53 protein-coding genes and 1 pseudogene (2 of these 54 cut by a window edge) are annotated in these 55887 nt (G+C 61.6%); 32 read left to right on the forward strand and 22 right to left on the reverse strand.

The annotated features are described in order from the left end of the window. Positions 1–416: the 3' portion of a TetR family transcriptional regulator gene (locus ISN39_RS02415; RefSeq protein WP_194729058.1), read on the forward strand. It extends 214 nt beyond the left edge of the window; 416 of the gene's 630 nt are visible here — the last part of the coding sequence; its start codon lies off the left edge, out of view; the stop codon is at positions 414–416. A 3-nt stretch (positions 417–419) separates the two neighbouring features. Here ISN39_RS02415 and ISN39_RS02420 read toward each other — a convergent pair whose 3' ends face one another. Next, positions 420–1376: a LysR substrate-binding domain-containing protein gene (locus ISN39_RS02420; protein ID WP_022717281.1), complete on the reverse strand. Its 957-nt coding sequence runs from the start codon at positions 1374–1376 to the stop codon at positions 420–422. 199 nt (positions 1377–1575) lie between these two features. On the opposite strand from ISN39_RS02420, the gene ISN39_RS02425 reads away from it, so the two are divergent. Continuing rightward, positions 1576–1875, forward strand: coding sequence for a DUF1127 domain-containing protein (locus ISN39_RS02425; RefSeq protein WP_074066787.1), 300 nt, complete (start codon positions 1576–1578; stop codon positions 1873–1875). An 87-nt stretch (positions 1876–1962) separates the two neighbouring features. Here the strand turns inward: ISN39_RS02425 and ISN39_RS02430 are convergent, their stop codons facing one another. The 6 genes from ISN39_RS02430 to ISN39_RS02455 all read right to left on the reverse strand — a co-directional run bounded on the left by ISN39_RS02430 (position 1963) and on the right by ISN39_RS02455 (position 8450). Then, a complete protein-coding gene (locus ISN39_RS02430; RefSeq protein WP_194729059.1) occupies positions 1963–2823 on the reverse strand; it encodes a DUF937 domain-containing protein in 861 nt (286 codons plus the stop codon). An 85-nt stretch (positions 2824–2908) separates the two neighbouring features. Continuing rightward, positions 2909–4282 (reverse strand): glutamate--cysteine ligase, encoded by a 1374-nt coding sequence (locus tag ISN39_RS02435; protein ID WP_194729060.1) that lies wholly within the window; start codon positions 4280–4282, stop codon positions 2909–2911. Between the two features lie 148 nt (positions 4283–4430). Further along, positions 4431–5168 carry a 16S rRNA (uracil(1498)-N(3))-methyltransferase gene (locus tag ISN39_RS02440; RefSeq protein WP_074066790.1) on the reverse strand — a complete coding sequence of 246 codons (738 nt, stop codon included), beginning with the start codon at positions 5166–5168 and terminating at the stop codon, positions 4431–4433. A gap of 15 nt (positions 5169–5183) precedes the next feature. Next, complete coding sequence (locus ISN39_RS02445; RefSeq protein ID WP_194729061.1) at positions 5184–6680, reverse strand: inorganic phosphate transporter; 1497 nt, start codon at positions 6678–6680, stop codon at positions 5184–5186. A 64-nt stretch (positions 6681–6744) separates the two neighbouring features. Then, on the reverse strand, positions 6745–7257 hold the full coding sequence (locus ISN39_RS02450) for an NUDIX hydrolase (protein ID WP_194729062.1): 513 nt from the start codon (positions 7255–7257) through the stop codon (positions 6745–6747). 296 nt (positions 7258–7553) lie between these two features. Further along, positions 7554–8450, reverse strand: coding sequence for a LysR family transcriptional regulator (locus ISN39_RS02455; protein ID WP_194729063.1), 897 nt, complete (start codon positions 8448–8450; stop codon positions 7554–7556). A 136-nt stretch (positions 8451–8586) separates the two neighbouring features. Between ISN39_RS02455 and ISN39_RS02460 the strand changes: the two genes are divergently transcribed. The 4 genes from ISN39_RS02460 to ISN39_RS02475 all read left to right on the forward strand — a co-directional run bounded on the left by ISN39_RS02460 (position 8587) and on the right by ISN39_RS02475 (position 13213). After that, the gene (locus tag ISN39_RS02460; RefSeq protein ID WP_194729064.1) at positions 8587–10026 is read left to right on the forward strand and encodes an FAD-linked oxidase C-terminal domain-containing protein; all 1440 of its coding nucleotides are present in this window, start codon (positions 8587–8589) and stop codon (positions 10024–10026) included. After that, positions 10023–11219 (forward strand): glycolate oxidase subunit GlcE, encoded by a 1197-nt coding sequence (gene glcE, locus ISN39_RS02465; protein WP_194729065.1) that lies wholly within the window; start codon positions 10023–10025, stop codon positions 11217–11219. The genes ISN39_RS02460 and glcE overlap by 4 nt, the downstream gene beginning before the upstream one ends. A gap of 213 nt (positions 11220–11432) precedes the next feature. Then, complete coding sequence (gene glcF / locus ISN39_RS02470) at positions 11433–12743, forward strand: glycolate oxidase subunit GlcF (RefSeq protein ID WP_194729066.1); 1311 nt, start codon at positions 11433–11435, stop codon at positions 12741–12743. A gap of 38 nt (positions 12744–12781) precedes the next feature. Next, positions 12782–13213 (forward strand): hypothetical protein, encoded by a 432-nt coding sequence (locus ISN39_RS02475; RefSeq protein ID WP_194729067.1) that lies wholly within the window; start codon positions 12782–12784, stop codon positions 13211–13213. A 95-nt stretch (positions 13214–13308) separates the two neighbouring features. On the opposite strand, the gene ISN39_RS02480 is transcribed toward ISN39_RS02475, so the two are convergent. Beyond that, positions 13309–13983, reverse strand: a complete 675-nt coding sequence (locus ISN39_RS02480) for a L,D-transpeptidase (RefSeq protein WP_194729068.1) — start codon at positions 13981–13983, stop codon at positions 13309–13311. A gap of 138 nt (positions 13984–14121) precedes the next feature. Next, complete coding sequence (locus tag ISN39_RS02485) at positions 14122–14856, reverse strand: L,D-transpeptidase (protein ID WP_194729069.1); 735 nt, start codon at positions 14854–14856, stop codon at positions 14122–14124. 210 nt (positions 14857–15066) lie between these two features. On the opposite strand from ISN39_RS02485, the gene ISN39_RS02490 reads away from it, so the two are divergent. Both ISN39_RS02490 and ISN39_RS02495 read left to right on the forward strand, forming a co-directional pair. After that, positions 15067–15696 carry a DNA-3-methyladenine glycosylase I gene (locus ISN39_RS02490; protein ID WP_194729070.1) on the forward strand — a complete coding sequence of 210 codons (630 nt, stop codon included), beginning with the start codon at positions 15067–15069 and terminating at the stop codon, positions 15694–15696. Continuing rightward, positions 15693–16196, forward strand: a complete 504-nt coding sequence (locus ISN39_RS02495; protein WP_239595355.1) for a PPC domain-containing protein — start codon at positions 15693–15695, stop codon at positions 16194–16196. The genes ISN39_RS02490 and ISN39_RS02495 overlap by 4 nt, the downstream gene beginning before the upstream one ends. Before the next feature lies 1 nt (position 16197). On the opposite strand, the gene ISN39_RS02500 is transcribed toward ISN39_RS02495, so the two are convergent. Next, complete coding sequence (locus tag ISN39_RS02500) at positions 16198–16902, reverse strand: HAD family hydrolase (protein ID WP_074066801.1); 705 nt, start codon at positions 16900–16902, stop codon at positions 16198–16200. Positions 16903–17141: 239 nt separating this feature from the next. On the opposite strand from ISN39_RS02500, the gene ISN39_RS02505 reads away from it, so the two are divergent. Further along, the gene (locus ISN39_RS02505) at positions 17142–18191 is read left to right on the forward strand and encodes an aldo/keto reductase (protein WP_194729071.1); all 1050 of its coding nucleotides are present in this window, start codon (positions 17142–17144) and stop codon (positions 18189–18191) included. 84 nt (positions 18192–18275) lie between these two features. On the opposite strand, the gene ISN39_RS02510 is transcribed toward ISN39_RS02505, so the two are convergent. The 3 genes from ISN39_RS02510 to ISN39_RS02520 all read right to left on the reverse strand — a co-directional run bounded on the left by ISN39_RS02510 (position 18276) and on the right by ISN39_RS02520 (position 20035). Beyond that, the gene (locus ISN39_RS02510; protein ID WP_194729072.1) at positions 18276–18686 is read right to left on the reverse strand and encodes a DUF305 domain-containing protein; all 411 of its coding nucleotides are present in this window, start codon (positions 18684–18686) and stop codon (positions 18276–18278) included. A gap of 75 nt (positions 18687–18761) precedes the next feature. Next, positions 18762–19115 (reverse strand): hypothetical protein, encoded by a 354-nt coding sequence (locus ISN39_RS02515; protein ID WP_194730085.1) that lies wholly within the window; start codon positions 19113–19115, stop codon positions 18762–18764. A 161-nt stretch (positions 19116–19276) separates the two neighbouring features. Continuing rightward, entirely contained in the window at positions 19277–20035 is a 759-nt protein-coding gene (locus ISN39_RS02520; RefSeq protein ID WP_194729073.1) for a hypothetical protein, read from the reverse strand. A 136-nt stretch (positions 20036–20171) separates the two neighbouring features. Here ISN39_RS02520 and hisS point away from each other — a divergent pair, with 136 nt between their 5' ends. The 3 genes from hisS to hisG all read left to right on the forward strand — a co-directional run bounded on the left by hisS (position 20172) and on the right by hisG (position 23755). Continuing rightward, positions 20172–21764 carry a histidine--tRNA ligase gene (hisS, locus tag ISN39_RS02525; RefSeq protein ID WP_194729074.1) on the forward strand — a complete coding sequence of 531 codons (1593 nt, stop codon included), beginning with the start codon at positions 20172–20174 and terminating at the stop codon, positions 21762–21764. Between the two features lie 177 nt (positions 21765–21941). Beyond that, positions 21942–23063: an ATP phosphoribosyltransferase regulatory subunit gene (locus ISN39_RS02530; protein ID WP_194729075.1), complete on the forward strand. Its 1122-nt coding sequence runs from the start codon at positions 21942–21944 to the stop codon at positions 23061–23063. Continuing rightward, on the forward strand, positions 23060–23755 hold the full coding sequence (gene hisG / locus ISN39_RS02535; RefSeq protein WP_194729076.1) for an ATP phosphoribosyltransferase: 696 nt from the start codon (positions 23060–23062) through the stop codon (positions 23753–23755). Before ISN39_RS02530 ends, hisG begins: the two co-directional genes overlap by 4 nt. A gap of 77 nt (positions 23756–23832) precedes the next feature. On the opposite strand, the gene ISN39_RS02540 is transcribed toward hisG, so the two are convergent. Continuing rightward, the gene (locus ISN39_RS02540) at positions 23833–24279 is read right to left on the reverse strand and encodes a DoxX family protein (RefSeq protein WP_194729077.1); all 447 of its coding nucleotides are present in this window, start codon (positions 24277–24279) and stop codon (positions 23833–23835) included. A 216-nt stretch (positions 24280–24495) separates the two neighbouring features. Between ISN39_RS02540 and ISN39_RS02545 the strand changes: the two genes are divergently transcribed. From ISN39_RS02545 to ISN39_RS02565, 5 genes and pseudogenes are all read left to right on the forward strand, one after another. Further along, positions 24496–25206, forward strand: coding sequence for a glutathione binding-like protein (locus ISN39_RS02545; RefSeq protein WP_039844098.1), 711 nt, complete (start codon positions 24496–24498; stop codon positions 25204–25206). 144 nt (positions 25207–25350) lie between these two features. After that, positions 25351–26175 carry an isocitrate lyase/phosphoenolpyruvate mutase family protein gene (locus ISN39_RS02550; RefSeq protein ID WP_194729078.1) on the forward strand — a complete coding sequence of 275 codons (825 nt, stop codon included), beginning with the start codon at positions 25351–25353 and terminating at the stop codon, positions 26173–26175. A gap of 77 nt (positions 26176–26252) precedes the next feature. Further along, the gene (locus ISN39_RS02555; protein WP_194729079.1) at positions 26253–26582 is read left to right on the forward strand and encodes a helix-turn-helix domain-containing protein; all 330 of its coding nucleotides are present in this window, start codon (positions 26253–26255) and stop codon (positions 26580–26582) included. Next, positions 26579–27502, forward strand: a complete 924-nt coding sequence (locus ISN39_RS02560) for an RNA-guided endonuclease TnpB family protein (protein ID WP_194729080.1) — start codon at positions 26579–26581, stop codon at positions 27500–27502. Before ISN39_RS02555 ends, ISN39_RS02560 begins: the two co-directional genes overlap by 4 nt. Before the next feature lie 410 nt (positions 27503–27912). Beyond that, a pseudogene (locus tag ISN39_RS02565) lies at positions 27913–28072 on the forward strand (IS1182 family transposase); the annotation flags it as partial. A gap of 180 nt (positions 28073–28252) precedes the next feature. On the opposite strand, the gene ISN39_RS02570 reads toward ISN39_RS02565, so the two are convergent. From ISN39_RS02570 to groES, 3 genes are all read right to left on the reverse strand, one after another. Beyond that, positions 28253–28714: a hypothetical protein gene (locus ISN39_RS02570; RefSeq protein ID WP_194729082.1), complete on the reverse strand. Its 462-nt coding sequence runs from the start codon at positions 28712–28714 to the stop codon at positions 28253–28255. A 637-nt stretch (positions 28715–29351) separates the two neighbouring features. Continuing rightward, positions 29352–30989, reverse strand: coding sequence for a chaperonin GroEL (groL, locus tag ISN39_RS02575; RefSeq protein WP_074066815.1), 1638 nt, complete (start codon positions 30987–30989; stop codon positions 29352–29354). 57 nt (positions 30990–31046) lie between these two features. Beyond that, on the reverse strand, positions 31047–31343 hold the full coding sequence (gene groES / locus ISN39_RS02580) for a co-chaperone GroES (RefSeq protein ID WP_004675403.1): 297 nt from the start codon (positions 31341–31343) through the stop codon (positions 31047–31049). 361 nt (positions 31344–31704) lie between these two features. Here groES and ISN39_RS02585 point away from each other — a divergent pair, with 361 nt between their 5' ends. The 4 genes from ISN39_RS02585 (at position 31705) to ISN39_RS02600 (ending at position 37459) form a co-directional block, all read left to right on the forward strand. Continuing rightward, complete coding sequence (locus ISN39_RS02585; RefSeq protein WP_194729083.1) at positions 31705–32553, forward strand: TIGR01459 family HAD-type hydrolase; 849 nt, start codon at positions 31705–31707, stop codon at positions 32551–32553. Between the two features lie 14 nt (positions 32554–32567). Beyond that, positions 32568–33551 (forward strand): bifunctional riboflavin kinase/FAD synthetase, encoded by a 984-nt coding sequence (locus ISN39_RS02590; RefSeq protein WP_194729084.1) that lies wholly within the window; start codon positions 32568–32570, stop codon positions 33549–33551. A gap of 244 nt (positions 33552–33795) precedes the next feature. After that, positions 33796–36696 carry an isoleucine--tRNA ligase gene (gene ileS, locus ISN39_RS02595; protein ID WP_194729085.1) on the forward strand — a complete coding sequence of 967 codons (2901 nt, stop codon included), beginning with the start codon at positions 33796–33798 and terminating at the stop codon, positions 36694–36696. Between the two features lie 139 nt (positions 36697–36835). After that, positions 36836–37459 (forward strand): hypothetical protein, encoded by a 624-nt coding sequence (locus tag ISN39_RS02600; RefSeq protein WP_074066819.1) that lies wholly within the window; start codon positions 36836–36838, stop codon positions 37457–37459. Between the two features lie 312 nt (positions 37460–37771). Here ISN39_RS02600 and ISN39_RS02605 read toward each other — a convergent pair whose 3' ends face one another. Continuing rightward, positions 37772–38209, reverse strand: a complete 438-nt coding sequence (locus ISN39_RS02605) for a nucleoside deaminase (RefSeq protein ID WP_194730086.1) — start codon at positions 38207–38209, stop codon at positions 37772–37774. A 91-nt stretch (positions 38210–38300) separates the two neighbouring features. Between ISN39_RS02605 and ISN39_RS02610 the strand changes: the two genes are divergently transcribed. The 3 genes from ISN39_RS02610 to ISN39_RS02620 are packed head-to-tail and all read left to right on the forward strand — an operon-like array spanning position 38301 to position 41676. Then, positions 38301–40223 carry a pseudouridine synthase gene (locus tag ISN39_RS02610; RefSeq protein WP_194729086.1) on the forward strand — a complete coding sequence of 641 codons (1923 nt, stop codon included), beginning with the start codon at positions 38301–38303 and terminating at the stop codon, positions 40221–40223. Further along, entirely contained in the window at positions 40204–40764 is a 561-nt protein-coding gene (gene rsmD / locus ISN39_RS02615; RefSeq protein ID WP_039844108.1) for a 16S rRNA (guanine(966)-N(2))-methyltransferase RsmD, read from the forward strand. The genes ISN39_RS02610 and rsmD overlap by 20 nt, the downstream gene beginning before the upstream one ends. Positions 40765–40824: 60 nt before the next feature. Then, positions 40825–41676, forward strand: coding sequence for a patatin-like phospholipase family protein (locus ISN39_RS02620; protein WP_194729087.1), 852 nt, complete (start codon positions 40825–40827; stop codon positions 41674–41676). On the opposite strand, the gene ISN39_RS02625 is transcribed toward ISN39_RS02620, so the two are convergent. After that, positions 41673–43481: a monovalent cation:proton antiporter-2 (CPA2) family protein gene (locus ISN39_RS02625; protein WP_074066822.1), complete on the reverse strand. Its 1809-nt coding sequence runs from the start codon at positions 43479–43481 to the stop codon at positions 41673–41675. The two genes, ISN39_RS02620 and ISN39_RS02625, sit on opposite strands and share 4 nt — an antisense overlap. Before the next feature lie 119 nt (positions 43482–43600). Between ISN39_RS02625 and ISN39_RS02630 the strand changes: the two genes are divergently transcribed. The 6 genes from ISN39_RS02630 to lpxK all read left to right on the forward strand — a co-directional run bounded on the left by ISN39_RS02630 (position 43601) and on the right by lpxK (position 49656). Then, complete coding sequence (locus tag ISN39_RS02630) at positions 43601–44947, forward strand: TldD/PmbA family protein (protein ID WP_194729088.1); 1347 nt, start codon at positions 43601–43603, stop codon at positions 44945–44947. 34 nt (positions 44948–44981) lie between these two features. After that, the gene (locus tag ISN39_RS02635; RefSeq protein WP_194729089.1) at positions 44982–45791 is read left to right on the forward strand and encodes a 3'(2'),5'-bisphosphate nucleotidase CysQ; all 810 of its coding nucleotides are present in this window, start codon (positions 44982–44984) and stop codon (positions 45789–45791) included. 61 nt (positions 45792–45852) lie between these two features. Next, a complete protein-coding gene (locus tag ISN39_RS02640; RefSeq protein WP_028739857.1) occupies positions 45853–46101 on the forward strand; it encodes a DUF4170 domain-containing protein in 249 nt (82 codons plus the stop codon). 177 nt (positions 46102–46278) lie between these two features. Continuing rightward, positions 46279–47598: a lipid IV(A) 3-deoxy-D-manno-octulosonic acid transferase gene (waaA, locus tag ISN39_RS02645; protein WP_194729090.1), complete on the forward strand. Its 1320-nt coding sequence runs from the start codon at positions 46279–46281 to the stop codon at positions 47596–47598. 8 nt (positions 47599–47606) lie between these two features. Then, the gene (locus ISN39_RS02650) at positions 47607–48326 is read left to right on the forward strand and encodes an HAD family hydrolase (protein ID WP_194730087.1); all 720 of its coding nucleotides are present in this window, start codon (positions 47607–47609) and stop codon (positions 48324–48326) included. 286 nt (positions 48327–48612) lie between these two features. Then, positions 48613–49656: a tetraacyldisaccharide 4'-kinase gene (gene lpxK, locus ISN39_RS02655; RefSeq protein WP_194729091.1), complete on the forward strand. Its 1044-nt coding sequence runs from the start codon at positions 48613–48615 to the stop codon at positions 49654–49656. Between the two features lie 146 nt (positions 49657–49802). Here lpxK and ISN39_RS02660 read toward each other — a convergent pair whose 3' ends face one another. Both ISN39_RS02660 and mutL read right to left on the reverse strand, forming a co-directional pair. After that, positions 49803–50033 (reverse strand): DUF2093 domain-containing protein, encoded by a 231-nt coding sequence (locus ISN39_RS02660; RefSeq protein ID WP_022716573.1) that lies wholly within the window; start codon positions 50031–50033, stop codon positions 49803–49805. Between the two features lie 64 nt (positions 50034–50097). Next, entirely contained in the window at positions 50098–51915 is a 1818-nt protein-coding gene (mutL, locus tag ISN39_RS02665) for a DNA mismatch repair endonuclease MutL (RefSeq protein ID WP_194729092.1), read from the reverse strand. A 180-nt stretch (positions 51916–52095) separates the two neighbouring features. Between mutL and ISN39_RS02670 the strand changes: the two genes are divergently transcribed. Together ISN39_RS02670 and ISN39_RS02675 are read left to right on the forward strand one after the other, a co-directional pair. Next, on the forward strand, positions 52096–53817 hold the full coding sequence (locus ISN39_RS02670) for a response regulator (protein WP_194729093.1): 1722 nt from the start codon (positions 52096–52098) through the stop codon (positions 53815–53817). A gap of 103 nt (positions 53818–53920) precedes the next feature. Beyond that, positions 53921–55285: an EAL domain-containing protein gene (locus tag ISN39_RS02675; protein WP_074066830.1), complete on the forward strand. Its 1365-nt coding sequence runs from the start codon at positions 53921–53923 to the stop codon at positions 55283–55285. 207 nt (positions 55286–55492) lie between these two features. On the opposite strand, the gene ISN39_RS02680 is transcribed toward ISN39_RS02675, so the two are convergent. After that, a protein-coding gene (locus tag ISN39_RS02680; RefSeq protein ID WP_194729094.1) for a PRC-barrel domain-containing protein crosses the window boundary here: on the reverse strand, positions 55493–55887 show its 3' portion. Its footprint extends 208 nt past the window's final position; 395 of the gene's 603 nt are visible here — the last part of the coding sequence; its start codon lies off the right edge, out of view; the stop codon is at positions 55493–55495.

Genomic DNA, 55887 nt, shown 5'->3' on the forward strand with positions numbered 1-55887 from the left:
CGCTCTTCGACCGGCATGCGGCCGCAGTCCAGGCGAAAACGGCCGTCATGTTCTCCAACGTCCAGTCCCTCGATGAAGCACTGGATCTGATCTCGGTGATGATCGACTGGTACTATAACGAATACCGCAACGACGCCACCTATCTCGGCGTCTGGATGGGGACGGAGACCGATCAGGATCTCTTGCAGCTCAACATCCAGCACAGCAATCGCGTGGCCGAAATTTTTCTCGAGGCGATAAAGCGCATCGCCCCGGAGCTGCCGGAAGTCGATATGCAAGCGCGCACTTACCTTTTCAGCCACCTGATCGGCGCGTCGATCCGCCTCGCGGTCAAGAGCGAAGAAAAGCTGGCAAAAAGGATGCTGGACGAATGGAAACACGTCATCCGCGCTTCGCTTTTCGCCGAGGCGGCCTGAAGCCTACCAGCTGGGTACCATGTTGGCGGCCTTCAGGCGCGGATACTGCCGCGCATAGGCCGTCTTCACATCCGGTTCCAGATTGTCGTCGACCACCGCAGGCGTGATGTTGTCGAGGCAGGCGGTGATATGCGCCGTGATCGCATTCATCAGCGAGATTGAAACTCCCGGACGCTTCATGATGCCAATCTGCACCGGCGGCAGGGCAGGGAAGCCGTCAGCCTGGCTCAGAACCTTCATGCCTGTCCGCAATGCCGATTCCGGCATCACCGAAACCGCCATGCCGGCAAGCACGGCAGCGGCAACCACCGTGCATGACCAGCTTGTGAAGAGGATCTGATGCTCGCGGCCCACGGCATCGAGCGCCGAACAGGCTAGTTGCCGCCACTGGCAGTCGCGGCGTCCGACAGCAAGCGGCACAGGCGCGTCGTCACGGATCGGGTGGTTGGCGGAGCCGACCCAGCAGAGCGGCTCGGTTCTGACGACGTCGGACATGCGTTCCCGCGGGTTATGCGTCACCAGCGCGATGTCGAGCTCGCCCTTGTGCATGCGTTCTGCCAAATCCACCGAAGGCTCGCACACGATGTAAAGCTCCACATTCGGATGGGTCTTGGCGAAACGGCCGATGATCTCCGGCATGTAGCGGTCGGCGTAGTCGTCCGGCGTGCCGATGCGCAGCATGCCTTCGAGACGGTTGTCGTCGAAAGCGGCGATTGCCTCGTTGTTGAGGCGGATGATACGGCGGGCGTAATTCAGAAGCTTCTCGCCCTCCACCGTCAGTCGGTTGCCGCGGCCGTCCTTGATGAAGAGCTGCTTGCCGATTCGTTCCTCGAGGCGGCGCATCTGCATCGAGACGGCGGATTGCGTCTTGTAGACGCGATCGGCCGCCTTGGTGAAGCTGCCGGAATCTATGATGGCGATGAAAGTCTGCAACTGGTCAATATCAAGAGGCGCGGACATGGGCTCACCTATAACGATTGCTGATAATAACCATTAGAAACATTCGTTGGACTGATCAATAGGTCTTTGGCATCTTCGAGATGCAAATCAAGCAAAGTGACGGACAGACACCCTGCTGTCCTGCCTAGGTTTCAGCCCTCCTTCCCGCTCGACCTCGCGGGAGGGGTGGGCCGTTGCGCCCGAAAGAAAGGAGAGTTCGATGCGCATGATTGACCAGACAGTAGAACTCGACTGTGCCAAGCAGCCCGCGACGTTTTCCCAGCGTCTCGGCGGAACCCTTGCGCCGCTGACGGCTCTCTTTCGCGCATTCCGCAATCGCAGAGCGATCAACGGCCTGAATGACCTCGACGACAATCAGTTGCGGGATATCGGCCTGACGCGGGCCGACGTTACCGCCGCCCTGTTGACGTCGACCTTCTTCGAGGATCCGTCGGCACATCTGACGAACTCGGCGCGCCGCCGCTGGCGCCTCGCGATATTCCGTTCCTACGTCGATTAGGAGCGGCCAGTTTCCCCGCAGGGTGATAGCCAATAGCCCTGCCGCTTGACCCGGTGACCGGCTTTCCCAAGCCGTCTCCGGGTTTTTTTATATCTTGGAGGAAGGCTGGCCCTTCTTAGGCAGATATGTCTCGAAGATCGCTTCCATGCTTTTCTGATAGCCCCTCTGGACCTCAAGCCCGCTGTCGAACATGGTGTTGAGCATCTTCAGATAATTCTCCGCCTGCTCCTTGGCCTCTTCTTTCGGAGGCTCGGGCGCCTTTTGCGCCGCAGGCTGATTGAGGCTTCCCATCATGTCCTGAAAGGCCTTGGCGAAAGGATTGTCGAGGAACGGGCTGGCGGGAGCCTTCTTGGATTCTGGCTGCGGCGTGCTGAACATCAGCTGCATCGCTTGCGTGAACGGATTGTCGAAGATGCTCGGCTCGGGTGCTGTTTTCGGCTTTGGCGCAAAACCGGTGCTTTCCAGCCATTTCTGGATCGTCTCGCCCATCGCGGTATTGATGAAGGGGTTGACGGGCGAGGCCATCTGTCCGGTCGCTTGCTTGAAGAGCCCGCCCATCAGCGTATCAGCCATCACCGGCAGCATCTGCTTGTAGATCTCCTGGCCGATGCCGGTCATCTGCGCGGCCTGTGCGGCGACTGCGCGCGAAACCTCCTTGGAGCCGAAAAGCTGGCCGAGGATATTGTTGCCGTCCGAAATGCCCTCCGGGGTGAAGGCCTTCGTCATGTCCTCGAAATATTTGGCATAGTTGCCGGATGCGACCGCCTGCATCAGGCCCATGAAGTCATAGGGATTGCTCGTGCTGCGCTTCAGCCCGGCGGAAAAGGCGGGCATCAGCGCCGCCATCGCCTTGGTCGCCTGTTCCTGGGCAAGGTTGAACTGCTTGGAGATCGCGTCCATCGCCGCGCCATTCTGCGCCTGCATCATCATGTCGAAGAGTGGCAACATGACAGTCCTCCCCCGCTTTCTAGTGCTTGTGAATCGCCACTATAAACGGAAATCGGAATGCGCAAACGGCTTTTTGCCGAAGGGTTCAGTACTGATATTCCTCGAAGACCGGCTCGACGGAGTGCTGCCAGCGGCCGTTGTAACGCGCCAGCAGGTCCTCGGCGAGCGTGGCTTTTTTCGCCATCACCTCGTCGAGCGGCGATAGGAAGATGCTCTCATCCTGGCCTTCCTTGTTCAGCCGGTTGCGCGACTTCAGACCCGCCTTCGAAATACCGATGACCTCGCGGGCGGTTTCATAAAGGGCGTGGCCGCGGAACTCGGCCTTCAGGCCGGCCGTTGGAACGGCATCGCGCAGCGCGCTGACTTCGGCAAATGTCCAGTTCTTCGTCAGCTGATCGGCCGCATCGAGCGCCGCTTCGTCGTATAGAAGGCCCACCCAGAAGGCGGGCAGGGCACAGATGCGGCGCCACGGGCCGCCGTCTGCACCGCGCATCTCGAGGAAACGCTTCAGGCGAACGTCGGGGAAGAGCGTCGAAAGATGGTTCGTCCAGTCGCCCATCGTCGGCTCCCACGCGGCGACCTTGCCCTTCAGCGCGCCGTTCATGAACTGGCGGAAGGTGACGTGGGTACAGTCATGATAGTGGCCGTCGCGGACGATGAAGTACATCGGCACGTCGAGCGCCCATTCCATGTAGTGCTGGAAGCCGAAGTCGTCGCGGAAGGTGAAATCGAGCAGGCCGGAGCGCCGGTTGTCCGTGTCGCGCCAGATGTCGCCACGCCAGGAAAGCATGCCATTCGGCTGACCTTCGGTGAAGGGCGAGGACGCGAAGAGCGCGGTTGCCAGCGACTGAAGCTTCATCGACACGCGCATCTTCTTCTGCATGTCGGCTTCGGAGGAGAAGTCGAGGTTCACCTGGATCGTGCAGGTGCGGTACATCATGTCGAGGCCCTTGGTGCCGACCTTCGGCATGTAGCGGGTCATGATGTCGTAACGGGATTTCGGCATGCGCGGCGTCTCGGCGAGCGTCCATTTCGGGCTGCCGCCGATGCCGAGGAAGCGGATGCCCATCGGCTCGGCGATTTCGCGCAGCGTCGCGAGATGCGAATTGGATTCCCTGCAGGTCTCGTGGATCGTTTCCAGCGGCGCACCGGAAAGCTCGAATTGGCCGCCCGGCTCGATCGAGATCGCGCCCATACCGTGCTGCTCGGCAAGACCGATGATATTTTCGCCGTCCATGATCGGATCCCAGCCGTTCTTTGTCTGCAGGCCCTTCAGAAGGGCTGAGATGCTGGCTTCGCCGGCATAGGGAACCGGGTTGTTGTCCGCACGGAAGAAGGCGAACTTCTCATGCTCGGTGCCGATGCGGAAGCGCTCCTTCGGCTTGTTCCCCGCAGCAATGTAATCGGTCAGCTCCTGCACCGAAGAAATCGGTGTCTGGTCGGTAGTATCGCGAGCCATTCAACGTAACCTGTATTCTGGGGAACGCCCGGTAGGCCGGGCAATTGGAAGGGTGATTAGTGCCGGTCTCACGTATGTTGCAAGTGAAATTCTTTCAACGACGCATCAAAAAAATAGCAGGCTGTTTCAACGGAGCCTGATTTGAAGGTTAATTCCAGTCGCCGACCGCCGCCTGGATCACCGCCATGGCCGCAACCGCAGCCGTGTCGGCGCGCAGGATACGCGGCCCGAGCGGGATGGCCGTGACAAAATCGAGGCCGCTCAGCCGCGCGCGCTCCTCCTCGGAAAAGCCGCCCTCCGGCCCGACGAGAAGCGCAAGCTGCTTTTCCTCGATCTTCGAAAGCAGTGGCAGCGGGTTTTGCCCCGCATCGCCCTCGTCGCAAAATATGATCCGCCGCTCTTGCGGCCAGTTGTCGAGCAGATCGAAGAGCTTCACCGGCTCGGCAACTTCCGGGATGGCGAGGATGCCGCATTGCTCTGCCGCCTCGACAGCATTGGCCTTCAGTTTATCGAGATTGGTGATCTTGCCCTGCACATGTTGCGTCATGACTGGCTGCAGCACGCCGGCGCCCATCTCGACCGCCTTCTGCACGAGGTAGTCCAGGCGGCCGACCTTCAGCGGCGCAAAAAGATAGTGCAGGTCGGATGGAGCCGGCTGGGGCCGGGTCTGCTCGGTCGGCGTCAGCAGGATGCGCTTGCGGGTCGGAAAGGAAAGGCTCGCCTTCCATTCTCCGTCTCGGCCGTTGAATACCAGGATTTCGGCGCCGTCCGTCATGCGCAGCACATTGGCGAGATAATTGTACTGGTCGGAACTGGCCTCCACCGCGGCGCCCGGCGACAAGGAAGCATCGACGAAAAGCCGCTGCATGCGGAAATTGGCGCGCATCTCAAACAATCCCGATCAAACGAAGAGGGCGAACATAACCCAATAGAGCAACGCCGCAAGCGCCGCCGACGCAGGCACGGTAATGATCCAGGCGGCAATGATGGTCATGAAATGCGAGCGCCGCACAAGATAGCGGCGGCGCGCCTCATGAACGTTCGGCTCTTCCGGTTCGTCGATCGCCCAGGCCTCGGCCTTGCTGCGCATATATTCGATGCGGCGCTTGGAATTGCGCGTGTACCATTCGCGGAAGAAACCGACGCCGAAAACGGCGCCAACGGCGATGTGCGTCGTGCTGACCGGCAGTCCGAACCAGGACGCGACGATGACGGTGAAGGCCGTCGAGAGTGCGACACAATAGGCCCGCATCGGATTGAGTTTGGTGATCTGCTCGCCGACAAGGTGGATGAGGCGCGGGCCGAATAGCAGCAGACCGACGGAGATACCGAGGGCACCGATCAGCATCACCCAGAGTGGCGGCGCGTTACCGCCGGATGAAAGGCCCGATATCGAACGCACGATTGCCGAAAGCGGGCCGATGGCGTTCGAAACGTCGTTAGCGCCGTGTGCGAAGGACAGCAGCGCTGCAGAGCCGATCAGCGGGAATTTGAAGAGAATGCGCAGCGAACTGTTGCGGTTTTCGAGGCCTTGCGATTGCCGTGCGACGATCGGCCTTGACGCTGCCCAGGCAACGAGGCCGGCAGATAATCCGAATGCAAGGATTGTCGGTGACGAAAATCGCCCGGCGGGCGTGAGCTGCAAGACCATATAAGCCGCAAAACCGCCGGTCATCATGGCAATCAGCGCCGGAACCCAGCGCCGTGCTGCCGCGATCTTGTCGTCACGGTAGATGATCAAGGTCTTGACGAGGTAGAGCAGGCCAGCGGCGATCACGCCGCCGATCAGAGGCGATGTCATCCAGCTTGAGGTAATCTCGACCATGACGCGCCAGTTGACGGGATCCGGTCCGACAGCGGCAATTCCGGCACCGATCACCGCGCCGACGATCGCATGTGTCGTCGAGACCGGCGCGTTCAGCCAGGTCGCAAGATTGATCCAGAGCGCTGCAGCCATCAGCGCGGCCATCATGATCCAGGCAAGCAGGCCTTCGGGAACCTGTACGGCATCGATGATGCTCGACGAGATCGTTCTGACCACCGCTCCGCCGGCGATTGTTGCTCCGAGAACCTCGAAGGCTGCCGCGATGACGAGTGCCTGTGCCATCGTCATGGCACGCGCGCCGACGGCGGCGCCGACATTGTTCGTCACGTCGTTGGCGCCGATGTTCATGGCCATGTAGGCAGCGAGCGCAGCAGCGGCGATGACGAGAACGGCGCCCTGCCGGTCGAAGACGTAGGCGCCTGCAAATAGCATCGCCACACCGAGGAAGATCAGGCCGAGGCCCGGGGCGACCAGCTTGCGCGCGACGAACTTCGCCGCGTCCTCGGCATGGGTGATTTTGTCGAGGTCCTTGTCGAGCGTTCGTTTCGTAAGAACGGGAGTTCGGCTGGGCATTCTGTTCCTTGGGTCAAATCCTGCTTTAGCGCCCCTTTATCCTAGCAGCGCAAGAAGGCAGGAATCATTCCGCTGGAATCTGCCTGGGCAAGCTTGCCTGAGGCCGCTCGCTCATCCTTCGCTTGAAGAGCAGGAAGAGATCGCGAAGCTCGGGCTCGTTGACGCGCTTGGCCGCCTCGTCGCAGGTTACCCACTCGATCCTACGTTCGCCCTTTTCCTTGAAGTTCTTGGCGACATCGGTGACCTCAAGCACATAGACCTGGACCTTGCAGGTTACTTTCAGTCCGTCCTTCAGCATCTTCGGATAGGTGTAGGAGCCGAGCGGCTCGTGTTCGACAGCGCCACGCGCGCCCGCTTCCTCATGGGCCTCACGGGCGGCAACTTCATAGGAGCGCTTGCCATTCATCGGCCAGCCCTTAGGAATGACCCAGCGGCCCGTATCGCGGCTCGTCACCAAGAGAACCTCGACCTCACTGGTCTTCTTCTTCACCCGGTAACAGAGGGCAGCATATTGCAGTCGCGGCGGGCGACGGAACATCAGCTGCACATCAGAAGCCAGTCGGGCAAGAATCGTCAATTGTCGGGTCACCTTTTAAGTCTGCCTCAGGAATCACTAATATAAGTTTCGCATGGAAATCTTGCACGGTCCATGCGCCGTTTGACGGTAGAGGACATGATCTACACTTCGAATAAGGAAATTCGTTGCCGTTCCGCTTCGGAATTCCGTCAGATCGTGTTCTGATTGCGTCCTTGCACAGCTGTTCAATATGCTCCCGACTGACGTCTCATTCAATGCCGGGGACATTTGTTCCTCCGGATTCTTTCAAGATAGGGTGACTATGCGTCTTGCGCTGCTCAACTCTCGTGCGATGCCTAAAGTTCCCAGTAGGGAACCGGGCCGTAGAGGTCGGCGAGATAGTCGATGAACAGGCGAACCTTGGCCGGTAAAAACTGCCGGCTGGGGTATACTGCGGAGAGCGCCACGTTGCGGGAGCCCTCATAGGCCGGCAGCACCTGCACGAGATTGCCGCTCTTGAGTTCATCGCCGATATCCCAGGTGGAGCGCAGCGCGATGCCGAGCCCCGCGATCACCGTCTCGCGGATCACCTCGCTGGAATTGGTGACGAGCATGCCCTCCGGCCGCAGGCTCATCGCGCCGCCCGGTCCTTCAAGGCGCCATAGGTCGTTGTTGTGCGCCGGCAGGCAGCGATGGTTCTTCAGGTCGTCGATGCTTTGCGGCATCCCGTGCATGTTGAGATAGGAAGGCGCGGCACAAAGCAGGCGCCGGACCGGCGCGAGCCTTCGAGCGACGAGGCTGGAATCGGTGAGCTCGGCAATGCGGATTGCCAGGTCGAAGCCGCCGCCGACGATATCGCTTAATTCATCCGTCAGCACGAGGTTGATCGCAAGCTCCGGGTGTGCGTCCATGAACGCCTTGAGATGCGGCGCAATATGCATGCGGCCGAATGAGGTGGGTGCCGAGATCTTTAGCGTGCCGTGCATCAGCGCCGAGCGGCCGGAGATGTAATATTCCGCTTCCTCCAGCCCAGCGAGAATGGCGAGCACGCGATCGTAGAAACCCTGGCCGGCCTCCGTCAACGAAATCTGGCGGGTCGTGCGTTGCAAGAGACGTGTGCCGAGCCTGTCTTCCAGTCGTTTGATGCGCTTGGAAACGACGGCCGGCGAAAAGCCGAGCAGGCGCCCGGCAAGCGACATGCTGCCGGTCGAAACGACCTTGGCAAATATCTCGAGATCACCCAGATTTGTCATATTGCTTCTAGACTTTTTCCCTTTTGGCATAAATGCCTAGCATTTGCGCCAGTTTCGGGAAAGTGCTAAGCCAAACGAGCCGGTTGTCGTGGAGGACGCGCCGGTTTCGCCGCCATTCGTCCGAAGGAAGCGCGCCATGTCTGACGCCATCTCTTTTCTCGCTCCGCGCGCCGATGTGCTGGCCCGCCGCCGCCAGATCGTCGGCGATCTCGTCGACTTGCTGCCGCCCGAATGTCTCATTCACGAGGCGCGAGAGCTCGTGCCCTTCGAAACAGATGCCTTCGTTGCCTATCGCCGGGTGCCGCTTGCCGTCGCATTGCCAAGCACCACCGTCGAAGTCGCAGCCGTGATGAAATATTGCCATCGCTACGGCATTCCGATCGTGCCTCGCGGGGCGGGCACCTCGCTCTCAGGCGGTGCCATCCCGCAGGAGGATGCGGTCGTGATCGGCCTTTCGAAGATGAACCGCATTCTGGAAATCGATTATCAAAACCGGGCAGCCGTCGTCCAGGCGGGCGTCACGAACCTCAATATTTCCGAATCGGTCTCGGCGGATGGTTTCTTCTACGCGCCCGATCCCAGCTCGCAGCTGGCCTGCACCATCGGCGGCAATATCGGCATGAATTCCGGCGGTGCGCACTGCCTGAAATACGGCGTCACGACCAACAACCTGCTCGGCGTGAAGATGGTGCTGACGGATGGAACGGTGATCGAGTTCGGTGGCAAGGCGCTGGATGCGGGAGGCTACGACTTGCTGGGTCTGGTCTGCGGCCACGAGGGACAGCTCGGCATCGTCACCGAAGCGACGGTCCGCCTGATCGCGAAGCCCGAGGGTGCGCGGCCTGTGCTCTTCGGCTTCGACAGTTCCGAGGAAGCCGGCTCCTGCGTCGCCGATATCATCGCGGCGGGCATCATTCCCGTGGCGATCGAGTTCATGGATAAGCCGGCGATCGAGATATGCGAGGCCTTTGCCCATGCGGGATACCCGCTCGATGCCGGTGCGCTGCTGATCGTCGAGGTCGAAGGCTCCGAGACGGAGATGGACGGCATTTTGAAAAACATCGTCGAGATCGCCCGCCGTCATGGCGTAAGATCCATTCGCGAGAGCCAGTCGGCGACGGAGGCGGCCCAGATATGGAAAGGTCGCAAATCCGCATTCGGGGCCACGGGGCGGATTGCGGACTATATCTGCATGGACGGCACGGTGCCGCTCAGCCAACTTTCCTATGTGTTGAAACAGACGTCGGAGATCGTCGATCGCTACGGTCTGCGCGTCGCGAACGTCTTTCACGCTGGCGACGGCAACATGCACCCGTTGATCCTTTTCAATGCCAACGATCCGCAGGACGCAGCGCGAGCCGAGGCCGCCGGCAACGACATCCTGAAGCTCTGCGTCGATGCCGGCGGCTGTCTCACCGGCGAACATGGCGTCGGCATCGAGAAGCGTGACCTGATGCGGCATCAATTTTCCGACGTGGATCTCGCTCAGCAGATGGCGGTGCGCTCCGCCTTCGATCCGGGCTGGCTGCTCAATCCGTCCAAGGTCTTCCCGCTTGATGGGCGCGCCGCCGTATGACCGATTTTCTGCCGGAGACGGAAGAGGCCGCAGCCTCGATCATTCGTGAACACGCGGCCGCGGGTAAGCCGCTTGCCATATGTGGCGGCAACACCCGCTCGGGCTTCGGCAATGCTGTGGCGAAGGACCGGTTGCGTTCGACCGGACTGACCGGCATCGTCTCGTACAATCCCGGCGAGATGGTCCTGACCGCGCGCGCCGGAACACCGCTTGCAGAGGTCGAGGCGGCGCTTGCGGAAAACGGGCAGATGCTGGCTTTCGAGCCGATGGACCACCGCCCGGTCATGGGCACGTCCGGCGAGCCGACCATCGGCGGTGTCTTTGCCGCCAACGTCTCCGGTCCTCGCCGCTTCGTAGCAGGCGCGGCGCGCGACAGCCTGCTCGGCATCCGCTTCGTCAACGGCAGGGGCGAGATCGTCAAGGCGGGCGGGCGGGTGATGAAGAATGTCACCGGCCTCGATCTCGTCAAGCTTCTCGCCGGTTCGCACGGCACGCTTGGCTTGCTGACGGAAGTCACCTTCCGCGTCCCACCACGGCCGAAAACGGAAGAGACAATCGTCGTCTCCGGCCTCAATGATGCGGAAGCAGCCGCTGCGATGGCCGCGGCGATGGCACAGCCGGTCGAGGTCTCAGGTGCAGCCCACCTTCCCTTGACCGTCACCTGGAAATTCCTCGGCGGCAAGCTGCCGGAGGGCGAGACGACCGTTCTCAGGATCGAAGGTCTGCCGGGCTCCGTCGAAGCGCGCGCTGAAAAGCTGGCGTCGGCGACGTCGGCCTTCGGCACGGTCGCGAGATTGGACGAGCCCGCCAGCCGCCAGCTCTGGCGCGAAATACGCGATGTGCTTCCTTATGTCGATGAAACGATGCGCCCGGTCTGGCGCATCTCCGTCGCTCCGACCATCGGCCACCAGCTCGTCGCCGCCCTCCGCCTCGAAGCTGGCGTCGATGCGTTCTATGATTGGCAAGGCGGCCTGATCTGGATGCGGATGGAGGCCGATCCGGAGTCGCAGCTCATCCGACGTTTCATCAAGGTGCTGGGCGGCGGCCACGCTACGCTGATCCGGGCAACTGACGCGGCGCGCGCTGCCGTATCGGCGTTCCAGCCGCAGCCCGAAGCCGTCGCGCAGCTGTCGGCGCGGGTGAAGGAGAAGTTCGATCCGGCGGGAATACTCAATCAGGGAAAGATGGGGTGATATGATGGCCGTTATCCGCTTGTGGCAGCACCCCCCTGTGTCCCTACGGGACATCTCCCCCACAAGGTGTGAGATTGGCAATGCATGTCGTGCGCTCTTTCCACTCTGGTCCAACTTCGACGGCAAGGTCGTCGCATCCGATCTTCCCCCTTGTGGGGGAGATGTCTGGAAGGACAGAGGGGGGCATGCCTCCTCACGGCCGGGAGTTGCCTGATGCAAACCAACTTCACTGCCGAGCAGCTAACCGATCCGCACGTCGCCGAATCCGAGAAGATTCTGCGCAAATGCGTGCATTGTGGTTTCTGTACCGCGACCTGTCCCACCTATGTGACGCTCGGCAACGAGCTCGACAGCCCGCGCGGCCGCATTTATCTCATCAAGGATATGCTGGAAAACGGCCGGGCCGCGGATGCCAAAGTGGTTACACATATCGACCGCTGTCTCTCCTGCCTGGCCTGCGTGACGACGTGTCCCTCCGGCGTCGACTACATGCATTTGGTCGATCATGCCCGGGCCCATATCGAAAAGACCTATAAACGTCCTTTCATGAACCGGTTGACGCGCGCCATCCTCGCGGCGGTGCTGCCCTATCCGGGCCGCTTCCGCCTGGCGTTGAAGCTTGCGAAGATCGGTAGGCCGCTCCAGGGCCTGATGCGTGCGCCGGCCTTGAAGCCGTTTGCCGCGATGCTGGCACTTGCGCCGAAACATATTCCGGCGCCGTCGCCCTTCTCGCTGCCGGCGGTCCATGCTGCGAAGGCGGAAAAGCGCGGCCGGGTCGCGATTCTGACAGGCTGCGCTCAGCCGGTGCTCGATCCCGCGATCAACGAGGCGGCGATCAGGCTTTTGACCCGCCTTGGCATCGAGGTGGTAGCGCCCGCCGGCGAGGTCTGCTGCGGCTCGCTGGTGCATCACATGGGCCGCGAGGAGCAGGCGCTTGCAAGCGCACGGGCAAACGTCGATGTCTGGACGCGCGAGATCGAGAAGGGTGGTCTGGACGCGATCATCATCACCGCCTCCGGCTGCGGCACCACGATCAAGGATTACGGCCACATGCTCCGTCTTGATCCCGCCTATTCACAAAAGGCGACAGGCGTGGCGGCATTGGCGAAGGACATAACGGAATTCCTGGCCTCGCTCGACCTGCCGGCCAATGTGCCGAAGGGCCTGACGGTAACCTATCATTCTGCCTGCTCCATGCAGCACGGCCAAAAGATCACCATGGCGCCGAAACAACTTCTGAAGGCGGCCGGCTTCACGGTGCGCGATCCGGCGGAAGGCCATCTCTGTTGCGGTTCGGCTGGTACCTACAACATCATGCAGCCGGATATCTCCGCGGCGCTGAAGGTGCGCAAGGTGAAGAATATTGAGGCGACGAAGCCGGATGTGATTGCAACCGGAAATATCGGCTGCATCACGCAGATCGCGACCGGCACAGCGATCCCAATTCTGCATACGATTGAACTGCTTGATTGGGCCTATGGCGGCGATATACCGCAAAAATTAAGAGGTTTTCCGTTAGCGTGAGTCGGGCCGGTTTTCGGCCGGTCACGGAGTTCAGCGCTATGCGGCGTACAATCATATTGCTTGCAGGTCTGCTTGGCGCGGCAGGGGCCGCTCACGCCGACAGCCGCTTCTTTTGCTCAACGGACGATAATAGCGCGCGGTTCACGATCGAAAGCGGCTTTCAGGACGAGGCCGGCCACAGGCTCAATCATTTCCGCGGCGCGCTGATCGTCAAGAACAACTCGGTTCCCGAGGCCTTCAGGAAACGCGTGTTCGATTCCAGCAAACTCACGAACCGCTGGTCGAATGACGGTGAACTCCGCCTCGAGATTTTCGATGATGGCAGCGAAGACGCCAAAGACCAGTCACTGAGCCTCGTCATTCTTGCCGAGGGCCGGGGGAAGAATTTTTCGGGCACCTACGGACTGATGGTCAGTGGCGACGGAAAGCCGTTCACCGCCAGCGGCAAGGTCAGCTGCGGCTCCAAGTGAGCCGTAACAGCTTGAACAGCCGCAACAATCTTACCTCACGTCAATATGAAAAGGGCGGCACAAGGCCGCCCGTCGTTATCAAGTAATCAGCGACGTCAGCCGCCGCCGAAGATAGTGCGCAGCACGTCGATGCCCCTGTCCTGGTAGGCGACGTTGCCTTGCTTGTTGCCGGGGCCGATGACGATCACCTTCGTGCCGACCGGCGCGCGCGAATAGAGATGGATGACGTCATTATTCATCATTCGGATGCAGCCGGAAGACATGTTGAGGCCGATCGTCCAGGGTTGATTGGTGCCGTGGATGCGGAAAATGGTGTCGCGTCCGCCCTTGTAGAGATACATGGCGCGTGCGCCGAGCGGATTGTCCTCGCCGCCCTCCTGAAAGGCGGGAATGATATGGCCCTTGCGGGCTTCGCGGATGCGCATCTCGGCCGGTGGCGTCCAGCTCGGCCATTCTGCCTTGCGGCCGACCTTGACGACGCCCGACCATCCGAAGCCATCACGGCCGACACCGATACCGTAGCGCGTGGCGCGGTTCTTCGACTCGACGAAGTAGAGATACTTGTTGTTGGTATCGACGATGATCGTCCCCGGTGCTTCGTCGGTCACGAGCCGCACGAGTTTGCGCTTATACTGCGGCTTGACGAACTTCGACTGCGCGACGCGGACGACCGGCGCAGCATCGTGCGTCGCTGGTTGGGCAACGGCGGGCATTATTGCGACGGAAAACGCAATGCCGGCGGCCACAAGGCCGGAGGCGACTTTCAGCATGATTGATTCCCCTCAAAAGCAAGATCGGGCTGAAGCTACCTGAACTTCAGCCTGATTCAAGATCAGTTGCCGCCGCCATTGCACTTTTCGAGTATGCCGGTCCCGGATGTCCTTGCAGAGCGGAACTAAATCCGGGCGTTACATGACGATAACCCGCGTGCCCACGTTGACGCGTTCGTAAAGGTCGACAACGTCTTCGTTGCGCAGGCGGATGCAGCCGGATGAGACGGCGCTGCCGATCGTCCAGGGTGCGTTGGTGCCGTGGATGCGGTAGAGCGTCGAGCCGAGATACATGGCGCGCGCGCCGAGCGGGTTCTCCGGGCCGCCATCCATGCGCGCAGGCAGATAATGGCCCTTGGCGGCTTCGCGGCTGATCATGTCGGAAGGCGGCGTCCAAGCCGGCCATTCCGACTTACGGGTGATCTTGTGCGCGCCGGCCCACTCGAAGCCCGGCTTGCCGACGCCGACGCCATATCGCCGGGCCTTGCCGTGTGCCATCACGAGATAGAGAAAGCGGTTGTTGGTGTCGATGACGATCGTGCCCGGCTTTTCCTTGGTTTCGTAATCGACCATCTGCGGCAGATATTGCGGCTCGATCTGATGGCGGATCACCGGTACCCCGGGACGAACGGCCGCAACCTGCTGCACGGCCGGTGCCCGGCGGAAGAACCGGCGCTGGAAGAAGCCGCGCGACTGCACGGCCGGGCGCTGATAGACGACGGGACGAACGCCGCCACCGAGCTGGTTGAGCCACGGCGCGGTGAGATCGGGGCTGAGAACGACCGGCGGGCGGCTCGCATAGCGATCGTCGCCGAGCGCCGGCGAGACAAGAAGGCCGATCAGGCCGGCGGCAATCAAGACGGATTTCATCATCGGACGGACTCTCTACAAATGACCGAGAATGCATGAGGGCGGCATTTCTGCCTGACAGAATGCTGCCATCATCCCGCCAGCGAATGGTAAAGATCGATTCATTAAAAGCTGGCCTCCGCAATAAACTTTTCGTCAGGGTTACTCTTCGGTTTGGAAACAAGGTTTCTAAATGGTAAAGCCGGATTCTGAGCGCAGGAGCTTCGGAGAAGAATGAGCGAATCGGGTATCATCACCGGCGACGACGGCAAGAGCCGCTGCCATTGGCACGCGAATCTCCCCGACTACATGCGCTATCACGACGAGGAATGGGGCCGGCCGGTCACCGACGATATCCGCCTCTTTGAGAAAATCTGCCTCGAGGGTTTTCAGTCCGGCCTCTCCTGGCTGACGATCCTGCGCAAGCGCGAGAATTTCCGCGCCGCCTTTGCGGGCTTCGATTTCGAAAAGATTGCGCTCTTCGACGAGCGGGATATCGAGCGCTGCCTTGCCGATGCCGGCATCGTGCGCCATCGTGGCAAGGTCGCCTCGACAATCAACAATGCACGGCACGCGATCGCTTTGAGGGCCGAATTCGGCTCGCTCGCGCATTATTTCTGGAGCTATGAGCCGCAACTCCACGAACGTCCGGCCCTCGTTGACCGCCAGCATGTTGCCGCCAATCCGACGACGCCGGTTTCGGTAAGGATATCGAAGGATTTGAAGAAGCGCGGCTGGACCTTTGTCGGTCCGACCACAGTTTATGCCTTCATGCAGGCAATGGGTCTCGTCAACGATCATATCGAAGGCTGCTTCTGCCGTGCCGAAGTGGAGGCGATGCGCGCGGCATTGGTACGCCCGTGAAAGTGTGGGTCGGAACCGCTGCGGCAGTCCTGTTGTCCACCACGGCGGCATTTGCTCAGGCGCCGCAACTCGACCCTGGCGAAAAGCTCGAGAAGTTGCAGTTTCCGGCCGTTACCATGCAGATCAAAGGCTGGACCAAGTTCGGCAACAGCGATGTCTATACTCTGCCGGTGCGCGCCGGTCAGCGCGTGAAGATCAGCTTCACGACCAAGAGCCAATTCGCCTTTCTTGCGATCTTCGACCTTTCGAAGACGGATGACGAAGCTTTCTTCGGTACGGACGAGGATGGCACGACGCTAGATGTGACCGTAAAGGAAAACACCACGTGGTTTCTGCGGCCCTATTATTCCAAGGTCTCGCCTCGCCGTGGCCTCGGGGCGCCTTATACGCTACTGGTCGAGCCGCAGCCAGTCGGCGAGCCGCAGCCCGCCACACCGCAAGAGCCGGAGCGCCCTTCACTCTTTCCGCCGGCACCCTCGAAATCCGGCACCGGCGAATAGATCAAGATAGTGCGCCGAGCAAGCTGCCAAGCTCGCCAAGGTGGGCGATCTTGCGAAAGCGTGGCGCATCCTTCGGTTCGTCGACGTGCTCCAGAACCCAAGTCATTTCATGCGGCACGAAGACGCCGTAGCTTCCGGCGGCAATCGCCGGCACGATGTCGGATTTCAGTGAATTGCCGACCATCATCGCCCGCTCCGGACCGTCGCCGACCTTCGAGAAAATCCGGCGATAGGTGACTGCTGTCTTCTCCGAGACGATCTCGACGGCATCGAAGAAATCGCCGAGGCCGGATTGTGCGAGCTTGCGTTCCTGGTCGAACAGGTCGCCTTTGGTGATCAGCACGAGCAGGTAATTTCCCGACAGCGCTTCAAGCGTCTCGCGCACATGCGGCATGGTCTCGACCGGATGGGACAGAAGATCGCGGCCCGTATCGAGAATTTGGGCAATCACGCTCGTTGGCACCTTGCCTTCGGTGATTTCGATCGCCGTCTCGATCATCGACAGCGTGAAGCCCTTTATGCCGAAGCCATAGTGGCTGAGATTGCGCTTCTCGGCCTCCAGCAGGCGCTCCGAAATCTTCGGACCCTCGGCGAAATCGGCGAGCAATTCCCTGAAGTGCTCTTCGGTCAGCCGGTAATATTGTTCGTTCTGCCAGAGCGTATCATCGGCATCGAAGCCGATTGTCGTCAGCGCATGTGTGCTCATCTCAAGCTCCTGCAATCCATGAAGCAATCTATTGATGGGCCGCGTCGAGACAAGGGCTTTTGCTTTTTCGTCGCAGCAGGTTGCAGCGGCGTTGAAAAGCAGAGGATCGGCATTAGGTAAAATATTGCCTACCCTGCAGCCAGCCCCGGCTGTGCCTGACACGTGCAGGCCAATAATCAAAAAATAGCGTTCAGCAGTCCGCAAGCGGCCGCTTGCGGCCGACACAAGGAAATTTCTCCATGCGATACAATCAACTCGGAAATACGGGACTTTTCGTCTCGGAAATCTGCCTCGGCACCATGACTTTCGGCGAGGCGGTCAGCGGCACCATATGGGGTTCCATTGCCGATGTGGACCAGAAGGCGGCAGACCAGATCGTCGAGCGCTCGCTCGCTGCCGGCGTCAATTTCATCGACACCGCCGATGTATATTCCTCCGGTGAGTCCGAAAGGCTGCTCGGCCAGGCGCTGAAGAACCTCGATGTCCCGCGCAAGGACGTCGTCATCGCCACCAAGGTTTACGGCGTGATGGGTGACAAGCCGAACGATCGCGGCGCATCGCGCGGTCACATCATGGATTCCGTCGAGGCTAGTCTGAAGCGGCTGCAGACGGACCATATCGATCTCTACCAGATCCACGCAACCGATCCCGTCACCCCGATCGACGAGACGCTGCGCGCTTTCGACGATCTCATCTCGCGTGGTCTCGTGCGCTATATCGGCGTTTCCAACTGGCAGGCGTGGCGGATCGCCAAGGCGCTGGGCATTTCCGAGCGCCGCGGCTTCGCCCGCTTCGAAACCGTCCAGGCCTACTACTCGATCGCCGGCCGCGATCTCGAACGGGAAATCGTGCCGCTGATGAATGAGGAGAAGATCGGCCTGATGGTCTGGTCACCGCTCGCCGGCGGTCTGCTCTCCGGCAAGTTTGGCCCCGGTGCGCCTGGCAACGGCGAAGGCCGCCGCGCCAATTTCGACTTTCCGCCAGTGGACAAGGACAAGGCCTGGGCCTGCGTGGCCGTCATGCGCGAAATTGCCGAGAAGCACGGCAGCAACGTCGCAGCCGTTGCGCTCGCTTATGTCCTCGCAAAGCCGTTCGTGACCAGCGTCATCATCGGCGCGAAGCGCATCGATCAGCTCGACCAGAACCTTGCCGCTGTCAAGCTGAAGCTCGATGCCGGCGACATGCAGAAGCTCGACGAGGTCAGTGCGCTGGCGCCGGAATATCCAGGCTGGATGCTGGCCCGCCAGGGTGCCGCTCGCCGCCCGGAACCGTTTGAGCCGAACGCCTGAGAACGGCGAACTGAAAACGCCGGTGCGGGAATGAACTGACCCCCGAAAGTTGGACAACAGCCTTCGGGGGTTTTACTGATGGCCCTACTTGCCGTGGGCTTTCAGCCAGGCGTTCATGTCCGCGATCTCCGCTTCCTGAGCCTTGATGACGGCTTCGGCGAGTTTGCGGATGTTCGCGTCCTTGCCGTATTGCAGCTCGATCTGTGCCATGTCGATCGCACCCTGATGATGCGGGATCATGCTGCGGACAAAATCTGCATCGGCATCGCCGGTCATTTCAATCGCCATATCCTTGTGCATCTTGGCGTTCGCCTCGGCAAAGGCCTGGCTTGAAGGACCCTGGTCGCCCATCGGCTTGCTCATGTCCATCTGCATATTCGTATGCATCGGCATATCTTGATTCATGTTCGTCTTATCCTGGGCAAGCGCTTCCTGGACAAGCGCTGGGGCGGCGAAGGCGAAGGCTGCGGTAAGGGCAAGAATTTTCAGAGACATGGGACTTCCTTCCTCTGTCTGACATAAGTGCTTTTGCGCGGCAGATACCGCGCGATCGGTATGCGGAAAGTATTGTCAGACAAGGCGGGGAGGTGGTGCCTGCGGTACAGGGCGAAGATCGGCGAGCGCATGTGCAGCGGCCGGTGAAGGATAGGCGAAGACAGACTTCGCGCTTGTATCGATCGTGAGCGGCGGAGGCACGATAAGACATACCGCGCAGAAGGCCACATGAGCCGTGTCGCCTGTTGCGCAGGGATCCTTGGCTGCGCCACTCTCATGCCCGGCCGTATCCATGCCGGCCATATCGTGATGCGTTTCGGCCAGGACGGGCTGTTGCATCGACGCGCACATAGGACAGCCCGCCAGCGCGGACATCGCGCTGTAGAACAGCCAGGCGAAAAGCATCGTCGTGATGGCGAAGACACGCATGCCATCAAGATAGGCACGCCCGGCAAGGAAGCCAAGCGACCCATGTGTGAATTTCAAAGCTTTGCCGCCTTGCGCAGCGCCTCGTTGATGCGCCCCGCCAGCCCTTGCCAGTCGCCTTGAAGTCGTCTTCGGTCCATTCGGGATTGTCGGAGACGTCTAATTCAGTAGGCGGCAATGACCTTGTGGACGATCTGGTAGTCAGCGCTTTCCTCGCCGATCGGTGCGACCGGCCATGACCAGCTGGCGTTGGCCGCAGGCGGCAAGACGCCATGTAAAAGGTCGGTCTCCTCGTGAGTTTTACCGCAGCGGTCGATGACGGCGTAGGAGATGTCGGTCAGAAGGCAGGTTCGGCAGGGCAAGGCGGCCAGATTGGAAAGATGAGCGTCGATCAGCCGAGCCACGCTGTCATCGGGCATCCTGCCCGGCTCTTCCGCCTCATAGCGCCGTTTCACGCCACGGCCGATTTGCGACAGCAGATTCGCCGAGACCGCGAAATCGAGATAGGGCACCGACCGCAGGAAGCCGAGCGGCTCCACCTCTTTCCCTGCCGCGAGATCATCATAACCGGAGAGATCGCGCTCGATGAGCCGGACATTGCGGTAGCCCTTCGTCTTCAGCCAAAGGCGCACCGACGCGACGTGCACGAGATCGACAAGAACCACCGTATCGAAGCTCTTCGAAAGCTCCTTGATCGGCACGTCGCAAAGCAGGCCTGAGCCGAGCACGACGACCGTGCGTGTCTCGCGAAGACCGTCCATCGCGCAGAGGATGGCTGTGCGGCTGTTCTCCTCATGCTCCGCCCATGGCCGGCTACAGCGCCTGGCGCGGGACCAGAGGTTGATGGAATAGCGGATGAACCTGCGGTTCGCCTTGCCCGTGACAGGCAACGTCGCGAGATAGTGAAGTGCCTCGATAATCATGGTCGTTCCCGCAATTCGGTGGGCTGCCCTTCGATCTTCGATTCTGGCTTTCGCTTCAAGTCCCTTCGCCCTTGCCGCTATCCTCCCAATCCGCTAGGAAACCGCCACTGTCACGATTGAGCGGAATGCGTTGGAAATGAACGAGAAGCAGAAGAAACCACAAAAGCTCAAGGCTCGCTTGCCGCGCGGCGTCGTCGACCGTTCGGCCGCCGATATCCGCGCCGTCAACGAGATGACCGCGAAGATCCGCGAAGTCTACGAGCATTATGGTTTCGATCCGGTCGAAACGCCGCTCTTGGAATATACCGATGCGCTCGGCAAGTTCCTGCCGGACAGCGACCGTCCGAACGAGGGTGTTTTCTCGCTGCAGGACGACGACGACCAGTGGATGAGCCTGCGCTACGACCTGACGGCGCCGCTCGCCCGCCATGTCGCGGAGAATTTCAACGAGATCCAGCTACCCTACCGCACCTATCGCGCCGGCTACGTGTTCCGCAATGAAAAGCCGGGCCCCGGCCGCTTCCGCCAGTTCATGCAGTTCGACGCCGACACCGTCGGCGCGCCAGGTGTTCAGGCCGATGCCGAAATGTGCATGATGATGGCCGATACGCTGGAAGCCCTCGGCATCAAGCGCGGGGATTATGTTATCCGGGTGAACAACCGCAAGGTTCTGGATGGCGTGCTGGAGGCGATCGGTCTCGGCGACGAGGACAAGGCAGGCCAGCGCCTCAACGTGCTGCGCGCCATCGACAAGCTCGACAAGTTCGGCCCTGAGGGCGTGCGGCTTTTGCTCGGCGAAGGCCGCAAGGATGAATCCGGTGACTTCACCAAGGGCGCGGGGCTGACTTCGCAGCAGATTGATCGATTACTTGATTTCATCAATATCTTGCAGACGGCAGAAACGGCACTCGGTTCACATCCGATGGTGCAAAACCCGGTGGCCAGTGCCGAGATTGATGGAGGGGCTATTTTTGACACGCTTCACAACAACTTCAAAGATTCTCCTAAAGGCATTGAAGGGGTTCTTGAGCTAAAGCAGATTTGGCAATTGGTTGAAGCAGCGGACTACGGTCCAGATCGCATCAAGATCGACCCCTCTGTCGTCCGCGGCCTCGAATACTACACCGGCCCTGTCTACGAAGCCGAACTGCTCTTCGACGTGACCAACGAAAAGGGCGAAAAGGTTGTCTTTGGCTCCGTTGGTGGCGGTGGCCGTTATGACGGCCTCGTCTCCCGCTTCATGGGCCAGCCGGTTCCGGCAACCGGCTTCTCGATCGGCGTTTCGCGCCTGATGACGGCGCTGAAGAACCTCGGCAAGCTTGGCCAGAGCGAGGTCATCGAACCGGTGCTCGTCACAGTCATGGATGGCCAGGATATGGATGCTTTGGGCCGCTACCAGCGCATGACGCAAGCGCTGCGCGCCGCCGGCATCCGCGCCGAAATGTTCCAGGGCAACTGGAAGAAGTTCGGCAACCAGCTGAAATATGCCGACCGCCGCGGCTGCCCAATCGCCATCATCCAGGGCGGCGATGAGCGTGCCCAAGGCGTCGCGCAGATCAAGGACCTGATCGAAGGCAAGCGCTTGTCCGGTGAGATCGAGGACAATGCCAGCTGGCGCGAGGCGCGCGTGGCGCAGGAGACCGTCGCCGAGGCCGATCTGGTGGCCAAGGTGAAGGAAATCCTGGCGGCTCAGGCGGAGGATCGCGCGAGGGCGGGCGGCAATGGGTGATTTTCCACTCCCCAACCCCTCCCCACAAAGGGGAGGGCCCCTGAGCGCCGCCGTCCTGCCCAACGCAGCATTCGCTTGGTCGACCGCGCTGCTTATCTCTTTCGGCGATCGCCGCGGGTTAGTCCTTCTCCCTTGTGGGGAGGGGTTGGGGAGGGGACTTTATTCGGGAGCCACCCCATGGCCCTGATCAACCTCCCCGGTTTCGCCAACGACCTCCTGGACGAATTTACCGCCCGCAAGACGGAGCGGATCGACACGCCGGTCATCCAGCCGGCCGAGCCCTTCCTCGACATTGCCGGCGAAGACCTCCGCCGCCGCATCTTCATGACGGAAAGCGAAACCGGCGCCAGCCTCTGCCTGCGGCCGGAATTCACCATTCCCGTCTGCACCCGCCACATCGAGACGGCAACTGGCACGCCGAAACGCTATTCCTATCTCGGCGAAGTCTTTCGCCAGCGCCGCGAGGGTGGAAACGAATTCTATCAGGCAGGCATCGAAGACCTTGGCGACATCAATATCGCCAGCGCCGACGCCCGCGCGATCGGCGATGCGACCGGCATCCTGGCGCGGCTTCTTCCTGGCAAACGCCTCACGGTCACGCTGGGCGATCAGGCCGTCTTCGAAGCCGTGGTCCAGGCGCTCGGCCTACCGCTCGGATGGCAGAAGCGGCTGATCCATGCCTTCGGCAATATGGGCCAGCTTGAAGCGCTGCTCGCGAGCCTCGTCAGCCCGCAATTCGTGACCGATCTGGATGACGATGTCGCACGGCTGATCGCCGCCGGCGACGAGGCAGCACTCATTGCCCATATCGACGCGACGATGCACAGAACCGGCTATTCCTCGAACGCCAGCCGCTCGCCGGCTGAAATCGCTCGCCGGCTGAAGGAGAAGTTGGTCCTTTCGCAAACGCGCCTCGATGATGCGGCCTTCCGCGTGCTCGAAGAGTTCCTGTCGCTGAGGGTGCCGCTCATCAATGCGTCGGCCGCTCTGGCCGGTTTTGCCGATGCCGCCGGGCTGAAGCTCGGCAATGCGCTCTCTCGCTTCGATGGCCGGGTGGCCGCCCTCGGCAATGCCGGGATCGACCTCGCCTCCATCGATTATCGCGCCGCCTTCGGCCGCCCTCTCGATTATTACACCGGCCTTGTCTTCGAGGTGGGCATCCAGGGTTCGTCCGCCGTGCTCGCAGGCGGCGGACGCTTCGACAGGCTGTTGACGCTGCTGGGCGCCAAGGACCGCATTCCAGCCGTTGGCTTCTCGCTCTGGCTCGACCGCATCGAAACGGAAAGGGCGGCCCCATGACCATCACCATCGCGCTGCCCTCCAAGGGCCGGATGAAGGACGATGCCTCGACACTCTTCGAGCGCGCCGGCATGAGGATCATCGCCGTCGGCAATGACCGCTCCTATCGCGGCCGTGTCGAGGGTTGGGACGACGTCGAGATCGCCTTCCTGTCGGCCTCGGAAATATCGCGCGAACTCGGCAACGGCACCATCGATTTCGGCGTGACCGGGGAAGACCTGGTGCGCGAAGGGCTGGCGGAAGCCGACAGGCGCGTCGAATTCTGCGCCCGCCTCGGTTTCGGCCGCGCCGACGTGGTGGTTGCCGTTCCTGAGATCTGGCTCGATGTCGACACCATGGCCGATCTCGGCGATGTCGCGGCCGACTTCCGCGCCCGCCATGGCCGCCGTTTGACCATCGCAACCAAGTATTGGCGGCTGACGCAGCAGTTCTTCTCCAGCCAGCATGGCATCCAGCTCTACCGCATCGTCGAAAGCCTTGGTGCGACGGAAGGGGCCCCGGCCTCCGGCTCCGCTGATATCATCGTCGACATCACCTCGACCGGCTCCACCTTGAGGGCGAACCATCTGCGGGTGCTGAACGACGGTGTGATCTTGCGCTCGGAAGCCTGCCTCGTCCGCGCCCGCAAGGAGAGCCACGCCGGCGAGCCGTCGGTGGCGAGGATCATAGAGGCGGTGCGCAGCGCCCTTTGATTTCTGCAAAGAACCAAACGAACAACCCGCCGTCTTTCCGACGGCGGGTTTCTTCTGCTTGGGAGGATGTTGCGCGCTTAGGCGGCAACGGCATATGCGCCACGGCGTGCATCCAGCGAATAGGCGCCCGGGCCGAAGGTGGCGAGGAGGATATAGGCGCCGGCAAGCGTCAGGTTCTTCATCAGCATGATCTGGTTGAGCACGTTGATCCAGCCATTGGCCGCAGCCGGAAAATCCGGAACGTTGATCGTGCCGCTGTGGAAGACGAGGCCGGTGAAGGCGCAGAAGAGGGCGAGTGCCCAGCCGACGATACGGGTCTGGAAACCAACGAGGACGGCAAGCCCGGCAACAAGCTCAAAGAGGCCAGCGGCATAGGCGAGAAGTGTTGCGGCAGGAAGGCCGGCACCGCTGATCATCCCGGCCGTACCGGCCGGATCGGTGAGCTTGCCGAAGCCGGACATGATGAACATAAACGAAAGCAGGATGCGGGCGACAAGAAGGACGATGTTGGTGGTATTCGACATGGACGCGATCTCCGTTTGAATTGCTCTGGAGGTCCCCGTGCCCCGGCACCGTTTGAACCCCGATTGGCCGGCGTTGTCGCCTTTTTTGGGCACGATGAAAAGATAAACAAATGAGGATGGTTTGTTCACTAATCTGAAACGATCACTCCGTTGAGCGGCTTGTCTTTTGCGTCGCCGGTCTTCTATGTTCGCCACCCGCCCCCAGGAGAAAATGGCATGGCAGACCTTTCCGCATTTCCGATCACCAAGCGCTGGCCGGCGCAGAACCCAAATGTTATTCAGCTTTATTCGCTGCAAACGCCGAACGGCGTGAAGATAGCGATCGCGCTGGAAGAGCTCGGTCTGCCTTACGAGCCGCATTACATCTCCTTTGGAACCAACAATCAGAAGTCTCCCGAATTCCTCTCGCTCAATCCGAATGGCCGCATACCGGCGATCATGGATCCGAACGGGCCGGGCGGGAAGCCGATCGGCCTCTTCGAATCAGGCGCGATTCTCCTCTATCTCGCGGAAAAAACCGGCCAGCTCCTGCCCCCGGATGCTGTGGGGCGCTACGAGACCATCCAGTGGGTGTTCTTCCAGATGGCGGGCGTCGGCCCGATGTTCGGCCAGTTCGGCCATTTCTACAAGTTCGCGGCCGACAAGGTCGCCAACAATTCCTATCCGATGGAGCGTTACCGCGACGAAGCCAAGCGGCTGCTGAGCGTGCTGGAAGCGCGCCTTGAGGGACGGCAGTGGATCATGGGCGACGCCTACACCATCGCGGACATCACCACATTCCCATGGATCCGCGGCGCCGACATCTTCTACGGCGGCCGGGAAGTCCTGGACTACGCGAAGTTCCCCTCCGTCATGGCCTGGCTCGAACGCTGCATCGCGCGTCCGGCAAGTGCCAAGGGTCTGAATATCCCTGTGAAGCCGGAGTAATCCGGCCTAAAGGAAGAGGCCGGTCGCAGGAACGGCCCTTAGAATTAGCGGCTTTGCGGGAAGCTTTTTATGCCGTTCGTTCTATATTTGTTCCGTATCTCGTGTAATGTTCGCATCTAACGAGGCGAGTCTGGGAGGTAGCAGATGGAAGACAAGCGCACTGCATTTCGCAAACTGCACGAAGCACTGGGCGCGTTCATTATCCCCAATCCCTGGGATATCGGCACAGCCCGGATTTTAGCTGCCTTGGGTTTTCCAGCGCTCGCCACCACCAGCGCTGGCATGGCGTTCTCTCTGGGCGTCGCGGAGGGCGCCGTCTCACGAGAAGACACCTTGGACCATTGCCGATCCATCGTGGCCGCAACGCCGCTCCCCGTCTCGGCCGACCTCGAAAAAGGCTTCGGCGACAGTCCGCAGAGTGCTGCCGAGACGATCCGAGCCGCCGCCGACATCGGTCTCGCCGGGTGTTCGCTTGAAGATCATACCGGCCGGCGCGATGATCCGATCTATGATTTCACGCTGGCGGTAGAGCGTATAGAGGCGGCTGTCGAGGCCCGCCGTTCTCTGCCGCACGATTTCGTGCTGACGGCGCGTTGTGAGAATTTTTTGTGGGACCGCGCCGATCTCGACGACACGATCCGGCGACTGCAAGCGTTCGAGAAGGCCGGAGCCGACGTGCTCTATGCACCCGGCCTTCGTGACCTTCGCACGATCCGGTTGGTTTGCAAGGCCGTGACGAAGCCCGTCAACGTTGTGATGGGAATGCCCGGCGCAACGTTCAGCGTGGCAGAGTTGGCGGAGGCGGGCGTCAAGCGGATAAGTGTCGGTTCGGGGCTGGCGAGGCTCGCCTTCGGCACGTTCGTGAACGCGGCGCGGGAAATGCGATCGGCAGGTACCTTCCGTTTCTCAGACCAGGCGATGAGCTTTGCGGAGCTGGAGGGTTTTTTCACCGGAACGACGAAGACATGAGAATGTCGCGAAACTCCTGGCCTGCCGGTGCGATATTCCACGGTTGCGCTCCTTGGAGCAATTGATAGAATCGTAACATGATCCGCCGCGCTTTCCGCTACCAGCTCGCTCCGACCGCCGAACAGGAAGTCCTGTTGCGGCAGTTCGCGGGTGTTGTGCGGCTGGTCTATAATCTGGCGCTGGAGCAGCGCAGGGACTGGTGGCGGCATTACCGGCGGCAGACCGGGAACCGCTTGAACGACATCGCCCAGGCGCGGGAATTGACCGCACTGCGGGCCGCGTTCGACTGGATTGCCGCCGTGCATGTGACGCCCCAGCAGCAGGCCCTGCGCGATCTGGACAAGGCGTATGCCAACTTCTTCGCCGGGCGCGCAGGATATCCCTCGCGGCCCGCAAGAAGGGCGTGAACGGCGCCTTCCGCTTTCAGGGGCGGGAGATCGAGGTCAAGCGCCTGAACGGCAAGTGGTCCGCCGCGCGCCTTCCCAAGATCGGCTGGGTGAAGTTCCGCGACACGCGGCGCCTGCGTGGCAAGACCATGAATGTGACGGTGAGTCTGGCGGCGAACGGCTGGCACATCGCCTTCGCCTGCGAAATCGACCATGCCGTCCCGCAAAACGATTTGCCCGCCGTGGGGATCGACCGGGGCGTGGCGAACACGCTGACGCTTTCGACCGGGGAGCATTGGTGGATGCCTGCCGGCCTTGCGGAGATCGAGCCCAGGAAGCGCCGGGCCCAGCGCGTTCTGGCGCGGCGCAAGCGCGGGTCGAGCCGCCACGCCAAGGCCCGCCGCCGCGTTGCCGCCTTGCAGGCCCGTGCTGCCCGCATCCGGCAGGATTGGCGGCACAAGGCCAGTCTTGATATCGCCCGTCGCTTCGCAACGGTCGTGCTGGAAGACCTCGCCACGCGCAACATGACGCGCAGCGCCAGGGGAACCGTGGACGCGCCCGGAACCAACGTCTGCCAGAAGGCGGGCCTGAACCGGGCGATCCTCGAACAAGGCTGGCACGGCTTTGAAACCGTGTTGGCCGACAAGCTCGAAGAACGGGGCGGATACCTGTGCAAGGTCGATCCCCGCCACACCTCGCAGACCTGTTCGGCCTGCGCAGCCGTGGACAGGGAAAGCCGCGAAAGCCAAGCGTCTTTCCGCTGTTGCCAATGCGGCTTGCGCGCCCATGCCGACCACAATGCTGCAATCAACATCCTGCGTCGGAACACGGCGTCTATGATCGTGGAGGAAGGGCAGCCGCTCTCCGTTGAAGCGATAACCATCGGCGGAGCTTCGCGCCCCCTCGGAAATCCCCCGCTTTCAAGCGGGGGAAGATGTTAACTTGCGTATGTCGTCTGAGCCTCGGGCTGGCAGGATCCAATTATTTCCGCTGCGGCGTGTGCCATGGCGACAAGGATGCGGGAGGCTTCCGGCACATAGGCACGGTCGTCTCCCTTTACGGGCCTCTCTCGGATGATCGCGTATCGAATGTTTTCCGGATAGGTCCACGCGCTTGTAAGAAAGTCGTGCACGCTCACGTCTTGGCCGCGCACGCTAACAGCAGCGTCTCTATCGCTCTCACGGTATCCAGCAGCCTCCACGCGCTCACAAGCATCGATCGCTGCGGCCATCATCCATTTCCCTCCAGGTTCGCTGATTCCCGCTGCCCGAAAGCCAATTGAAAATTCCTTGTGGCAACTGTCGGTCTACACTTTGCCACGGCACATTCTTCTAGAACAGACCGCTCGCAAATGCTGCTTTTGCCCGAGGCGCTGGACGACTACGTCGGACCGGACAATCCGGTCCGCTTCATCGAAGCTTTCGTGGATCGACTGGACCTAACGATCACCGGTTTCATCCGTGTGACGCCGAAGGCGACTGGGGCGGCCGCGCCATGATCCTGCCGACCTTCTGGCCGGCTGACCCCAGCGCTGCCTTCGCGCACAACTGGCCGGATTGGCTGAAAATCTGACCAAAGCCACCGTCGATCACGCGTTTCCCCACGGTCTGCCTGACGTTCGCGTCCAATTTCATTGTCGCCGAAAAGCCCCAGCATTCTCGGTATGGCCGGTCGCAGGATCGGCCTTTCTCTTACGATGCTTGCGCTTGTTGCCGGCTTGCCGACTGGTTTGCCCCATCCAGCTTGAAGCGCGGAAAGATGAAGACCCCCGCCATGCTGCCACTGAATTTTTCCTCCACTCCGCTCGATTCACCCATGCAGAAAACCGGTTGACGCAGGCTGTTCGGCATCATGATCGTGGTGGAAAAGCAGAAGGACGACGAAAGTGTTGTGGCTTGTTCGAAAAGCGCGAGGATATGCCCCCGATCTTTCGGATCATAGCAGCGCAGCAGGCTCAGAAGGCCGCATTCCTGTGCCGAAAGGCCATGCAGCAGGCTGCTCCAGTCGCCGAGGCGGATGATTCCGCTTGAAAAGTCGCCGGCCCAGGCCTCGGAGACCGAAAATTGAGCAATCATATCCTGATTACGATGGGTCAGATCCAGCGAGCCAGGCATCAGGGGGGCGGCAACAGTTGCTTTGGCGATTTTAAACAAGGGGTTCCCCGGTTCGGGCGCAGTCTCCGCTGCGCTGCGGTCAGAGCGAAACAGGGTCATACGGCGCCAGGCATCATGCCTGCGGTCTGGAACCTCGATCGCCGGCGGGGCACTGAGGCTTGCTCTTGCTTGTCGCGCAAACGTTCGTCGCCGAATGTTCGCGCAGGTTGAGACGGCGTTCTGGCCTCGCTGGCGGGTGAAAACGATCCTCGAACGCACATCAATTGCAGCGCGGATTTATAGGAGCTTTTCGCCAAACGGCAACGGCTTTTTCGGGGCGGAACCCTCGTCCGGCCAAGACGGTTCAACCGGCTATTTTGCTGGAAAACGTCGCATGAGAAGTACAAAGAATCAATTTGTGATGGATTGTGCGTGGTTTCGCTTCGCAAAGAAGTGGTTTTTGCCCGGCAAATGCCTCCTTAAGCGAAATTCGAATATTTGTTGAAAAATCTGGCGGCGCAAGCTTCGCGAAAGCTCCGGGCTGGTGGCGGCAAGAGAACGGGCCAAGTTAAACGCTTTGGAAAGTCGACGGCTTGCCCTGCGCGTGCGCAGCTGCGAATCGCGCTCAAAAAAAAGGGCGGCCCGAAGACCGCCCTTCCTGAACTGAACCGGATGGCTCAGATGCGAGACCTCAGTCTCACATCATGTCCATGCCGCCCATTCCGCCCATGCCGCCCGGCATCGCCGGAGCGTCCTTCTTCGGCAGCTCGGCGATCATCGCTTCCGTGGTGATCAGCAGCGAAGCAACCGAGGCTGCATTCTGCAGAGCCGTACGGACGACCTTGACCGGGTCGACGATACCCATGGCGATCATATCGCCATATTCGCTGGTCTGGGCGTTGTAGCCGTAGTTGTCGTCATTCTTGTCGAGGATCTTGCCGACGACGATCGAAGCTTCGTCACCAGCGTTGTCAGCGATCTGGCGAACCAGCGACTGCAGCGCCTTGCGAACGATGTTGATGCCGGCTTCCTGATCGTCGTTCACGCCCTTGGACGTGATCTTGACGGAGGAACGGAGCAGGGCAACGCCGCCGCCCGGGACGATACCTTCCTGAACAGCAGCGCGCGTCGCATTGAGGGCGTCGTCGATGCGGTCCTTCTTTTCCTTCACTTCGACTTCCGTCGAGCCGCCGACGCGGATAACGGCAACGCCGCCTGCGAGCTTGGCAAGGCGTTCCTGCAGCTTCTCGCGGTCGTAGTCGGAGGTGGTTTCTTCGATCTGCGCCTTGATCTGCGCAACGCGGCCTTCGATGTCGGACTTGGCGCCGGCGCCGTCGACGATCGTGGTGTTTTCCTTGGAGATCGAAACCTTCTTGGTGCGGCCGAGCATGTCGAGGGTGACGGACTCGAGCTTGATGCCGAGATCTTCGGAGATGACCGTACCACCGGTGAGGATCGCGATGTCCTCGAGCATGGCCTTGCGGCGGTCGCCGAAGCCCGGAGCTTTGACGGCAGCAATCTTCAGCCCGCCGCGCAGCTTGTTGACGACGAGCGTTGCAAGCGCTTCGCCTTCGACGTCTTCAGCGATGATCAGCAGCGGCTTGCCGGTCTGAACGACGGCTTCGAGAACCGGAAGCATCGACTGCAGGTTGGAGAGCTTCTTCTCGTGCAGAAGGATATAGGCGTCGTCGAGGTCAGCAACCATCTTTTCCGGGTTGGTCACGAAGTACGGGCTGAGATAGCCGCGGTCGAACTGCATGCCTTCGACGACTTCGAGTTCGGTTTCGGCGGTCTTGGCTTCTTCGACAGTGATGACGCCTTCGTTGCCGACCTTCTGCATGGCTTCAGCAATGTCGCGACCGACCTGGCTGTCGCCGTTTGCGGAGATCGTGCCGACCTGTGCAACTTCTTCCGAAGTGGAGATCTTCTTGGCCTTGGCCTGGAGATCCTTGACGACTTCAGTAACGGCAAGATCGATACCGCGCTTCAGATCCATCGGGTTCATGCCGGCTGCAACGGCCTTGTTGCCTTCGCGAACGATGGCCTGAGCAAGAACGGTTGCGGTCGTGGTGCCGTCACCGGCGATGTCGTTGGTCTTCGAAGCGACTTCGCGGACCATCTGGGCGCCCATGTTTTCGAACTTGTCGTCCAGTTCGATTTCCTTGGCGACCGAAACACCGTCCTTGGTGATGCGCGGCGCGCCGAAGGACTTGTCGATGATGACGTTGCGACCCTTCGGGCCGAGCGTTACCTTGACTGCGTCAGCGAGGATATCGACGCCGCGCAGCATCTTTTCGCGCGCGGTGCGGCCGAACTTAATTTCTTTAGCTGCCATTTTGAAAACTCCTGAGAAGGGTTGTCAGCGATTTCGGGTAAAAAGCGACCGGCTGGATCAGCCGATGATGCCCATGATGTCGGCTTCCTTCATGATCAGAAGGTCTTCGCCGTTGATCTTGACTTCTGTGCCGGACCACTTGCCGAACAGAACGCGGTCGCCAGCCTTGACGTCGAGAGCGACGACCTTGCCGGACTCGTCACGAGCGCCGGAGCCGACGGCGACGATTTCGCCTTCCTGCGGCTTTTCCTTAGCGGTATCGGGAATGATGATGCCGCCTTTGGTCTTTTCTTCGGATTCAACGCGGCGAACGACGACGCGGTCGTGAAGGGGGCGGAAATTGGTGCTTGCCATTGTCTAATCCCTCGATCAAATGACATTCGCAGGCCGGGCGGCCCACATGGATAAGTGTTAGCACTCTCCGTTGAGGAGTGCTAGCGCCGAGCATTTAGGGATGGCTCCAGAAGGAGTCAAGAAGCCCCATCACGGAATTTTGCGCCGGAATTGTGAAGAGGGCGGGAATTGTTTGAAGCATCGCCCGATTCGACGCGTGTCGGTTGCCTGAGCGTCGGAGTGCCCGCGCAGGCTGTAAACGGCGTGGCGTTCCTCTCGTGGAAGGTCCGACGGTTTTTCCTGAAGATCGCCCGAAAATCCCTTGCCATCGCGGCATGCCTTTGCAATGTCACGCCTGACTGAAAGCAAATCGGGAAATCGGATGGCCAAGCGGATTAGAAGTTTTGCGGAGATCACCAGCCAGTATGATGCGGTGTTCTGCGATGTCTGGGGCGTGCTGCACAATGGCGTCGATCCCTTCCCGACGGCCGCTGCCGCTCTGGAAGCCGCGCGCGGCGAGGGGCTTGCCGTCATCCTCATCACCAATTCGCCGCGCATCGCGCCTCAGGTGGTCGCCCAGCTTCGCCAGATCGGCATCCAGGACGGCGCCTATGACCGGATCGTCACCTCCGGCGACGTCACCCGCGGCCTGATCGCCGAAGGCCCGAAGAAGGTGTTCCTGCTTGGCCCGGATCGCGATCTGGCCATCATCGAAGGTCTCGGCGTCGAGCGCGTCGATGCGAAGGACGCTCAATCCGTGGTCTGCACCGGTTTCTTCGACGACGAGACGGAAAAGCCGGAAGACTACACGGATATGCTCAAGGATTTTCAGGCACGCAACGTGCCGATGGTCTGCGCCAATCCGGACCTCGTCGTTGAACGTGGTCACCGCATCATCCCCTGCGCCGGCGCCATGGCTGCCTATTACCACCAGTTGGGCGGCGAGATCCGCATCGCCGGAAAGCCGCACGCGCCGATCTACGACGCCGTGCTGAAAACCGCGCACGAACTCCACGGCGATTTCCCGAAAAGCCGCATTCTCGCCATCGGCGACGGCATGCCGACGGATGTGCACGGCGCTCTCGATTACGGCCTCGATCTCCTCTATATCAGCGGCGGTATCCACGCGAAGGAATACACGCTGAACGGCGAGACCGACGAGGCGATCCTGCATGCCTATCTCGAACGCGAGAAGGCCGCGCCCAAGTGGTGGATGCCGCGCCTCGCATAATAAGAAGCCCGCCGATGACCGTTTTTCACCGCAATGAAACCCGCGAACCCTTGCCTGCCCACCTGAAGGGCGGGGTGATTGCCATCGGCAATTTCGACGGCGTTCATCGCGGCCATCAATCGGTGCTGAACCGCGCGCTGGAAATCTCGAACGAGCGGGACATCCCGGCGCTGGTGCTGACTTTTGAGCCGCATCCCCGCACGGTCTTCAGGCCGGAAACACCGGTCTTCCGCATCACGCCTGCACCCCTGAAGGCCCGCATCCTGGAAGCGATCGGCTTCAACGCCGTTATCGAATATCCCTTCGACCGCGAATTCTCGCAGCGCTCGCCGGACGACTTCATCCACGGCATCTTGAAGGACTGGCTGGGCGCCTCCGAAGTCGTCACCGGCTTCGACTTCCATTTCGGCAAGAATCGCGAGGGCGGCCCGGCCTTCCTTATGGATGCCGGCCATAAATACGGTTTCGGCGTCACGCTGATCGACGCCTTCCGCGACGAGAATGCCGAGGTCGTCTCATCGAGCCGCATCCGCGAGTTGTTGAAGGAAGGCGATGTCAGCGAGGCCGCCGCGCTGCTCGGCTACCGCTACACAGTCGAGGCTGAGGTGATCGGCGGCGAAAAGCTTGGCCGCGAGCTCGGTTTTCCAACCGCAAACATGCAGCTTCCGCCGGAGGCCGAACTTGCAGCCGGCATCTACGCCGTCCGCTTCCGCCTGGACGACGGCAAGCTCTACGATGCAGTTGCGAGCTACGGCCGCCGCCCGACGGTGATCGAAAACGGTGCGCCGCTGCTGGAGACCTATCTCTTCGATTTCAGCGGCGACCTCTACGGCCGGACCTGTTCCGTCTCCTTCTTCGGCCACCTGCGGCCCGAACTGAAGTTCGACGGCCTGGAACCGCTCGTCGAGCAGATCAAGCGTGACGAGCAGGAGGCGAGGGCGCTGCTTGCGGGTGTCCGGCCGCTCGGCGAACTCGACCTTAAGCTTTGTTTCGTCTGACGCCGCGATGCCGGTGGGCACGGCCTCAAATCCCTCTTCCTTTTCCCGGCAAAAACGCCTATGAACCGCCGCTATGAATAAAGTCCGGCTGTCGAGTGCGATGCGAATTATCGGCCCGGCCTTCCGCGCGCGCTGAGCCGCCGGAAGGTCCGGGTTTTTGGCGCTTGGGCAAACGAGCGCTTCCGTCATCAGACATTTTTGAAGCCGTCGCGCCTTGAAGGCGCCCAGAAACGATTGCTGAAACATGACCGACACAGCCGAAAAGATCGACTACTCGAAGACCCTCTACCTGCCCGAAACCGACTTCCCGATGCGCGCCGGCCTGCCGCAGAAGGAGCCGGAAATCGTTGCACGCTGGCAGCAGATGGGCCTCTACAGGAAGCTGCGCGCATCCGCTGCCGGACGCGAGAAATTCGTCCTCCATGACGGCCCGCCCTATGCGAACGGCAACATCCATATCGGCCACGCGCTGAACAAGATCCTCAAGGACGTCATCAACCGCTCGTTCCAGATGCGCGGCTTTGACGCCAACTACGTTCCCGGCTGGGACTGCCACGGCCTTCCGATCGAATGGAAGATCGAGGAGAAGTACCGCGAGAAGGGCAAGAACAAGGACGAAGTTCCGATCAACGAATTCCGCAAGGAATGCCGCGACTTCGCCGCCGGCTGGATCAAGGTTCAGTCCGAGGAGTTCAAGCGCCTCGGCATCGAGGGCGACTTCGATAATCCCTATACGACGATGCACTTCCACGCCGAATCGCGCATTGCCGGCGAGCTTTTGAAGATCGCAAGAAGCGGCCAGCTCTACCGCGGCTCCAAGCCGGTCATGTGGTCGGTCGTCGAGCGCACTGCGCTGGCGGAAGCCGAAGTCGAATACGCCGATGTCGAAAGCGACATGATCTGGGTGAAGTTCCCCGTCGCGGAAGGCCCCGCCGCTCTGGCCGGCGCCTTCGTGGTCATCTGGACGACGACCCCCTGGACGATCCCGGGCAACCGCGCGGTCGCGTTCTCGTCGCGCTACCCCTATGGCCTCTACGAAGTTGCGACCGCCGAGAACGACTTCGGCCCGCAGCCGGGCGAGAAGCTGATCTTTGCCAGGCGCTTGGCTGAGGAGTCCGCTGCCAAGGCGAAAGTGACCTTCAATTTCGTTCGCGATATTAAAGCGGATGAACTTGCCGCCGTCACCTGCGCGCACCCGCTGCACGGCCTGGGCGGCGGCTATGATTTCCAGGTGCCGCTGCTTGATGGCGAGCATGTGACCGATGACGCCGGTACCGGTTTCGTCCATACCGCCCCCAGCCACGGTCGCGAGGACTTCGACGCCTGGATGGACAATATGCGGGAGCTCGAAGCGCGCGGCATCTCGTCCACGATCCCGTTCCCGGTCGACGATGCCGGCTTCTTCACCATCGACGCGCCCGGCTTCGGCCCGGATGCGGAAGGCGGCGCGGCGCGCGTTATCGACGACAGCGGCAAGAAGGGTGATGCCAATGAGCGCGTCATCAAAGCGTTGATCGCCCGTCACGCGCTCTTCGCACGCGGCCGCCTGAAGCACTCTTATCCGCATTCCTGGCGCTCGAAGAAGCCGGTCATCTTCCGCAACACGCCGCAGTGGTTCGTCCACATGGACAAGGAGCTCGGCGACGGAACGACGCTGCGCTCCCGTGCGCTGAACGCGATCGATGATACCCGCTTCGTTCCGGCTGCCGGCCAGAATCGCCTGCGCGCCATGATCGAACAGCGCCCGGACTGGGTGCTTTCGCGCCAGCGCGCCTGGGGCGTGCCGATCTGCGTCTTCGTCGACGAGCAAGGCCAGATCCTGCAGGACGACGAGGTCAATGCCCGCATCCTCGAAGCCTTCGAAAAGGAAGGCGCCGACGCCTGGTTCGCCGAAGGTGCGCGTGAGCGTTTCCTCGGCAAGAAGGCGAACGAGCCGTGGAAGCAGGTCATGGATATCCTCGACGTCTGGTTCGACTCGGGCTCCACGCACACCTTTACGCTGGAAGACCGCCCGGACCTTAAGTGGCCGGCCGATCTCTATCTCGAAGGCTCGGACCAGCATCGCGGCTGGTTTCATTCCTCGCTGCTCGAATCGGCCGCTACCCGCGGCCGCGCGCCCTACAACGCCGTCCTCACCCATGGCTTCACCATGGACGAGAAGGGCGAGAAGATGTCGAAGTCCAAGGGCAACGTCACTGCGCCGCAGGAAGTTATGAAGGACGCCGGTGCGGATATCCTCCGCCTCTGGGTCATGACCTCCGACTACGCGGACGACCTTCGCGTCGGCAAGACGATCATCCAGACGAATGTCGATGCCTACCGAAAGCTCCGCAACACGATCCGCTGGATGCTTGGCACACTCGCCCACGACAAGGGCGAAGTGATCGCGCTCGCCGATCTGCCGGAACTGGAGCAGCTGATGCTCCACCGCCTGGCCGAGCTCGACGAGCTCGTGCGCGAGAACTACGATGCCTTCGACTTCAAGAAGATCGCCCGCGCGCTGATCGACTTTGCCAATGTCGAGCTCTCGGCCTTTTATTTCGACATCCGCAAGGACACGCTCTACTGCGATGCGCCGTCGAGCCAGCGGCGCCGTGCGGCTCTCCATGTCATCCGCAATATCTTCGATAGCATGGTGACCTGGATGGCGCCGATGCTGCCCTTCACGATGGAAGAGGCGTGGCTGTCGCGCGATCCGTCGGCGGTCTCGGTTCATCTCGAGCAGTTCCCGGCGATCCCGCCTGAATGGAAGAACGAGGCGCTGGCCGGCAAGTGGAAGAAGGTCCGTGCGATCCGTTCGGTCGTCACCGGCGCTCTGGAGATCGAGCGAAAGGACAAGCGGATCGGCTCGTCGCTGGAAGCAGCGCCCGTCGTGCATGTCACGGACGGCGTGCTTCGCGCTGCTCTTGATGGGCTGGATTTCTCGGAAATCTGCATCACCTCGGATATTGCCGTCGACGGCGCCGAGGGGCCGGCCGAAGCCTTCCGGCTGCCGGAAGTTCCCGGAGTCAGCGTCGAGCCAGCACTTGCCGAGGGCACCAAATGCGCCCGCTCCTGGCGTATCACCAAGGATGTCGGCTCCGATCCGCAGTATCCGGATGTATCGGCGCGCGATGCCGCTGCATTGCGTGAACTCGGATTGTAATACTGAAGAAAATTGCCGGATGAATTGCTCTTTTGCAGTTCATCCGGTAAAAGCTGCCTGAAAATGGCCGGATTTTTACGTCAGGGGGACGATCATCCGGTAGGGCGATGATTGCACCGGCATGGCTGGAAGGGTTTTCATGTTAGCGACGCGTTGGTTCCGTGCAGGCGCTTGCCTGGCTGTTGTTGTGGCGGCGGGCTCGATGGCTTCCGGCTGCAGCCCGACCTACGGTACAGGCACGACGGCGATGGAGCAGCTTGGCGACGATATCGGCCAGTCCGTGTCTCTGGCTCCCCGCGAGCCGAAGAACAAGGGCGTCAAGTACACGCCGCGCCCGACGCTCGTCTTGCCTGCCCAGGCTTCCAGGGAAGCGCTGGTCGAGCCGCAGCAGACGATCGCCAGCAAGGAAAATCCGCAGTGGGTCGAGTCGCCGGAAGAAACCCGTGCACGCCTCGTCAAGGAAGCCGACGATAACGAAGACAAGTATACCTATGTCTCACCGCTCGCCAAGAACGGCGTCGAAGGCGGTCGCCAGACGACCGAAGCGCAGACCAAGGCCTACCGCGAAGCCCGTGCCCTGCAGAAGGGGGCCTATCTCGATCAGCGCCGCTACATTTCCGATCCGCCGTCGACCTATCGCCAGGTCGACGATCCCGCCAAGCTGGAAGACCTTGGCGAACCCGAGCTCAAGAAGGCAAAGCAGCGCAAGAAGGATGCCGCAGTTGCCGGCACCGGCAAGAAGTGGTGGAACTTCCTTCAGTAAGTTCAGGCCATCTCAGGCCTGCCGCGCGGCAAACCAGCGGCAAACGAGTGCGATGTGCACAATCGGACACCCGAAAAGAATGCAGCCGGTGAAAGCGATATCGTTTCAGCCGGCCATGCCGCTTACGATCAGCAGCATGAATATGGCGACGGCAAGTGCCGGCACGAAGCCGAAGGCCATGAGCCGGCGCCGACCAGTTCACCTTGCCCCGCAAAGACCATTGCATCGGGATTTTCTCTGCACCCGGCGCGAGCGCCCTGTAAGCCGAGGCGGCGAGCGCGACTATGGCGGCGAGAACAAGAATGCTCGGGGTCATGGAAGCTCTCTCTTTTCGGCAAAGAACGTCCTGAGAATGTCCGCTGATTCCGTTTCGTTCAAACCGGAATAGACCTCCGGCGCGTGATGGCAGGTCGGCTGGGCGTAAAACCGCACACCATTGTCGACTGCCCCGCCTTTGGGATCTTCCGCGCCGTAATAGAGCCTGCGGATGCGCGCGAACGAGATGGCCGCGGCACACATTGTGCAGGGCTCCAGCGACACGTAGAGATCGGCGCCGACCAGACGCTCCTGCCCCAGGACTTCGCAAGCCATGCGGATCGCGGCCACTTCGGCATGGGCCGTGACGTCGTTGAGCTCCCGCGTCCGGTTGCCGGCGCGCGCGACGACGGCGCCATCGAGCACCACCACGGCGCCGATCGGCACTTCGCCGCGCTCGCCCGCTGCTCGCGCTTCGTCAAGGGCCATCTCCATAAACCGATTTGTCTTCACGATCCGGCAATTTCCCACTTAACCGCAAGGGCGCGACCTGATAGACAGGCCCCAAAAGGCAGGCAAACAACAAATGACATTCAAAGACAAGCCAAAACGGCCGGGCGGCAAGCCCTCCGCGCACGATGCGCGGCCGAAAACCGAAGGCAAACCGGCAAGGAGCTCGGCGGCCCCCAAGGCTGCTGCCGCCGAGACCGAAGGCGAAACCAAGGCGGAACGCATCTCCAAGGTCATGGCGCGCGCAGGCGTTGCCTCGCGCCGCGACATCGAGCGCATGATCATGGAAGGCCGCGTCACGCTGAACGGCAAGACGCTCGATACGCCGGTGGTCAATGTGACGCTTACCGACAAGATCGAGGTCGACGGTGTGCCGATCCGCGGCATCGAGCGCACGCGCCTGTGGCTCTATCACAAGCCGGCCGGTCTGGTGACCACCAATTCCGACCCGGAAGGCCGCTCGACGGTTTTCGACAACCTGCCAGAAGAGCTGCCGCGTGTCATGTCGATCGGCCGGCTCGACATCAATACCGAAGGTTTGCTGCTGCTGACCAATGACGGCGGTCTTGCCCGCGCGCTCGAACTGCCGACCACCGGCTGGCTCCGCCGCTACCGCGTGCGCGCCCATGGCGAGATCGATCAGGAAGCGCTCGACAAGCTGAAGGACGGCATTGCCGTCGACGGCGTGCTCTACGGCTCCATCGAAGCGACGCTTGACCGCACCCAGGGTTCCAACGTCTGGATCACCATGGGTCTTCGCGAAGGCAAGAACCGTGAAATCAAGAATGTGCTCGGCGCGCTCGGCCTCGACGTCAACCGTCTCATCCGCGTTTCCTACGGTCCGTTCCAACTCGGCGATCTGCCAGAAGGCCACGTCGTTGAAGTGCGCGGACGCACGCTGCGCGATCAGCTTGGACCGCGCCTGATCGAGGACGCCAAGGCGAATTTCGATGCCCCGATCTACAACGCGCCTGCCCTTGCTGCCGAGGAAGAGGTGGAAACGAAGCCGGAGAAGCGCGAGCGCTCCTGGAAGCCTGAGGACAAGCGCGAGCGTGCTTTGAGCCGTCTCGACACCAAGCGTGACGATCGCCGTGATGACCGCCGGGATGGCAGGCGCGAAGGCGACCGCGATGTTGGCCGCAGGGAAGACGACCGGCCCAAGCGCCCGGCGCTTGGCAGCCGCAGAAACGCCAACGTCTGGATGGCACCCGGCGCCCGTCCGCTCGGCGAAAAGGCTGCCGCCAAGGCTGCGAAGAATGCCCAGACCGCCCGCAAGCGTGGCGAGAAGCCGGGCAGCAGTAAGCCGCAGCCCTCCAACTACGGCGACGACCGGCCACGCGTGCAGATCAACCGCGCCCGCGACGAAGAAGGCGAGTGGATCCGCTCCAGCGAAGTTTCGCCGAAGTCCAAGGATGACGGCGAGGGTTTTGGCCGCAAGCGCTCGTTCGGCGATCGTCCTGCACGCCCGGATCGCCGTCCTGGCGATCGTCCGGCTCGTGGCGAGCGCCCGTCCGGCGACCGCCCTCCGCGCGGGGATCGGCCCTTCGGCGACAAGCCCCGTGGCGAGCGCAGACCACGTGCTGAGGGTGACGAACGTCCCCGTTCTTTCGGTGATCGTCCCGCGCGTGGTGACCGCCCGTCAGGTGACCGTCCTCCGCGTGGGGATCGGCCTTTTAGCGACAAGCCCCGTAGCGACCGCAGACCACGCGAAGAAGGTGACGAGCGTCCCCATTCCTTCGGCGATCGTCCGCGCACTGCCCGCAGCGCTCCCGGCGAGGGCCGCTCCGAACGTCCGCGCGGCGAAAGGCCGTTTGGCGATAAACCCGCGGGCGACAAGCCCCGTGGCAAGAGCTTCGGCAAGCCGGGCGGCGGCTCCAAGAATTTCTCAAGCAAGCCTAAGGGCGATCGGCCGGGCGGTGGTGGCAAGCCTTCGGGCGCGCCGTCGCGCGGTGGACCGAAAGGAAAGGGAATGACGCGCGGTGCGGATCGTCGGCGGTGAGTTTCGCGGACGGCCGCTCGCCGTACCGAAGTCGAACGACATCCGGCCGACTGCCGACCGGACGCGTGAGAGCCTGTTCAATATCCTGAGCCACGCCTATTCGGAATGCATCGACGGCACCCGGATTCTCGATCTTTTTGCCGGCACCGGCGCCGTCGGCCTTGAAGCCATCTCGCGCGGCTGCCGTCATGCGCTCTTTGTCGAAAACAGCGTCGAGGGCAGGGGGCTCCTCTGGGAGAATATCGATGCGCTCGGCCTCCACGGCCGCACCCGCATTCTGCGGCGTGACGCCACGGACCTGGGTTCCGTCGGCAATCTCGAGCCCTTCAGCATGCTTTTCGCCGATCCACCCTATGGCAAGGGTCTGGGTGAAAAGGCGATGGCAGCTGCCGCCAAGGGCGGCTGGCTCGTGCCGGGCGCGATTGCCGTTCTCGAAGAGCGATCGGATGTTGCCGTTTCAGTTGATCCTTCCTATCTCTTCCTCGAAGATCGCATCTTTGGCGATACAAGGGTTCATTTCTTCCGCTACCAGCCTGAATAAGGGCGGCGGGTTATCCGGAGTTGGGTTGTGCGGCAGGCGGCGGTTATTGCGAATAACGAAATGCCTGTTGCGAGCCGCATGCCGACGGTGGCCATCGCCTTCGGCGGCGGCGGTGCCCGTGGGCTCGCCCATATCCACGTGATCGAAGCCCTGGACGAGCTCGGCATCCGGCCCGTTGCGATTTCCGGCGCGTCGATCGGTGCCATCATGGGCGCGGGCATGGCGGCCGGCATGAGTGGCGAGGCGATCCGCGAGCACGCGCTGATGACGGTCGGTAACAAGACGGCTGTCGTCAGCCGCATCTGGGGTCTGCGGCCGCAGACGGTCCGGGACGCCGTCGCAAAGGGCATCCGTATCGGCCAGTTCAATCTCGAGCGTATCCTCAAGGCTTTCCTGCCGGCCGGCCTGCCCGATCACTTCGAAGATCTGCCTATTCCGATGAACGTCATCACGACCGATTACTACGGTCAGAGCGAAGTCATCATTGGCGAAGGAGCGCTGTTTCCGGCGCTTGCCGCATCGTCTTCCATCCCTGCCGTCTTCATGCCCGTTCGCCTCCACGGCCGGGTGATGATCGATGGCGGCATCAGCAATCCGGTCCCATACGAGTGCCTGATGGATATTGCCGACATCGTCATCGGTGTCGATGTCGTCGGTGCGCCGGAAGGCGACGGCACACATATTCCGAACCGCATGGAAAGCATTTTCGGTTCCGGCCAACTGATGATGCAGACGGCAATTACGCTGAAACTCAAGCTCCAGCCGCCGCATATCTTCCTGCGTCCGGCCGTCGGCCGCACTGGCGTGATGGATTTTCTCAAGGCGCGCGAGGTACTGGCGATGTCCGCGGGCGTCAAGGATGAATTGAAGCGCGCACTCGATCAGGAATTTGAAGCCCGCCTCAGAGCTTAGGCATCCGCTCTCACGTCAGCCGTTCCCGCTAGCGGATCTTCGTCGAAATCCATCGTTCGCTTCGGCCTCACCAGCGGTTCTGGCCGGACCGGCTGGGAAAAGAGCATGTCGCGGCCCGCCTGCAGCCCGCCGGTTACCTGAAGCACCAGCCGCTCCTCGTCGCGCTTGCGGATATCCTCGCCGATCTCCAAGGCGTCCTGATCGTCGACCCCGAGCGCCTCAAGCGTGCGGCGGCCAAACAGCAGGCCGGATTCCAGCGTTTCGCGCAGTTCGTAGTCGACATTGCGATTCCTGAGGGCGATCGAATGGACACGGTCGTAGGAGCGTACGAAGAGTTTCGCGTGCGGATATTCGGCCTGCACCAGATCCACCACCTTGTCGGTGATTTCCCGCTTCTGCGTGCAGACGACGACGATCTTCGCCTTGTCGATGCCGGCCGAGCGCAGCACGTCCTTGCGCGTTCCGTCGCCGAAATAGATACGGAAGCCGAAGGAGGACGCCTGGCGGATACGGTCCGCGGAGAAATCGATGACCGTCACGTCGCGCCCGCCCGCGAGCAGGATCTGCGCGGCGATCTGACCGAAACGCGAGAAGCCGACCATCAGCACATCGGCGCCCGCACCCTCGAAGTCCTCATCGAGCTCCTCCTGATCCTCGCCTTTCAGCATACGTTTCGAAAGTGCTGCCCCGAGCGGAGTCAGCGCCATCGACAGTGTAACGATGGCGACCAGAAGCGATGCCGTGCTGAAGGGCATCAGTCCCGCCGCACCGGCAGTCGTAAACAGCACGAAGCCGAACTCGCCGCCCTGCGGCAGCAGGAAAGCGATGCGGATGGCGTCGTCGTGCGAAGAACCGCTCACCCGGCAGAGGCCGTAGATGATCACAGCCTTGACGGCCATCACGATCGGCACCGCGGCGACGATGAAGAGCGCGTTGTCGATCAGCACATCCAGTTCCAGCGACAGGCCGACCGCCATGAAGAAGATAGCGAGAAGCACGCCGCGGAAAGGTTCGATATCCGCCTCAAGCTCATGCCGGTAGGAGGATTCGGCGAGCATGACGCCGGACAGGAACGCGCCCATCGCCATGGAAAGCCCGGCAAACTGCATCAGGCTCGCCGATCCCATGACCACGAAAAGCGCCGCGACGATCATCGCCTCGCGTGCTCCGGTCCTTGCAATCACCTGGAAGAGCGGCGTCAGCAGATAGCGCCCCATGACGATCATCGCGCCGACGGCACCGACCGCGATCGCAAAGTCCAGAAGCGGCGCATTGCTGCCGGTTCCACCGTCGAGAATGGTGATCAGCGCCAAGAGCGGCACGATTGCCAGATCCTGGAAAAGCAGCATCGAAAAGGAGCGCTGCCCGTATTTGGAGTTCACCTCGCCAGCATCATCGAGGATCTGCATCGCAAAGGCAGTGGAAGAAAGCGCCAGCCCAAAGCCCGCAACGACGCTTCCCCGCCAGTCGAGCACGCCGGAGAAATAGGCAAGCCCCGTCAGCGCCAGTCCCGTCAGCATCACCTGCGCCGTGCCGAGCCCGAAGATGTCGCGTCGCATCTGCCAGAGTCGCGAGGGCTTGAGCTCGAGGCCGATGATGAAGAGCAGGAAGACGACGCCGAGCTCGGCAACGCCCAAAATCTGCTCGCCGTCCGTGATGCCATGAAATATCGGACCGATAACGACGCCCGCGGCAAGATAGCCGAGCACCGTGCCGAGCCCGAGCTTCTTGAAGATCGGGGCGGCGACGACCGCGCCGCCGAGCAGCAGGATCGTTTCGGAAAAGAGGGCATTGGGGGCGGACATGTCGCGGAGTTTCTTTCAATGGCGGGAAGCGCGCAAGCCGCGCGAAAAAGAATCGGCGGCCGCGGCCTTGATGCTTTCGGAAGTGCACAATAAATGGAAGCCCAAGGAAAGGCCAAATCATGTCCTCAGAAATAGATTCCTCGACACTTCTTTCCCGTGCAAGCCAGTTGATCGATCTTGCCAGGAAGGCCGGCGCCGATGCCGCCGATGCGGTTGTCGTGCGCTCGCGCTCGCAATCCGTCGGCATCCGCCTCGGCAAGGTCGAAGGCACGGAATCGTCTGAGAGCGACGATTTCTCCCTGCGCGTCTTCGTTGGCCGGAAGGTCGCGAGCGTTTCCGCCAATCCCGGCTTCGACCTGAAGGCGCTCGCCGAACGCGCTGTCGCGATGGCAAAAGTCTCGCCTGAAGATCCCTTCGCGTGCCTTGCCGACGAGCAGAGGCTTGCGAAGTCCTATGCCGATCTTGAGCTTTTCGACCCGACGGAAGTTTCCGCCGACATGCTGCGCGAGGCAGCGCTTGCGACTGAGGCCGCGGCACTTGAGGTCAAGGGCGTCACCAACTCGTCCGGGGGCGGAGCCTCCGCTGGTTTCGGGGGGCTGGTTCTCGTCACCTCGCACGGCTTCCAGGGCAGCTATATGGGCTCGCGCTTCGGCCGTTCCGTCAGCGTCATTGCCGGCGAAGGCACCGGCATGGAGCGCGATTACGATTACGACAGCCGCCTTTATTACGCCGAACTCGACGATGCCGCCGAAATCGGCCGCCGCGCCGGCGAGCGTGCCGTCAAGCGCCTCAATCCGCGTCAGGTCGATACCGGCAAGGGCGTCACCGTCGTCTTCGATCCGCGCATCGCCCGCGGTTTCGTCGGCCACATCGCTGGCGCCATCAATGGCGCGTCGGTCGCGCGCAAATCCAGCTTCCTGCGCGACAAGATGGGCCAGCAGGTGTTGAAATCCGGCCTTTCGATCACCGACGATCCGCTGATCGTGCGCGGCCCGTCCTCGCGTCCTTTCGATGGCGAAGGCATTTCCGGCGAGCGGCTGGTGATGATCGAGGACGGCGTCCTGAAGCATTGGTTCCTTTCGACTGCGACGGCGCGTGAAATCGGCATGGAAACCAATGGCCGCGGCGTGCGCAGCGGCAATTCCGTGACGCCCGCTTCGACGAACCTCGCGCTGGAACCGGGTGATATCTCGCCGGAAGAGTTGATCCGGAGCGTCGGGAACGGCTTCTACGTGACTGAGCTTATCGGCCAGGGTGTCAACATGCTCACAGGCGAATATAGCCGCGGCGCGACCGGCTTCTGGATCGACAACGGCGAACTGACATTCCCTGTCTCCGAAGTGACGATCGCCTCGAACCTCAAGGAGATGTTCATGCGTGTGACGCCCGCAAACGACATCGATCGCAAGTATGGCGTAGCGGCCCCCACGCTGGCGATCGAGGGAATGACGCTTGCGGGACGCTAGAGCGTCCTGACCTTGTTGGAATTGGATTGATGCAATGTGTGACGTTCGAACGGCCCGCTGGCAAAGCGATCTCGAATTGATCGCCGATGCCGCAAAGCAGGCGGGTGATGTTGCTCTCGGATTCTTCAATCAGTCGCCGGAGGTCTGGTGGAAGAATGGAGGCCGCTCGCCCGTCAGCGCTGCCGATTTCGCCGCCAACGAAAAGCTGGAATCCATCCTGCGCCTCGCCAGGCCGGATTACGGCTGGCTTTCCGAAGAGACCGAGGACAGCGTCGCCCGTCTGTCGGCCGAGACGCTTTTCGTCATCGATCCGATCGACGGCACGCGCGCCTTCCTCGGCGGCTTGGATCTCTGGTGCGTCAGCGTCGCCGTGGTCCATCGCGGCAGGCCGGTTGCCGGAGTGCTCTACGCTCCCGCCCTCGACGAGCTTTTCGAGGCGGTCGAAGGCGGTGCCGCGATGAAGAATGGCGAGCCCATTGCCGTATCGGCCAATGGACCGGATACCGTCAGTCGTTTTGCGATCGGCGAAGACATCCTCAAGGCGTTCCCCGATCCCTTCCGGCGGAAGATCGAAAGGGTGAAGCATGTGCCCTCGCTCGCCTATCGCATCGCGATGGTCGCGGACGGCCGTCTTGAAGGTACCTTCGTCAAGCGCAATTCGCATGACTGGGATCTTGCGGCAGCCGATCTCATCCTCGAACGCGCCGGCGGCCGGCTGACCGATCTCGATGGACGCTCGGTCCTCTACAACCGTTCTGAGGTTAGTCATGCCGAGCTTTGCGGCGCTGCCGGCCCTCGCGTTGCGGAGTTTCTCGAAGGGCTTGCTGAAATACGAAGCAGTTGACGTTTGCGTCAAAATCCCGCAGATGAGAGCGCGGAGGAGACCAGAAGAGAAAGAGAAGAAAATGACGGAATCTGGCGGCAAAAAGCAGCTCTTACATCTCGTATTTGGCGGAGAACTGGAAAGCCTGACCGATGTTCAGTTCCGGGATCTGAATGATCTCGATATTGTCGGTATTTTCCCGGATTACGCCTCGGCGCTAGGGGCCTGGAAGGCCAAGGCGCAGTCGACCGTGGACAACGCACATATGCGATACTTCATCGTCCATATGCATCGCTTGCTCGATCCGCAGGACAAGGCTGGAAATAACTAATTTTTCAGCATTTTACGCGCCGGATGCCGCCTCATTCGGCAGGGCCGTCTTTGCGCATCGTTAGATACGCGCCACAGGCGATTGACGCATTCTGAACAAATTACTCGGTCATTCCGGCCGCAACAATAATTGGGGAATGGGTTTGATGTCGATCATCGCTGATCGGAGGCATTTTAAATGAGTTCGCCAAGAGCGCGGTTCGCGCTGGGCGTCTATCGGACTGCAGGGGTCATCGCCTCTCCGATCGTCGGCGCCTATCTCGCCTACCGGACCGCCAAGGGCAAGGAAGAGCGTGCGCGCCGCACGGAGCGCTTTGGTTATGCCAGCGCAAACCGGCCGCAGGGTCCGCTTGTCTGGTTCCATGCTGCGAGTGTCGGTGAGACCAACGCCGTCATTCCGCTTATCCGCGAAATCCGCCGCCGCGACATTCATGTGATCCTGACGACGGGCACGATCACCTCGGCAAGGCTCGCCGCCGAGCGCATCGGCAATGAGGCGATCCATCAATATGTACCGCTCGACCTGAAGCCCGCCGTCAGCCGCTTCCTCGAATACTGGCAGCCCGATTGCGCCATCATTGCAGAGTCGGAAATCTGGCCGGCGACCGTCATGGAACTCGGCCGCCGCCGCATTCCGCAGATCCTCGTCAATGCGCGCATGTCGGATCGCTCCTTCGCGCGCTGGCAGCGTCGAACGGCCATTGCCGAGGCGCTGTTCGAGAACCTCGCGCTTGTGATCGCGCAGACGGATATCGATGCCGAGCGTTTTCGCGATCTCGGGGCAAGGCACGTGACGACCTCCGGCAATCTCAAGGTCGATACGGACGCACCCCCTTACGACGCATCCGTACTCGCCCGCTATAAGAAGCAGATCGGCGATCGCAAGACATGGGCTGCGATCTCCACTTTCGACGGCGAGGAAAATGCCGCGGCGGTCGTTCATCGCACGCTGAAGGAGCGCAACGGCCAGCTGACGATCATCGTACCGCGCCATCCCGAGCGCTCCGACGAGATCGAAGAAATGCTCGTCAAGCAGGGGCTCAAGGTTGCCCGCCGCACGCGCGACGACCTACTCTCGCCGGATGTCGATATCTTCCTCGGCGATACGATCGGCGAAATGGGTCTTTACCTGCGGATGACGGAAGTCGCCTTCGTCGGCCGTTCGCTCTTTGCCGAAGGCGGGCAAAATCCGCTCGAACCCGCCATGCTGGGCTGCGCTGTGCTTTCCGGCAGCAATGTCCAGAACTTCCGCGACGCCTATCAGAAGCTTGCCCGCCGCGGCAGCGCCCGCATGGTGCGCGATACCGAGATGCTGGCCAAGGGGGTGCATTATCTGCTCATCAACGGCGAGGCGCGGCGTAGTATGATCGAGGCCGGCGTCATGGCTGTGCAGGAAATGCGCGGCGCGCTGACGGCGACGGTGAAGTCTCTTGAGCCTTACATCAATCCGCTGACGGTGAAGGCAAGACTGCTGCCGAGGTCGGTGGCAGAGGGCTGATGGAAAAGATGACGGCTGCGCAAATCAAGGGCATCCTCTTCGACAAGGACGGCACCCTGCTCGATTATGATGAGAGCTGGCTGCCGGTGAACCGTGAATTGGCGCGCATCGCCTCGCAAGACGATCCGGCGCTAGCCGACCATCTGTTGCTGGCGACCGGGATGGACCCGGTGACCGGCCATATCGTGCCCGACAGTCTGCTGGCTGCCGGCAATACCCGGCAGATCGCCGAGGGGCTGGTCGCGGCGGGTTCCAGGGTCGATGTCATGGAACTGACGATCAAGCTCGACGCTCTCTTTTCCCATGCCGCCGACTTTTCCGTACCGGTCACCGATCTTGCCGCCTTCTTCGGCCGCCTGCACCGCCGCGGCTTCAAGCTCGGCATCGCGTCCAGCGACAACGAGCGCTCCATCCGCCAGACGGCGCAGCGCTTCGGTTTCGCTGAGTTCGTGAACTACATCGCCGGTTATGACAGCGGCTTCGGCATCAAGCCGGACGCTGGAATGGTCCTCGGCTTCTGCAAGGCGACCGGGCTGGAGCCGGCGCAAGTGGCGGTCGTCGGCGACAACAATCACGACCTGCACATGGGCCACAATGCCGAGGCCGGCCTCAAGATCGCCGTGCTGACGGGCACCGGCTCGCGGGAATCGTTGGCTGCCGCATCCGACTATTGCCTCAACGATATCACCGAACTCGAAAGCCTGTTGCCGAACCTGCAATTGGCATAATTGCCCACTACGCGCGGCCAATCATTCCTGCCGCGACGGCACTCCCTTACTCTCCCTAATCTCTGTGCGCGTCCAGCCGCGCCATGGACATGGCGCGGAAGGCTCTTTTCCGATGTCGTTGTTTCATTTACGGCGCAGACGACCGTGGCTTGATTCCTGTGACAAGCACGGGAATGAGGACGGTCGGGAGCAAAAGCTTGCTTTTTCTGCAATTTTGCCCTTTCTTTCCCGCCAGTCGAGGGGTAGCCGGTGGCCCGCAAGGCCGGAGGAGCATAGGGCGGCAGTTATGGTATCCGAAGCGCCGCCGTTTTGGTGGACGAAAGCTGATTGGCGGGCATGGGCGCTCTCGCCCTTTTCCTTCCTCTATGGACGGATCGCCGGCTATCGCATGACGCATGCGCGCCGCGCTTCCGTTCTCGTTCCCGTCATCTGCATCGGCAATTTCACCGTGGGCGGCGCCGGCAAGACGCCGACAGCGCTGACGATCGCTCGGGCCGCCAAGGCCAAGGGTCTGCGGCCCGGCTTCCTGAGCCGTGGCTATGGCGGTTCCCTGGACGTCACCGTGGTTGTCGATCCCGCTCATCATCGCGCCGTTGCCGTTGGCGACGAGCCGCTGCTGCTTGCCCGCGAGGCGATGACCGTCGTTTCCCGCCGCCGCGTCGAAGGCGCCGAGCGACTTGTCAGGGAAGGGGCCGACCTCATCATCATGGATGATGGTTTCCAGAGCGCGCGGCTGGCGATCGACTATGCGCTGCTCGTCATCGACACGACGCGCGGCCTGGGCAATGGGCATACGGTGCCGGGCGGTCCCGTGCGCGCGCCGATCTCCGTGCAGATGCGCTATGCCAGCGCGCTCCTGAAAGTGGGAAAGGGCAATGCCGCCGATGCGATCGTCCGCATGGCTGCCCGCGCCGCGAAACCCTATTTCACCGCATCGCTGAAGGTTTGCGGAGAAAACGACCTCGCCGGTCGGAAGGTGCTGGCATTTGCAGGCATTGCCGATCCGGGCAAGTTCTTCCGGACGGTGGAATCACTCGGCGCCGAAATCGCGATCGGCAGATCCTTCGGCGACCACGAACACCTGAGCGACGATGAGATGGCTGACCTGCTGTCGACCGCCGAACGCGACGACCTGCTGATCGTCACGACCTCGAAGGATTTCGTGCGGCTTGCCGGCCACCATGGCAAAGCGGAGGAACTCGCCGCCAAATGCCGGGTCATCGAAGTCGAAATGGCATTCGAAGACCCGCAGGCACCCGGCCTCATCATCGATCGTGCCATGGAGGCCTGCCGGGAGCGGCGGCTGAGAAAAAGCCGGAAGTCCGGGTGAGTTTGCGGGTGCGACATCGCGTGGAATCCGTCAACGATCACCGCGTCCGCCAGACGCCCTCGAAGCCGTAGCGTGCTGCCCGTGCCGCGATGCGTCGTTTCCCGCGTCTCGCGGCAGCGGGCGCTCTTTCACGAGCGTTTCCTGGATCAGCGCTTCTGGTTCGGCAGAACGCCGGCGCGCTTGTCGGCTTCGAGCGAAGAAACGACGTCGGCATAGGGTTCCTGGCGGGCAACGCTCCAGTAGCGTAGCTCGTCGAGCGGGATATGCTTGCCGGTCATGGCGCAGATGACATAGGAACCCGGCGACAGGATCTGGAAATCTGCATCGAGATAGCGGATCTTCGCCTCGCGGTTTCCGTTTCCTTCAAACAAGTTCATCCTGCTCCGTTCCCTGTTGCCTTCGACTGCCAATATCGCGGCGAAGGCATTATTGCCAGCGCTTTCAGCTGCGTCCGAACAGCCGCTCGATATCCGACAGCTTCAGTTCGATATAGGTCGGCCGCCCGTGATTGCACTGGCCGGAGCCCGGCGTCATTTCCATCTGCCGAAGAAGCGCATTCATTTCCTCCGGCCGGAGCCTGCGGCCGGAGCGCACCGAGCCGTGGCAGGCCATGGTCGCGGCGACATATTCGAGCTTGGCCGAAAGGCCGGAGGCCGTATCCCATTCGGCAATCTCGTCGGCAAGCTGGCGGATGAGGCCCTGCGCATCGACCTCGCCGAGCATGGCCGGCGTTTCGCGAACGGCAATCGCCCCCGGCCCGAAGCGCTCGATTGCAAGCCCAAGCCCTTTGAGGCCTTCGGCATGCACCATCAGCCGGTCGCAATCCTCTTCCGGCAGGTCGACGATTTCCGGGATCAGCAGCACCTGTGATGGCAGCTGTTTCGATTGCAGCGCCTTTCGCATTGCCTCGAAGACCAGCCGCTCATGTGCGGCGTGCTGGTCGACGATGACAAGCCCGTCATCCGTCTGCGCGACGATGTAGTTCTCGTGGATCTGCGCGCGCGCAGCGCCGAGCGGGTAACGCGGCGGCGGTTCTTCGGCTGGCCCGGGCTGCTGCCATGCCTGCGCCTGCGGTTCGGCGCGCGCAGCCGGCATGCTCAGTCCGTCGAAGGACGCCTGTGGCCTTGCGCCAAAGTCGCCGTTTGCCGTCTGAAACGGACGCGATGGGGACGTCCCGGCCGACCATGCGGCTTGCGCTGGCCGCTGGTAGCCAGGCTGGAAACCCGACCTGAAGGAGCGCAGCATACCGTCCGCGCCAGTCGTTGCCGCCCGGCTTCCGTCACGCGCCAGCGCCTCGCGCACCGCGCCGACGATCAACCCGCGCACGAGGCCCGGATCGCGGAAGCGCACGTCCGACTTGGCCGGATGCACGTTGACATCCACCAGCGCCGGATCGAGCGACAGCGACAAGACAGCCACCGGATAGCGTCCGGCCGGGATCGTCTCGGCATAGGCGCCGCGGATCGCCGAAAGGATCAGTTTGTCCTGGACCGGCCGGCCGTTGACGAAGGCATATTGATGGGCGGAGTTGCCGCGGTTGAAGGTCGGTACGCCGGCAAAGCCGGTGAGAGCGATGCCTTCGCGCTCGGCGTCGAGTTCGATCGCGTTATCGCGGAATTCCTTGCCGAGCACCTGCGCCATGCGCGCCAGATGATCCTCTCCGGTTGCCGGAAATTCGAGCGTGCTGCGATCGGTGCCGGACAGGACGAAGCGCACGCCGGGAAAGGCGATCGCCATGCGCTTGACGACTTCCGTGATGGCCGCAGCTTCCGCCTTCTCTGTCTTCAGGAACTTCAATCGCGCAGGTGTTGCGAAAAAGAGATCGCGCACTTCGACGATCGTGCCCGGATTGGAGGCCGAGGGCCTCAGATGCAGGACCTTGCCGCCCGCGACGGCAATCTCGGTGCCGCCCGCACTATCCTTGCGGCGGCTGGAAATACTGAGCTTCGCCACGGAACCGATCGAAGGCAGCGCTTCGCCACGAAAGCCGAGCGTGCGGATGTCGTCAAGCGTCGTGGAAATCTTCGAGGTACAATGCCGCTTCACGGCAAGTTCGAGATCGGCTGCATCCATGCCGGAGCCGTTGTCGCTGATCCGCAGTAAGCCTTTGCCGCCGCCGGACGTGGCGATCTCGATACGGGTGGCGCCGGCATCCAGTGCATTTTCGATCAGCTCCTTCGCCGCGCTCGCCGGGCGTTCGATGACTTCGCCGGCAGCGATCTGGTTGATGAGCGTTTCGGAGAGTTGTCTGATGGCCATGCGCCATTTTCGTGGATTCGCGGGTTCGAGGGAAGGGCGAAAACGCTGCGCCCGTGGACCATGTGTTTTCCCCGTGAATTGGGGTGCTTAACGTTAAGCCGCCGTTAGGAGAAAGCTGGCATTTTGATCGCACACAACCAGACAGTGCTATGAAATCGGACAGATGTGGGACGTGAAGGAATGAGTGCCGGCTTCGAAAAGGCGGACGCATCATCCGTGAGCGATGAGATGCCGGCCGAAATCGACCTGCAGGCTGCGCTCTTCGATGCCTTTTCGGACGGCCTCTCGGCCGCCCTCATCATCTACGACAAGAACGATCAGATGATCTTCGCGAGCCGCCAGGTGCTCGATTTCTTCCCGATTTCGTCCGTGATGCTGAAGCCTGGAACCCGGCTTCGCGATTTTCTCGGCGCCGTCTACGACACCGGCGTGCGTCAGCAATATGCGGCCAGGCAGGCGGGCATACCGCTCGGTCGCGAGGATTGGCTGTCCCAGAAGATTGCCTCGCATTGGCGCGAGCGCTTCGAAATCGTCGAGCGCCATGGCAGCGACCGCTGGATCCGTCTGGTCAAGCGTCGTCTGCCGAGCGGCTATTGCGTATCGATCATTTCCAATATTTCCGAGGAGAAGAAGCGTGAGGAGCAGTGGCGCGCCGATCTCGAACGTGTGCAGCTGACCGAGGATATACTCGACAATCTGCCGTTCCCGCTCTTCGTCAAGGATCGCAACCTCACCTACGTCGCCGTCAACATCGCCTTCTGCGAGAAGTACCAGACGACTGTCGAGGAGGTGCTCGGCCGCAAGAGCGGGGATCTCTTCTCTCCCGAAGTCGCCAAGCGCTTCGAGGAGAGCGACCGACATGTTCTGGAAACCGGCGAGATGTCCGTCGTGCGGCAGCGGCAGGTCGCCCGCGACGGTTCGGAGCGCGACATCGTCAGCCGCAAGCATCGCATCGGCAAGCCGGGACGCTACTTTATCGTATCCACGATGCAGGATCTGCCGCGCGACGGCGCCGATCTCGACGAGTTCGACCAGGCAACGTCCGTCACCACCTCCAGCAGTCAATCCTATCGCCGCGCCTATGTGCCGCTGAATGGCGATCACGAGCGCCGGCCGCCGGCCGCGATGGAAACGATCGTTCCGGAGAATTTCTCCGGCCGCAAGATCCTCGTCGTCACCGGCGACCTCGCTGCTGAAACCGCCGCCCTCCGCACGCTTTCGAAATACGGTTTCGAGGCCTGCTCCGTTCGCGGCGAAGACGAGGAAGAGCGCTTCCTTGAGATCGCAACCTCGTCCGGCATCGCGCTGGATCTTCTGATCGTCGACAATCAGATGGGCATGCGCTGCCTGGAACTTGCCGGACAATACGGCATCCCGGCGCTGGTCATGGATGGTTTCCAGCTTGCCAACGAGCTCACCTTCCAGATCGCCCGCCACTTCAACCGCAACAACCGCATCGCGCCGGAAGGCGAGGCCGACTGGGAAATCAATACGTCTTCCGAGATGGATTTCCTGGAGGTGCTCGTGGCGGAAGACAACGACATCAACCAGATTGTCTTTTCCCAGATACTGGAAGGACTGGGTTACCGCTACCTGATCGCAGCCAGCGGCGACGAAGCAGTGCGCCTCTGGGCGGAATACAGGCCGCATATCGTGCTGATGGACATTTCACTGCCGGGATTGAACGGTTTCGAGGCGGCGCGCATGATCCGCCAGATGGAAGACAAGCACCCGCATAAGACGCCGATCGTCGGCGTCCTGACGCAGGCATTCGAGCGGGATCGCGCCGAATGCGCGAAGGCCGGCATGGATGACGTCATCATGAAGCCCGTCAGTCCGGACATACTGGAAACGCTGTTCCAGAAGCATCTCGCTGCCGAGCCGCTGCGGGCGCACGTCTGAGCGCCGTCAACTTCTCAAATCTGGGGCATCATCTGAGCCGCTATCGGTTTGTTAAGACTTGCCCACCATTCTTCCGGGAGGGAGTGACGAAATCTCAGGTTGAATAATGAAGCCGGCGGACATACCCTTCTTGCCTGTGAGCCAGAATGAGCTTCAGGCCATGGCTTACACCGATCCGCTGACCGGGCTCGGCAACCGCCATCGCATGCGCGACAGGGTCAGTCAGATTTCCACGGAACGCGCAAGCGATCCGGCTCCCTTCACCATCGGCATCGCCAACCTCGATTCCTTCAAGCCGATCAACGATCTTTTCGGCTCTGCAGCCGGTGACGAAATTCTATGCCAGGTCGCCCACCGCCTGAAGGCATGTATACCGGATGGCGCGCTGGTCACCCGCCACGACGGCGACGAATTCGCTTTCGTGCTGCCGCTGATCTTCGAGCGCGCAAGCGCTGAAAAGTTCGGCCAGATGATCCGCGAGGTGCTGTCGGCGCCCTATGATCTCGGCGACCGCAACGTGCGGCTTTCCGCCTCCTTCGGCTTTGCCATCTATCCTTTCGCCGGTGCGGAGTTCGATGAGCTTTTGAAAAGCGCCGAAACCGCTCTCTATCGCTCGAAGCGCCGCGGCCGCAGCCAGATCACCGTCTATTCGCGCGAGATCGCGCAGGAGATGAAGCGCGCAACACAGCTCGAGCAGGCGCTTCGAAATGCCATCATCTCAGACGCCATCGACGTGCATTTCCAGCCGATCGTCTCTCTGTCGAACAATCAGGTGGTCGGCTTCGAGGCCCTGGCGCGCTGGAACGATGCGGACCTCGGCTTCGTTTCGCCGGGCGTTTTCGTGCCGCTCGCCGAAGAGCGCGGCTTCATCGACGCGCTGTCGGAAACCTTGCTTCGAAAGGCTGCCGAAGCGGCACTCTCCTGGCCGCGCGAACTATTCCTGTCGTTCAACCTGTCCTCCGCCCAGCTCATGGATCCAGGCACAAGCAGCAACGTGCTCTCCATCCTCGGTCGCGTCGGCTTAGACCCGCACCGTTTGGAGTTGGAAATCACCGAAACGGCGGTTATGAGTTCCACCGATACCGCCCACCGCATCCTTTCCGATCTTCGGCAGGCAGGCGTGCGCATCTCGCTCGACGATTTCGGCACCGGTCAATCGAGCCTCGGGCGCCTTCGCGACTTCATCTTCGACAAGGTGAAGATCGACCGCGCCTTCGTCTCGCGCATCAATTCAGACCGCGCCTCCGAGCATATCATCAAGGCGATCCTGACGATGTGCGAAGGCCTCGATCTCGAAGTGGTTGCCGAGGGCATCGAAGATTATTCGGAGGCCGTGAAGCTGCGGTCGCTCGGCTGCGGCATGGGGCAGGGCTACCATTTCGGCAAGCCCGCCGATGGCATCGCCACATTGCGCTTCCTCCACGAAAACTATTACGACTCGGCCGCTATCGATCGCGTGTCGGCCTGATGCCTGCGCAAGCCGCATCAAAGGCTGTTTTCGCGCCGCCGTCAGACGTCGCAATCTGTCCCGCCTTGCGCCACATGATCTTTTTGCTCAAGCACCTCACGTTGACGTCCGTGCGGCAATCTAGGCCCTGCGCTTTTGATCTCTTCTGTAGAAAACGGCGGCGCCCGATCGGGGCACCGCCGCCTACACTATACGCTCCGCGCGGGATTATTTATTGGTCGAACCCGTAGCTGTCGGGTCTGACGGCATCGTGCCCGAAGGCGCCGGAGCCTTTTCAGCGGCCAGAGCCTGCAGGGTCTTGAATTCCGGAGCGGCCTTCAGAGAATCTGCCGTTTCCGAGGTCGTCAGCTTCAGGCTGCCGTCCTGCGTGTTCTGGGCAGCGGTGATCTTGTCCATCGGCACTGCAACGTTCTTTTCACCGATACCAATGAAGCCGCCAACACCGATCACAGCAGCAACCAAGCCGCCGTCCTTCTTCATGATCAGGTCGTTGACCTCACCGATGCTTTCGTTCTCGCCGGTATAGACAGACTGGCCAATATAGGAATTGGCGCTGATCTGGTCTGCACCCTGTTCTGTCAGGTATCCGCCTGCCTCGGCCG

The organism is Rhizobium sp. 007 (genome assembly GCF_015353075.1).
GTDB lineage: Bacteria > Pseudomonadota > Alphaproteobacteria > Rhizobiales > Rhizobiaceae > Rhizobium.

What these genes read in the sequence shown, in the direction of transcription:
- ISN39_RS02420 (WP_022717281.1), bottom strand. Translation starts at nt 1,376, where the DNA reads ATGTCCGCGCCTCTTGATATTGACCAGTTGCAGACTTTCATCGCCATC.
- ISN39_RS02425 (WP_074066787.1), top strand. Translation starts at nt 1,576, where the DNA reads ATGCGCATGATTGACCAGACAGTAGAACTCGACTGTGCCAAGCAGCCC.
- ISN39_RS02430 (WP_194729059.1), bottom strand. Translation starts at nt 2,823, where the DNA reads ATGTTGCCACTCTTCGACATGATGATGCAGGCGCAGAATGGCGCGGCG.
- ISN39_RS02435 (WP_194729060.1), bottom strand. Translation starts at nt 4,282, where the DNA reads ATGGCTCGCGATACTACCGACCAGACACCGATTTCTTCGGTGCAGGAG.
- ISN39_RS02440 (WP_074066790.1), bottom strand. Translation starts at nt 5,168, where the DNA reads ATGCGCGCCAATTTCCGCATGCAGCGGCTTTTCGTCGATGCTTCCTTG.
- ISN39_RS02445 (WP_194729061.1), bottom strand. Translation starts at nt 6,680, where the DNA reads ATGCCCAGCCGAACTCCCGTTCTTACGAAACGAACGCTCGACAAGGAC.
- ISN39_RS02455 (WP_194729063.1), bottom strand. Translation starts at nt 8,450, where the DNA reads ATGACAAATCTGGGTGATCTCGAGATATTTGCCAAGGTCGTTTCGACC.
- ISN39_RS02460 (WP_194729064.1), top strand. Translation starts at nt 8,587, where the DNA reads ATGTCTGACGCCATCTCTTTTCTCGCTCCGCGCGCCGATGTGCTGGCC.
- glcE (WP_194729065.1), top strand. Translation starts at nt 10,023, where the DNA reads ATGACCGATTTTCTGCCGGAGACGGAAGAGGCCGCAGCCTCGATCATT.
- glcF (WP_194729066.1), top strand. Translation starts at nt 11,433, where the DNA reads ATGCAAACCAACTTCACTGCCGAGCAGCTAACCGATCCGCACGTCGCC.
- ISN39_RS02475 (WP_194729067.1), top strand. Translation starts at nt 12,782, where the DNA reads ATGCGGCGTACAATCATATTGCTTGCAGGTCTGCTTGGCGCGGCAGGG.
- ISN39_RS02480 (WP_194729068.1), bottom strand. Translation starts at nt 13,983, where the DNA reads ATGCTGAAAGTCGCCTCCGGCCTTGTGGCCGCCGGCATTGCGTTTTCC.
- ISN39_RS02485 (WP_194729069.1), bottom strand. Translation starts at nt 14,856, where the DNA reads ATGATGAAATCCGTCTTGATTGCCGCCGGCCTGATCGGCCTTCTTGTC.
- ISN39_RS02490 (WP_194729070.1), top strand. Translation starts at nt 15,067, where the DNA reads ATGAGCGAATCGGGTATCATCACCGGCGACGACGGCAAGAGCCGCTGC.
- ISN39_RS02500 (WP_074066801.1), bottom strand. Translation starts at nt 16,902, where the DNA reads ATGAGCACACATGCGCTGACGACAATCGGCTTCGATGCCGATGATACG.
- ISN39_RS02505 (WP_194729071.1), top strand. Translation starts at nt 17,142, where the DNA reads ATGCGATACAATCAACTCGGAAATACGGGACTTTTCGTCTCGGAAATC.
- ISN39_RS02510 (WP_194729072.1), bottom strand. Translation starts at nt 18,686, where the DNA reads ATGTCTCTGAAAATTCTTGCCCTTACCGCAGCCTTCGCCTTCGCCGCC.
- ISN39_RS02515 (WP_194730085.1), bottom strand. Translation starts at nt 19,115, where the DNA reads ATGCGTGTCTTCGCCATCACGACGATGCTTTTCGCCTGGCTGTTCTAC.
- ISN39_RS02520 (WP_194729073.1), bottom strand. Translation starts at nt 20,035, where the DNA reads ATGATTATCGAGGCACTTCACTATCTCGCGACGTTGCCTGTCACGGGC.
- hisS (WP_194729074.1), top strand. Translation starts at nt 20,172, where the DNA reads ATGAACGAGAAGCAGAAGAAACCACAAAAGCTCAAGGCTCGCTTGCCG.
- ISN39_RS02530 (WP_194729075.1), top strand. Translation starts at nt 21,942, where the DNA reads ATGGCCCTGATCAACCTCCCCGGTTTCGCCAACGACCTCCTGGACGAA.
- hisG (WP_194729076.1), top strand. Translation starts at nt 23,060, where the DNA reads ATGACCATCACCATCGCGCTGCCCTCCAAGGGCCGGATGAAGGACGAT.
- ISN39_RS02540 (WP_194729077.1), bottom strand. Translation starts at nt 24,279, where the DNA reads ATGTCGAATACCACCAACATCGTCCTTCTTGTCGCCCGCATCCTGCTT.
- ISN39_RS02545 (WP_039844098.1), top strand. Translation starts at nt 24,496, where the DNA reads ATGGCAGACCTTTCCGCATTTCCGATCACCAAGCGCTGGCCGGCGCAG.
- ISN39_RS02550 (WP_194729078.1), top strand. Translation starts at nt 25,351, where the DNA reads ATGGAAGACAAGCGCACTGCATTTCGCAAACTGCACGAAGCACTGGGC.
- ISN39_RS02555 (WP_194729079.1), top strand. Translation starts at nt 26,253, where the DNA reads ATGATCCGCCGCGCTTTCCGCTACCAGCTCGCTCCGACCGCCGAACAG.
- groL (WP_074066815.1), bottom strand. Translation starts at nt 30,989, where the DNA reads ATGGCAGCTAAAGAAATTAAGTTCGGCCGCACCGCGCGCGAAAAGATG.
- groES (WP_004675403.1), bottom strand. Translation starts at nt 31,343, where the DNA reads ATGGCAAGCACCAATTTCCGCCCCCTTCACGACCGCGTCGTCGTTCGC.
- ISN39_RS02585 (WP_194729083.1), top strand. Translation starts at nt 31,705, where the DNA reads ATGGCCAAGCGGATTAGAAGTTTTGCGGAGATCACCAGCCAGTATGAT.
- ISN39_RS02590 (WP_194729084.1), top strand. Translation starts at nt 32,568, where the DNA reads ATGACCGTTTTTCACCGCAATGAAACCCGCGAACCCTTGCCTGCCCAC.
- ileS (WP_194729085.1), top strand. Translation starts at nt 33,796, where the DNA reads ATGACCGACACAGCCGAAAAGATCGACTACTCGAAGACCCTCTACCTG.
- ISN39_RS02600 (WP_074066819.1), top strand. Translation starts at nt 36,836, where the DNA reads ATGTTAGCGACGCGTTGGTTCCGTGCAGGCGCTTGCCTGGCTGTTGTT.
- ISN39_RS02605 (WP_194730086.1), bottom strand. Translation starts at nt 38,209, where the DNA reads ATGGAGATGGCCCTTGACGAAGCGCGAGCAGCGGGCGAGCGCGGCGAA.
- ISN39_RS02610 (WP_194729086.1), top strand. Translation starts at nt 38,301, where the DNA reads ATGACATTCAAAGACAAGCCAAAACGGCCGGGCGGCAAGCCCTCCGCG.
- ISN39_RS02620 (WP_194729087.1), top strand. Translation starts at nt 40,825, where the DNA reads ATGCCTGTTGCGAGCCGCATGCCGACGGTGGCCATCGCCTTCGGCGGC.
- ISN39_RS02625 (WP_074066822.1), bottom strand. Translation starts at nt 43,481, where the DNA reads ATGTCCGCCCCCAATGCCCTCTTTTCCGAAACGATCCTGCTGCTCGGC.
- ISN39_RS02630 (WP_194729088.1), top strand. Translation starts at nt 43,601, where the DNA reads ATGTCCTCAGAAATAGATTCCTCGACACTTCTTTCCCGTGCAAGCCAG.
- ISN39_RS02635 (WP_194729089.1), top strand. Translation starts at nt 44,982, where the DNA reads ATGTGTGACGTTCGAACGGCCCGCTGGCAAAGCGATCTCGAATTGATC.
- ISN39_RS02640 (WP_028739857.1), top strand. Translation starts at nt 45,853, where the DNA reads ATGACGGAATCTGGCGGCAAAAAGCAGCTCTTACATCTCGTATTTGGC.
- waaA (WP_194729090.1), top strand. Translation starts at nt 46,279, where the DNA reads ATGAGTTCGCCAAGAGCGCGGTTCGCGCTGGGCGTCTATCGGACTGCA.
- ISN39_RS02650 (WP_194730087.1), top strand. Translation starts at nt 47,607, where the DNA reads ATGACGGCTGCGCAAATCAAGGGCATCCTCTTCGACAAGGACGGCACC.
- lpxK (WP_194729091.1), top strand. Translation starts at nt 48,613, where the DNA reads ATGGTATCCGAAGCGCCGCCGTTTTGGTGGACGAAAGCTGATTGGCGG.
- ISN39_RS02660 (WP_022716573.1), bottom strand. Translation starts at nt 50,033, where the DNA reads ATGAACTTGTTTGAAGGAAACGGAAACCGCGAGGCGAAGATCCGCTAT.
- mutL (WP_194729092.1), bottom strand. Translation starts at nt 51,915, where the DNA reads ATGGCCATCAGACAACTCTCCGAAACGCTCATCAACCAGATCGCTGCC.
- ISN39_RS02670 (WP_194729093.1), top strand. Translation starts at nt 52,096, where the DNA reads ATGAGTGCCGGCTTCGAAAAGGCGGACGCATCATCCGTGAGCGATGAG.